Raw genomic sequence first — 56,238 nt, forward strand, 5'->3', positions numbered from 1 at the left:
TCGACTGTAGACGGTAAGGCGGGCACCTTGGTGCGGGTTGTTCATCCTGCGGGGTCCTCGGCTGGAGTTTGGCGATTGCAGCCTAACCCCGCCTCGGGTGAACAACCTCCTGAGAATTCACAGCTAGCCGATCAGCGGGCCGGAGCGGCCGTAGGTCTCGTCATAATGCCGGCGCAGCCGCATCAGCGCGATGCGCAGCACTATCTTGCCCGAGCGCGCGGCCCAGCCCATACGCCGTTCCGCCACCTCGAGGCCTTCCAGAAAGCAGCAGCAGCGCAGGACCACGTCGCCGAGGCCGGGGCCGAGGTCGCGCAGCGCCGCCGCCACCCGCCCCCGCGCGACCGAGGGCCCCTCGCCCAGGCCCGAATCGGGCTGGAAGCCGCCGCGGTCGCCGCCGGTGAGGAAACGGTCCCAGTTCTGCGCCACGCGCGGGCCCATCTGCGCCAGTTCGAAATCCTCGCGCAGGCGTTCGGCGGCCTGGACCAGCTCGGGTTCGAGGAAGGGCTTGCCATCGCGGTCGCGGCGGCGGCCGAGCAGGCTGACCGGGCTTTCGGCCAGGTTGTAGCGCACCCGGCGCGGACCGGCGTCGTCGATCATCTCGCGCTCGCCCCAGACGCGGTGCTGGTCGGCGAAGAATCCGGCGGCCTCGTTCATGCCCTGGCGGCGGCGGTCCTCCTCGTCCACCATCCGCTTCAGGGCGGCGCGGCCCGCCGAGGTGATCTCGTAGCTGGAGACGCGCCCCGCCTTCCGGCAGGCGATCCAGTCGCGCAGGATGAAGGCCTGGGCCACCGGGCGGTCCAGCACCGCCGTCCGCAAGGAGCGGCCGTCGGGAAACTCGCGCAGGACGGCGGCCTTCTCCATCTCGGGCGCGATGGCCATGACGGCCCCCGGCTCGGCCAGCCGGCGCAGGACGCGGCGGCCTTCGCACGCCAGAAGCTGCGGGTCGCAGAGGTCGGGCGTGGCGGCGACGGGGCGGAGGGGGGCGGTCATGGGCGGGTCATCCTTTCGATCCGGGTGATCGGCCGATCGGAGGACAAGACGGGAGACCGCCGCCAGGGCTTCGTCCATCAGCGGGTCGTCGCGCCGGTTCTCGTAGCGGCGGACCTGGCGCAGGATGGTCGAGGCATGCAGCCCTTCGCGCCGCGCCAGCGCCCTGAACGATGTCCCTTCCTCGACGTGGTCCAGGTAGTGGCGCACTGCGGCGGGAAGCCAGTCTGGCAGGCTGGCGGCGGTGAGTTCCGGCAATTCAGTCGTCCCGTCTTGGTCCACTTGCGGCGGTGGTGAGTCCAGCCCTGGACGCCGCAACCTTGGGTGGAATTTGTTACCTGATCGTTAACCTCTCGGCCAACGTGGAGAATTGACGGGAATTCCTAAACTTCCTGGTAACCTCCGCGCGCTGCAATGGCTCGCTGCGCAACGCCAGGTTGACCCATGGCATCGTGCCCTCTCGTCGAAATGGAGTGCACGATGTCCGATTTCCGCATGATGCTTGCCGACCTGCGCCGCCCGCGCCTTCTGATGCGCGCCGCCCGCTTCGGGCTGGGCGATTACCGGCGTGAGCGCGACCTGCGGCGACTGGTGCCGACCGAGGCCTCGCCCGAGGTCACGGTGCCGCGGCTGATCGCAGTCGAGGAGGAGCTGGAAGCGACGCGGGTGGCGGGCGACGCGAGCTATTCGGTCGCGCGCCACATCGACGTGCTGATCGCGCTGCTGGCCGAGGCCCGCCTCCTGCGCGGGGCGGACCTGGCCTGAGGCAAAGCCGGCGTCTTCAGATGAAGGCGTCGGGCATCTCGGCCTTGCGCTGCGCGACGAAGGCTTCCAGCGCCTCGCGCTTGCCCTCGTCCAGCGCCGGGGGCTGGTAGTCGCCGAGCTGCTTCTTGACCCTCTCGGCCGCAAGCGCCTGCGTGTCGCGGCTGCCTTCCTCGGCCCAGGTCTCAAAGGGCTTGTAGTCCAGAAGCTCCGTCCGCCAGAAGGCCGATTTGAAGTTCGCCTGCGTGTGGCTGCAGCCAAGGTAGTGGCCGCCCGGGCCCACTTCGCGGATCGCGTCCATCGCCTGGCCGTTGGCATCCATCGTGACGCCCTGGGCGAGGTGGTGCAGCGTGCCGAGCTGGTCGGCGTCCATCACGAATTTCTCGTAGGACGAGACCAGCCCGCCCTCCAGCCAGCCGCAGGCGTGCAGCATGAAGTTCACGCCCGCCAGGAGCGCCATGTTCAGGCTGTTCGAGGTCTCGTAGGCCGCCTGCGCATCCGGCAGCTTGGAGCCGCAGAACGATCCGCCCGAACGGTAGGGCAGCCCCAGTCGCCGCGCCAGCTGCCCCGCGCCATAGGTGATATGCGCGGCTTCCGGCGTGCCGAAGGTGGGCGCGCCCGAGTTCATGTCGATCGAGGTCACGAAGGCGCCGAAGATCACCGGCGCGCCGGGACGCACGAGCTGGCTGTAGGCCACGCCCGCCAGCACCTCGGCCAGGACCTGGGTCAGCGTGCCCGCGACCGTTACCGGCGCCATCGCGCCGCCGACGATGAAGGGCGAGATGATCGCGGCCTGGTTCGCGCGGGCATAGACCTCGAGCGCGCCCATCATGATGCCGTCGAAGGTGAGCGGCGAGTTGATGTTGATCAGGCTGGTCATCACCGTGTTCCGGTCGACGAAATCGTCGCCGAACAGGATCTTCGACATGGCGACCGAATCCGCTGCCCGGCTCGGCTCGGTGACCGAACCCATGTAGGGCTTGTCGCTCAGCGTCATGTGCGCCATCAGCATGTCGAGGTGGCGCTTGTTCACCGGCACGTCGGTCGGCTCGCAGACGGTGCCGCCGGAATGGTGCAGCCATTTCGACATGTAGCCGAGCTTCACGAAGTTCCGGAAATCCTCCAGCGTCGCATAGCGGCGGCCGCCTTCGGCATCGCGCACGAAGGGCGGGCCATAGACCGGGGCGAGGACGAGGTTGCGCCCGCCGATCTCGACATTGCGCTCGGGGTTGCGGGCGTGCTGGGTGAAGCTGCGCGGCGCGGTGGCGCAAAGCTTGCGGGCCAGGCCGCGCGGGATATGCACCCGCTCGCCCTTCACATCGGCCCCGGCCTGGCGCCAGCGTTCCAGCGCCTCGGGGTTCTCGACGAAGTTGACGCCGATCTCTTCCAGCACGGTCTCGGCGTTGTGCTCGATGATCTGCAGCGCCTCCTCGTTCAGGATCTCGAAATCCGGGATGTTGCGCTGGATGAAACGCGCGGTCTCGAAGCTGACCGCCGTCCGCTCCGCCCGGCGGCTGGCGCCCCCACCACTGCGCGCCCTGCGTCCTGCAACTTCGTTCATGTCGGCCTCCGATGTGCTTTGTCGCCCTTATGCCGCCAAACGCGCCGGGCCCGCTTATCGAAACCGGCCATTGTTCTCCAAAACCGACATTGCTTGCGGCCGATTGCGACAGCTTCCAAGTTGCCGGACGGCGACACCCCGGGGCCGATGCCGGTCCGGTACCGTCAAGGCACTGGCCGAAACCGGAATCCTTTGACAGACTGCCCCGCGATTTAAGCAGAGGGAGTTTACAGGTGAAATACGCAATGACTGCGATGGCGATGCTGCTCGCCTCTCCCCTGTCCGCCCAGGACTGGTCGGGCCAATGGGGTGGCTTCGCCCTGGGCTATGGCGCCGGAAGCTACGAGCAGGGCGACTTCGAGGCCGACGAGACCGGCGAGGACGTGGATGTCGACGGCTTTCTCGTGGGGCTGCATTACGAACGGAACTTCCAGCGCGGCAATCATGTTCTGGGGTTCGATGTCGGTCTGTCGAAGGGGGTCCGGGGGACTTCGCCGCAGGAACCTGGCCCGGTCTGGTGGGCTTGCGAACTGGGCGAGTGCTTCGTCAACGTCGAGGCTCTGCTCACTCTGCGGGGTAGGTATGGCTGGCTGATGACACCCGAGACGATGATTTACGGTGCAGGAGGACTTGCGGCAGGAAAGGTCGAAGGCGGGATCTACAACTTCACCCAGAATTCGTCCACCGCCGTCGGCTATACGATCGGTGCCGGGCTTGCGCATATGATCCAGCCGAACCTGATGCTTTATGCCGAGGTCAACCATGTCGATCTGGGCACTCTTGAACTCGGCCCGCTTGGCACGCCCGACGACACCCTGGACGGCAGGGGCGACTTCTCCACCGTCCTGATCGGGGTGAACTTCCGCTTCTGACCCCTGCGCCCGCCTCGGGCGCCGTATCCGCACTTTGCAGGCCTTGCGATTCCGGCTGCCATCGCTTACGCGGGCGCATGACCCAGGCACATGACCGTCTTCTGATCATCGACTTCGGTTCCCAGGTGACGCAGCTGATCGCGCGCCGCCTGCGCGAGCTGAACGTCTATTGCGAAATCCACCCCTTCAACCGCGTGGACGAGGCCTTCCTCAAAGCCTTCGCCCCGAAGGCCGTGATCTTCTCGGGCGGACCGGCCTCGGTCTATCAGGAGAACGCGCCGATGCCGCCGAAGGGCGTGTTCGATCTGGGCGTGCCGATCCTGGGGATCTGCTACGGCCAGCAGGTGATGATGCATTGCCTGGGCGGCCATGTCGAAGGCGGCCACGGCACCGCCGAATTCGGCCGGGCCTTCGTGACCCCCACCGAGCTGACCCATCCGGTCCTCGCCGGCTGGTTCCCGCCCGAGGACGGCCCCCAGGCGCGCGAGCAGGTCTGGATGAGCCATGGCGACCACGTCTCGAAACTGGCCCCCGGCTTCCAGGTCCTCGGCACCTCGCCAAACGCGCCCTTCGCGATCACCGCCGATCCGGCGCGCCACTTCTACGCCGTGCAATTCCACCCCGAGGTGCACCACACCCCGAAGGGCGGCCGGCTCTACGAGAATTTCGTCAAGCTCGCCGGGTTCAAGGGCGACTGGACCATGGGCGCCTACCGCGAGGAGGCGATCCGCAAGATCCGCGAGCAGGTGGGCGACCAGAAGGTGATCTGCGGCCTGTCCGGCGGGGTGGACAGCTCGGTCGCGGCGGTGCTGATCCACGAGGCGATCGGCGACCAGCTCACTTGCGTCTTCGTCGACCACGGCCTCTTGCGCCTGGGCGAGGCGGAACAGGTGGTGACCATGTTCCGCGACCACTACCACATGCCCTTGATCCATGCCGACGAGTCGGATCTGTTCCTGACTGCGCTGGAGGGCGTCAGTGACCCCGAGGTCAAGCGCAAGACCATCGGCAAGCTTTTCATCGACGTGTTCCAGAAGCACGCAGCCGAGGTCGGCGGCGCCACCTTCCTGGCACAGGGCACGCTCTACCCCGACGTGATCGAAAGCGTCAGCTTCTCCGGCGGCCCCTCGGTCACGATCAAGAGCCATCACAACGTCGGCGGCCTGCCGGAAAAGATGGGCCTCAAGCTCGTCGAACCCCTGCGCGAGCTCTTCAAGGACGAGGTCCGCGCCCTGGGACGCGAACTGGGCCTGCCCCCCGGCTTCATCGGCCGCCACCCCTTCCCCGGCCCCGGCCTCGCGATCCGCTGCCCCGGCGAGATCACCCGGGAAAAGCTGGACATCCTGCGCCAGGCCGATGCGGTCTACATCGACCAGATCCGCAAGCACGGGCTCTATGACGAGATCTGGCAGGCCTTCGCCGCGATCCTGCCGATGCGCACCGTGGGCGTGATGGGCGACGGGCGGACCTACGACTATGCGCTTGCGCTGCGCGCGGTGACCAGCGTGGACGGCATGACCGCCGACTATTATCCTTTCACCCACGATTTCCTGGGCGAGACCGCGACGCGGATCATCAACGAGGTCAAGGGCGTGAACCGCGTCTTCTACGACTGCACCTCGAAGCCGCCGGGCACCATCGAACTGGAATGACGCCTCCTCGATGACTTCGTCACTCGTCGTCAGGCCACCGGCGACGAGGAGACGAAGTCGAACGAGGAGCGTTACCAGAGCCCGCCATGCGCGCCCTGCACGGCCCCGGCGACGGCAAGGGCCGAGAGGGCCAGCAGCACCCGATGCATCCGCAGCACCAGCACGAAGGCGCCCTCGGGGTCGCGCGTTGCCCGCTGGTGGAACCAGCGGTGCAGGACCAGCGGCTCCAGCACGAACAGGACCAGCGTGAAGATCGCCCAGACCGCGACCATCAGGTGCAGCCACCAGTAGGAGGCGAGCCGGAACAGCGCCCAGCCATCGGTCAGCCACAGCATCCACAGGCCCGACAATCCCGCCGCCAGCGTCGACAGCTTCGCCTGCGCGCCGAAGCGGCCCTCGATCCGCTCGAAGGTCGCGATCCGGTCAGCGGGCGGCAGCCGCAGCATCTGCGGCAGGATCACCAGCGTGACCATCGCCACCCCGCCGATCCAGTGCACCACCGCCAGGACATGGATCACCCGCGCCAGCACATGCGTGTCCATGGATCACCTCCAATCCTCTCATGCCCTGAAGCTGGGACCCGCGCCTTGTCGCAAGTCAAGCACTGGACTTCCCGCGCCGGCCCGGCAAGTCTCGCTCCATGACCGCCCCCCATCGCCCCCTTGCCGCCGCGCTCTGGATGACCGGCTCGATCGCCGCCTTCACTGCCATGGCGATTGCGACCCGCCAGATCGGCGGCGTGCACGACACGTTCGAGATCCTGGCCTACCGCTCGGTCGTCGGCTGGGTCCTTGTCGTCGTCCTCGCGCTTGTGCTGGGGCGGGCGCGCGACTTCCGCACCGACCGGCCGGGAAGCCATGTCTTCCGCAGTATGCTGCATTTCAGCGGCCAGTCGCTGTGGTTCTGGGCGATCACCGTGATCCCGCTGGCCCAGGTCTTCGCGCTGGAATTCACCTCGCCGATCTGGGTCATCCTGCTCGCGCCCCTGGTCCTGGGCGAGCGGCTGACCCGGCGAAGGCTTCTCTCCGCGGCACTGGGATTTGCCGGCATCCTGGTCGTCGCGCGCCCCGATTTCTCGGCGCCCGAGCCCGGCGTCCTTGCCGCCGCCGCCGCCGCGGTCTTCTTCGCCGCGACCAACATGATGACCAAGCTCCTGACCAGGGGCGAGTCGATCGTGACCATCCTGTTCTGGCTCACCCTGACCCAGACCGGCTTCGGCAGCGCCGCGATGCTGGCCGATGGCGCGGTCACCCTGCCGACGCTGGCAACCCTGCCCTGGCTGGCGCTGATCGGCGTCTCGGGCGTCACCGCGCATCTCTGCCTGACCACCGCGCTCAGCCTCGCCCCGGCCGGCACGGTGGTGCCGATGGATTTCGCCCGGCTGCCGATCATCGCCGTGGTCGGCGCGGTCTTCTATGCCGAGCCGGTCGAGCCGGCGCTTTTCCTTGGCGCGGCGCTGATCTTCCTCGGCATCTGGATCAACCTGCGGAGTGGCATTTCCGTGCCAGAACGCGAGTCACAAAACCGTGACGCGGCGTCACGAATTGACCGCCAGGGGTCCGGGACCTAGCCTGATTTCCAGGGGAATTCTCTTTGCAGGGACGAGGAACATGAAACGAATTCTGACCACGATGGCGGCCCTGACGACGGCCGGCGGCGTGCAGGCCGGGGGCGTCGAAAGATCAAGCCAGTCGGTCGCCATCCTGTTCGAACAGGGCCGCTATGCCGAACTCAGCTTCGGGCATTTCGCACCCGATGTCAGCGGCACCGTCGGGGGTGGCGCCGCGTCCTCGGGCGACATGGCGCCCAGCTACAACACCTGGAGCCTGGGCTACAAGATGGATATCGGCGACCGTATGGACTTCGCGCTGATCCTGGATCAGCCGATCGGGGCCGACGTGGACTATCCGGGCACCTTTGGGGTGGACCTTTATCCGCTTGCCGGTACGACGGCCGACCTGTCCTCCAGCGCGATCACGGCGCTTCTGCGCTACAGCTTTGAAAACAACGTCTCGGTCTATGGCGGCCTGCGCTACGAGACGGTGCATGGCGTGGTCTCGATCCCGCTGGTCGGCGACTACACGATGGAGACGAACCACGACTCGGAACTCGGCTATGTGATCGGCCTGGCCTGGGAGAAGCCCGAGATCGCGGCACGGGTCGCGCTGACCTACAACTCGGCCATCACTCATAGCCTGGAGTCAGTGGAGTTCGGGGCGCTGGCGGGCAGCTTTGATACCGAAGTCCCGCAGTCGGTGAACCTGGAGTTCCAGACCGGCATCGCCAAGGACACGCTCCTCTTCGGCTCGATCCGCTGGGTGGACTGGAGCGAATTCGTCATCGACCCGCCGAACTATCCGCTGCCGATCCCGCTGGTCAGCTATCCCAAGGACCGCGTGACCTACAACCTAGGCATCGGCCGCCGCTTCAACGACACCTGGTCCGGCGCGGTGACGCTGGGCTATGAACCCTCGGACGGCGAGATCACCGGCAACCTCGGCCCGACCGACGGGATGCGCAGCATCGGCCTCGCCGCGACCTATACCCGCGACAACATGAAGATCACCGGCGGCATCCGCTATGTCGATATCGGCGATGCCACGACCAACTCCGTGGGCGGCAACTTCTCCGGCAACTCGGGCGTCGGCGTCGGGATCCGGGTCGGCTACAGCTTCTGATCTTGGCCCCAAGGGGCCCTGGACCCCGCCCTCGGGCGGGGTTTTCCATTGTGCAATCGCAGCCCCCCGGCTAACAGAAGCCCGATTGGGGTGACGCGATGATCTACAGTTCCGGCAACGACTATCTGGCCGCGCCGCGCAAGCGGGTGATGCTCTTCGGCATGTCCGGCCTTGGCAAGACCTGGCTGTCGAACCTCCTGCGCGACCATGGCGACTGGTTCCACTACTCGGTCGATTACCGGATCGGCACCCGCTACATGGGCGAATACATCGCCGACAACTTCAAGCGCGAGGCGATGAAGGTCCCGCTGCTGCGCGAACTCCTCATGACCGACTCTGTCTACATCGCCTCGAATATCACCTTCGACAATCTCGCCCCGCTCTCAACCTACCTCGGCAAGCCCGGCGATCCGCAGAAGGGCGGCGTCCCCTTCGCCGAATACATGAAGCGGCAGGAACAGCACCGCGCCGCCGAGGTGGCCGCGACGCTGGACACCGCCCGCTTCATGGAGCGCGCCGAGGAGCTTTACGGCTATCCGAACTTCGTCTGCGACACCTCGGGCTCGATCTGCGAGGTGGTCGAAGCCGAGGACCCCGCCGATCCGGTGATGCGCCAACTGGCCGACACGCTGCTCCTGGTCTGGATCAAGGGCTCCGACGCCCATACGGCCGAACTGGTCCGCCGCTTCGACCGCGCGCCCAAACCGATGTATTACCAGCCGCACTTCCTTCATGCGGCCTGGGAGGAATATCGCGCAACCCATTCCGTGACCGAGGAAAACTGCGATCCAGACCACTTCGTCCGTTGGACCTACGCCCGCGCGCTGGCCCACCGCCAGCCGCGCTATGCCGCGATGGCGCGCTGGGGGGTGACGGTCACCGCCGAGGAAGTGGCCGCGGTCCGCACCTCCGCCGATTTCGACGCGCTCATGGCCCGCGCCATCGACCGCGCCTGACTTGCATCCCGGGGCGCGACGCCCTAGCTCTTGGCCTTCATTCCGGGGAACCCGACCATGCCGATCACCCTGCCCGAAACCCTGCCCGCCTATGACGTGCTGCGGTCCGAGGGCGTGATGGTCATGTCCCCCGACCGCGCCGCGCATCAGGACATCCGGCCATTGCGGATCGGGCTTCTCAATCTGATGCCGAAGAAGATCCAGACCGAGAACCAGTTCGCCCGCCTGATCGGCGCCACGCCGCTGCAGATCGACCTGCACCTGATCCGCATGTCCAGCCACGAGACGAAGAACACCGCGGCCGAGCATATGGCGACCTTCTACCGCCCCTTCCGCGAGGTGAAGGGCGACAGGTTCGACGGCCTCATCATCACCGGCGCGCCGATCGAGCACCTGCCCTTCGATGAGGTCACCTACTGGGACGAGCTCTGCGAGGTCATGGACTGGACCCAGAGCAACGTCCATTCCACCTTCGGCGTCTGCTGGGGCGGGATGGCGATGATCAACCATTTCCACGGCGTGAAGAAGCACATGCTGGACCACAAGGCCTTCGGCTGCTTCCGCCACAAGAACCTCGCCCCGACCTCGCCCTACCTGCGCGGCTTCTCGGATGACTTCGTGATCCCGGTCTCCCGCTGGACCGAGATGAAACAGGCCGAGATCGACGCCGCGCCGGGCTTGCGCACGCTTCTGGGCAGCGACGAGGTCGGCCCCTGCCTGGTCGAGGACCCCGGCCACCGCGCGCTCTACATCTTCAACCACTTCGAATACGACAGCGACACGCTGAAGCAGGAGTACGACCGCGACGTGGCCAACGGCACCCCGATCAACGTGCCGATGAACTACTATCCGGACGACAACCCTGCCCTGCCGCCGCTGAACCGCTGGCGCAGCCACGCGCATCTGCTCTACGGCAACTGGATCAACGAGATCTACCAGACCACGCCCTATGACCTGGCCGAGATCGGGCGCTGAGGTTCCGCGCATTGCGCTGACCGGGGCAATCACCATACTGCCGCAAACAGGGAGGCGATGATGACCCTACCATTCGACGGCGCGATCAGCCGCTATTTCCGCGAGGGTGCGCCGAAAGCGGTGCGCAAGGCGATCGAGGCGGCGGACAAGGACGACATCCTGACCGCCTCCTACCCCTACCGCGAGGAGATGAAGGGCAAGGACTACGACGCCCGGATGGAGGCGCTGCAGATCGAGCTGGCGAAGATGCAGGCGGGGCTCAAGGCCTCCGGCCAGCGGCTCCTCGTGGTGTTCGAGGGCCGCGACGCCGCCGGCAAGGGCGGCACGATCAAGGCGGTGACCGAGAACCTGAACCCGCGCCAGGCCTATGTCGTGGCCCTGGCGAAGCCCAACGAGCGCGAGAGCCAGCAATGGTATTTCCAGCGCTACGTCGACTGGTTTCCGGCCGGGGGCGAGATCGCGCTTTATGACCGCAGCTGGTACAACCGCGCCGTGATCGAGCATGTCTTCGGCTTCTGCACGCCCGACGAACGGGCGAAGTTCTTCCGGCAGCTTCCCGAATTCGAGCAGATGATCGTCGACGAGGGGATCACCTTCCGCAAGATCTGGCTGGAGGTCGGACGGGCCGAGCAGCTGAACCGCTTTCTCGCGCGGGAGGGGGATCTGCTGAAACAGTGGAAGCTCTCCCGGATCGACATCGACGGGCTGGCGAAATGGGAGGACTACTGCAAGGCCATCGACGAGACGATGGAGAGGACCCACTTCAAGCACGCGCCCTGGACGGTGATCCTGTCCGACGACAAGAAGCGGGCGCGGATCGCGGCGATCCAGACGATCCTCGGCTCGGTCGACTATGCCGGGAAGGACGAAGGCGCCATCGGCAAGGTCGACGGGAAGATCTGCGGCGGGCCGTCCTTGCGCAAAAAGGACTGACCTTGAAGCGGGGCTATCACCACGGAAACCTCCGGCAGGCGCTGGTCGAGGCGGCGCTGGCGCTGATCGCCGAGAAGGGGCCGCAGGGCTTCACCCTGTCCGAGGCGGCGAAGGCGGCGGATGTGACCCCGGCGGCGGTCTACCGGCATTTCGCGGGCCGCGACGACCTGCTGGCCGAGGTGGCGCGGCAGGGGTTCGACATCTTCGCCGCGCTCCTGGAATATGCTTTCGACGAGGGGCGGCCCTCGGCCCTGGCGGCCTTCGAGGCGACGGGGCGGGCCTACCTCGCCTTCGCGCGGAAATATCCCGGCCATTACCAGGCGATGTTCGAGAGCGGCCTTCAGCCGGGGCGGCATCCGGACCTGGCCCAGGTCGCCGGCAAGGCGCGGGCGACGATGGAGCGTGCGGCGGAGCTTCTGGTGCGGGGGATGCCGGAGGGGCGGCGGCCGCCGGCGGGCATGATCTCGGCCCATGCCTGGGCCGTGTCTCACGGGGTGGTGGAGCTTTTCCTGCGGGGGAACGGGGGGGTGCAGCCCTGGCCGGCGGAGGACCTGCTGGAGACCGCGATCGGGATCTATCTGCGCGGGCTGGGCCTGATCGCGCCGGATCGGTGAAGCCGGGCCGTCCACGCGTGGACACGGCACGGGATAAAATGAAATCAGCCATTTGCCTGGCGACATTCAGGAAGTGTCGATCCTGTTCCCGCCTTCTTCCCTTCGCCATCGGGCGGCGTCGATCATCCTTTCCGGCACCGGGCGGGGCGGCTCGTCGATGACTTCGTCACTCCTCGCGGGTGCGGGGCCACCGACGAGAAGACGAAGTCGCACGAGGAGGAGCGATCAGCGGAACAGCACCAGGGCCGAGGGGCTCCAGGCGACGCGGACCTTGGTGCCGACCTCCAGCACCGGGCGGCCGGGAACGTTGCGCATCGACAGGCGCACCTCGACGTCGGTTCCGCCGAGGTAGACGTCGTAATAGGTCATGTCGCCGAAATAGATCACCTCGTCGATCACGCCGTCCGTCTCGCGCTCCAGGGGCTTCTGATCGTCGTAAAGCAGCGTCAGCGTCTCGGGCCGCAGGCCGACCACCGGGCTTTCGCCGTGTGCGGGCGGGGCCATGGAGGCGTCGATGGTGACACGGCCAAGGCCCTTGGCATCGATCTCTACCTTGTCGCCGGCCTCGGACAGCACCTCGGCCGGGATGAAGTTCATCGTGCCGATGAAATCCGCCACCTTCTTCGAGTTCGGGCGACGATAGAGGGTCTCGGGGTCGGCCAGCTGGGCGATCTCGCCCTCGAACATCACGGCGATGCGGTCGGACATGACCAGCGCCTCTTCCTGGTCATGCGTCACCAGGATGAAGGTGATGCCGACCTGGCGCTGGAGCTTGATCAGCTCCACCTGCATGTGCTCGCGCATCTTCTTGTCGAGCGCGGAGAGCGGTTCGTCCAGCAAGAGCACCTTGGGCTTCAGGATCAGCGCCCGCGCCAGCGCCACCCGCTGGCGCTGGCCGCCGGAAAGCGCATGGGCGGCGCGGGCGCCATAGCCCTTGAGGCCGACCATCTCCAGCGCCTCGGCCACGGCCTTTGCCTTCTCCGCCTTCGGGCGGGGATCCCTGCGCAGGCCGAAGCCCACGTTCTCGGCCACCGACATATGCGGGAAGATGGCGTAGGACTGGAACACCATGTTCGTCGGCCGCGCATTCGCGGCCACCCCCGCCACATCCTTGCCGTCGATCATCACAACGCCCGAGGAGATGTCCTCGAACCCGGCGATGGTGCGCAAAAGCGTGGTCTTGCCGCAGCCCGAGGGGCCGAGGAGCGAGAAGAATTCCCCCGCCTTGATCGTGCCGTTGATCCCGCGCAGCGCGTGGTAGTCGCCGTAGTATTTGTGGACGTCCTTGAACTCGATCATCGTCGGACGGTCATCGGAAAAGGTCACAGGAAGCCTCCGGAATCTTTGCCCCCGGCCTTGGCGATGCCGCGGCGGCGCATGTACTCGGCGAAACCGAGCAGGATGATCGAGAACAGGACCAGCAGCGTCCCGAGCGCCAGCATCGACGGCACCTTGGCGGGAAAGCGGAACTGGCCGAAGATATAGACCGACAGCACCGGCTTGCCCGAGCCGAGGAAGTTCGCCAGCACGAATTCGTCGATCGAGATGGTGAAGCAGATCAGGAAGCTGGCGATGATCCCCGGCATGACCAGGGGCAGGATGATCAGCCGGAAGGTGGCCGCCCGGGTCTCGCCCAGGTCGAGCGCGGCTTCCTCCAGCGACTTGTCAAGGCTCTGGAAGGCCGAGGTCAGGATCGCCACCGCGAAGGGCATGCACAGGAGCACATGGCCCATGATGATCGTCAGCATCGACAGCGGCACCGAGAGCGACAGGAGCACGATGAGGAGCGCCATGGCGACCACGATGTCGGGCAGGACCATGGGCAGCATGATCAGGCCCATGGCGGCCGGTTTGCCGGGGAAGGCATAGCGCACCGAGGCCCGGGCGGCAAAAAGGCCGAGCACGGTGGCGATGGTCGAGGTGGACAGCGCGATCACCAGGCTGCGCAGAAGCGCAGAGCGCAGGTTGGCATCGGCCCACATCTCGCCGAACCATCTGGTGGTGAAGCCCTTCAGCGGAAAGGCAACGACCTGCGAATCGTTCAGCGCGAAGACCGGCAGGATCAAGATCGGGGCATAGAGGAACACCAGGTAGAGGATGGCATAGACGCCGAGACCCGTGCCCTGCTTCATTTCCGGCCTCCGAGGTAACGCTTGTTCCACAGCACGAAGGCCACCGAGATCAGCGCCACGATGGTCATGGCCCCCACCGCGATGGCCGAGCCCATCGCCTGGTCGCGCTGCTTGAGCATGGCGACCTCCATCAGGTTGGCGATCATCGGGGTCTTGCCGCCGCCGATCAGTTCCGGCGTCACATAGTCGCCCACCGTCGGGATGAAGACGATCAGCACCGCCGCGATCACGCCCGGCAGCGAGAGCGGCAGCGTCACGCGCAGGAAGGTCATCCAGCGGCTTTCGCCGAGGTCCTGCCCGGCCTCGAGGAGGCTGCGGTCCACCTTCTCCAGGCTGACGAAGATCGGCAGCACGGCGAAGGGGGCATAGGCATGGGCCAGGGTGATGATGATCGAAAGGACGCCGTTCGACAGGATGTTCGGCTGGGTGTCGGTGATCCCCAGCCCCATGACGACGGAATCGAAGATGCCGTCATAGCCCAAGATCGTGCGCCAGAGTGCCACGCGGATGATGTAGCTGGTCCAGAACGGGATCGTGATCAGGAACAGCCACAGCGCCTTGCGCGAGGGCGCGACGTGGAACGAGACGAAATAGGCGATCGGATAGGCCAGAATCACGGTGGCGAGCGTGACGAAGAAGGACACGATCAGCGAGCGCCACATCAGCGCGCGATAGACCGGCTTGGTGAGGAGGTCGTGATAGTTGTCCAGCGTCAGCGGCAGCGAGACGCTGCCCTTCTCGCCGGTCAGGACCGAATAGAGCAGCACCGTGGCGAGCGGCGCTGCAAGCATGAGGATCGCGTAAAGCGCGGGCGGGCTGATGAGCTTGAGCCCGGCCCTGGCCTCGGTACTTGGCGTCTGCGCCATCTTGCCCCCTGTCCCGGCCGCGCTGCGGCAGCCTTGCGATTTGATCAAATTAAACCGAAGGACCGGCTTTAGGCAAGAGGGGCCTTGCGCGGGACGGAAAATCGCCCGAGCGCGGCCTAGCCCGCGATGCGCTCGATGGAAATCGCGCGCTTCTTCAGCTCGTCATACAGCGTCGGCACGACCCGGAGCGCGCCCACGGCCACGCGGAGCGCATCGGCGATCCGGTCCTCGGACGGCTGGGCCGAGGCGACGCGCCAGACCATGCGGCGGGCGACGCCATCGTCATAGATGATTTCGGTGGTCCCGGCCCGCGTCTTGCGCCAGCCAAGGAAATCGGCGCCCCCATGGGGGGCGTGGAAGGTGGATTGCAGGCCCATTTTCGGACTCTCGCCATTTGACTGCTCTGCGGCGATTTTCCGTCAGGTCAGCGGCCCCGGTCAACTGCGCCCCGCCCACATCCTCGTGAGCGAGTCCCTTTTGCAACAGGTCGGGGGTTCAGACCGACAGGTCGGCGGGCGGGCGGGCGAGAAGCTCGGCCAGGCGGCGCATGGCGCTTTCGAAATCGCCGCGCGGCAGGTTGGCGGCGATGGCGATGCGGACGGCGTTCGGCGCGCGGCCGTGCACCAGCGCGTATTCGTCGGCCGAGCGCAGGAGCACCCCCTTCGCCTCGGCCGCGCGGGCGAAGGCCGAGGCGCGCCAGCCGATCGGCAGGCGGAGCCAGACGAAGGGCACGCCGGCCTGCCAGGAGAGGTCATAGGAGCCAAGCTGGTTGACCAGGATCTGCTGGCGGGCGGCAAACTCGGCCTGGACCGCCGCGCGAATCCGCGCCGCCGCACCCGAGCGGAAGAGGTGCAGCATCAGGTCCGCCACCGGGCGCGACAGCGCAAAGAACCCGTGCTGCGCGGTCAGCCGCCCGGCCTCGCCCATGCCCGAGGGGCAGACCACATAGCCGAAGCGCAACGCCGCCGAGAGGGTCTTGGAGACCGAGCCGACCAGCCAGACCCGTTCCGGCGCAAGGGCGCGCAGGCTGGGTATGTCGCTTTCGGCCACCGAATAGCAGTCGTCCTCGAGCACCTGGAGGTCATAGGTCCGCGCGATGGCGGCGATCTCCTGGCGGCGCTTCACCGGCATCCGGCCGGTGGTCGGGTTCTGCGCCTCGGTCGTGAGACAGAGGACCTGGGCGCCGTGACGGCGGCAGGCGGCCTCCAGCGCGGCGGGCACGATGCCCTGTTCGTCGATCTCGACCGGCACCACTTCGGCCCTCGCGGCGCGGGCGGCGTAGCGGAAACCGGGATAGGCCAGTTCCTCGATCAGAACCACCGGGCGCTCGCCGCGCAGGCAGCAGTCGAAGATCAGGGAAATGGCGTTCTGCCCGCCATGGGTCAGCGCCACCTCCTCGGGGCCCGCGGGGCCGAGGATGCGGTCGCCGAGCCAGGTGACGATCTCGGCACGCAGCGCGGCCTCGCCCATCTGGCTGGTGTAGTCGAGCCAGCCCTGCCCGGTCGCGGCCGCCATCTCGAGGAGGGCGGCGCGGAAGGCCTCGGCCTGGCCGACCTCGGGCACCAGCGGCGGGCGCAGGTCGACCAACCCGGTCGAGCCGCCGGTGACCCGTTCGGTATACAATGCCTGGGTCGGGCCGAGACGCGGGGATTGTGCCGCTACAAAGGTGCCCCGCCCCACGGTGGCGGCCAGCAGCCCCTCCTGCGTCGCCAGCTGATAGGCGCGGGATACGGTTCCTGGTGTCAGATGCAACCTCCAGGCGAGGTCGCGCACCGTAGGCAATTGAGAATTCGCCGGTAGTTCCCCGCTGCGGATCGCGTCTCGCAACGCCCGGCTGAGGCCGAGATACTTCGGGCCGGGAAATCGACTCAGGTCGGGCGCCCATCTTGTATCAGTCACAATAATCCTCTGGCGGTTCATTCCGGGGAATTGTACATTGTCTTACAGAATATCGGCGATTGTATCAATACAAAGTCACAGGAGGCTGCGATGCCCCAGACCACGACCCGGACCCTGCCCTTCAGCGCCCCGCGCGGCTTCGTCGCGCGCCTGACCCGCAGCGCCACCGATGCGATCGCCCGCCGCCGCAACCGCCTGGCCCTTGGCCGGCTGGACCCGCACCTCCTGCGCGACATCGGCCTTTCGAGCGACGAGGCCCGGACCGAGGCGGCCAAGCCCTTCTGGCAGCCCTGAGCGCGATCCCTTTCTTACCCCTGACTGGGCCGGGATTTCCCGGCCCTTCTTTTTTCACTCAGCCGTCACGACAGCCCGTGCCGCAGCGATGACGTCGGCGCGTCTGCCAAAATGCAAGCCGCCCAACTCGCTGAGGTGATCCCCATCCCGCCACCACAGACCGTCACAATCCGCGAAATCCCCAGGCCACACAAAGGCGAAAAGCCGGTTCTGTGACAGATAGTGCACAGTAGATTTCGAAAGCATCTGCCCAATGGTCAAGTCGAGCCGGCCAAAGGCCTGAGCGAGGCCGGGCCGCAGCGGCGGTGCATGGCCGCATCCGGTCGTCAGCAGCGTCTCCGGCGGAATATGCGGCTCGGTCCGGGGACCAAACCAGACGACCGGCACTGCCTGCGCCAGGGACTCGAGATAGGTCCTGACCTTTTCCACATGGACCAGGTTCACCTGCAGATCCGGCACCGGATCGGAAAGGCCGATCAAGTCGATCATCTCGCGGCTGCCTTCGGGATGGCCGGACGTGGTGAGCAAATAGAATCCCGCCTGTTCATAGATTGCCAGCTCGAAATAGCCTTCGGCTACGAGGGCAGGCAGGGCCTGATACGGGCAGTCGGGATCGGGGCTGTGTGGGCGGCAGCCTCCCTGCACCACGCCAAAGATGAAGGGCGCGCGTTCCAGCTGGGCGACCTGGGTGAAAAGGTCGATTGCGTGGCTGTCGCCAAGGACAAGGATGCCCTTCCCATGCCGCTCGCGGCAGTCGGACAGACGGGCGAGGACCTCATCCGCCTGCGGAGTACCGGAAGCGAAGCGGCAGCTCTCGTCCGGCAGCGCGGGACGGCTGCGCACGGCTTCGATCAGGGTCAGTTCACGCTGAAGATCCGGGTGGAGCATTCCCCAGAGCCCGGGCCAGCCGCCCGCGGCCTTCCCGGCGAGACCAAGACCGAAAAGGCCCACACTGGCGACGACCGCAGCAGCGAGGGCCGAGCGGCGCGACGGCAGAAGCCGTGGCCGGGCGCCGCGGAATGGTTGCTCGACCAGGCGCCAGGTCATCGTGGAAAGCGCAAGGATCAGCAGGATGAGCGTCGCTGTTGCAAGGGGCGATGGCGCCGCGCCCCTGACGACCCGGGCAAGAACGAACACGGGCTGATGCCAGAGATAGGCGGAATAGCTGATGAGGCCGACAGCCCGGAATGGCCCCCAGGAGAGAAGCCGCGCCGCACTTGTTCCAGCCCCGGCAAACTGCAGGACAAGCGCTGTCCCGATGACCGGCAACATGACCCCACCGCCCGGCACCATGCCGGGCGGCGGTGCAAAGAGCGGAAGCACGACAAGCGCCAGTCCCAACCAGCCCAACGCGGGCGCGCGCGCACCCCGGTTCGGTAGCAGCGCCACCAGCGCTCCGGCGAGAAGCTCCCAGAAGCGTGAGAGCGTGAAGAAGAAGTTCTTTTCGGCATCGACCCGCGCCAGGACTTCGGCCAGGAAGAAGCTGACCAGAATCGCAGCCACCAGCGCCATCACTTTCGCCCGCCGGGATCGCCGCCGCATCGCATGGAGCGCCAGCGGAAAAAGCAGATAGAACTGCTCTTCGACGGCAAGGCTCCAAGTATGCAGCAGCGGGAGCTGGTGCGCGCCTGGGCCGAAATAGCCGGACTGATCGGCGAAATGGAAATTGGAGAGGAAGACCGAAACCCAGATCACGCTGTCGGAAAGTGCGGCAATCCGGCTGGGAGTGAGGAGGAGGATGGCCGCCAGAACCGTGGCGAGGACCACCGTGACCAGCGCCGGCAGGATGCGCCGCGCGCGCCGCTCGTAGAACTGCAGGAGCGAGAAGCGGTCCTGCGCCATGTCGTTAAGCAGCAGGGTTGTGATCAGGTAGCCGCTGATGACGAAGAAGATGTCGACCCCGGCAAAGCCGCCCGGAATCCACCAGATCTGCGCGTGATACAGGATGACGGAGAGCACCGCCACCGCACGCAACCCGTCGATCTCGCTTCGATAAAGCAATTATCTTCCTCAAGAGCCTTGCGCAAAAGGCCCGCCGGTGAGGGCGGGCCTTGCCGAAGGTGCGCTGTAGCGCACCCTACGATGGCGATTAGCGCTTCGAGAACTGGAAGCTGCGGCGAGCCTTCGGCTTGCCGTATTTCTTCCGTTCGACGACGCGGCTGTCGCGGGTCAGGAAGCCTGCCGCCTTCAGCGCACCGCGCAGGGCGGGTTCATAGAGTTGCAGCGCCTTGGAGATACCGTGCTTCACCGCACCGGCCTGGCCCGAGAGCCCGCCCCCGGCGACGGTCGCGTAGACGTCGAACTGGCCTTCCACGTTCGCCACGGTGAAGGGCTGCTTCAGGATCATCTGCAGCACCGGACGGGCGAAGTAGACCGCCATTTCCTTGCCGTTGACCACGACCTTGCCCGAGCCGGGCTTGACCCAGACGCGGGCGACCGCGTCCTTGCGCTTGCCGGTCGCGTAGGAGCGGCCGAGCTTGTCGCGGACCGGCGCGCGCGGCGCGGCCTCGACAGCGGCGGGGGCGGAACCGACGGCGGATTTCAGGTCATCGAGGGATTTGATGTCGGCCATGATCACGCGCTCCGGGTGTTCTTCGGGTTCAGGACCTTGAGGTCCAGAACGGTCGGCTGCTGCGCCTCATGCGGATGCTCGGCCCCGGCATAGACGCGCAGGTTGGTCATCTGCTGCCGGCCCAGGCGGTTGCGGGTGATCATGCGCTCGACCGCCTTTTCCACCACACGCTCGGGGTGGGCGCCTTCCAGCACCTGCCGCGCGGTGCGCGACTTGATCCCGCCGGGATGGCCGGTGTGCCAGTAATAGACCTTGTCGTCGCGCTTGTTGCCGGTCATCTGCACCTTGTCGGCATTGATGACGATGACATTGTCGCCCATGTCCATGTGCGGAGTGAAGGTCGGCTTGTTCTTGCCGCGCAGGATGTTGGCGACGATCGTGGCGAGGCGGCCCAGAACGACGCCCTCGGCGTCGATCAGGATCCACTTCTTCTCGATGTCCGCCGGAGTAGCGGTGAAGGTTTTCATCGTGGTTCCTAACGAAGAAGGAGGCCTGACGGCCCCCGGCAATTCGGATGCGGGCTTGTCGCAGATGCCGGACACAGCGTCAAGCGCGTCCAGCCATAATTTATCGATACAAAACAGTCCCTTGCGAGAACGGTATCAAAATACCCCATGTCCGCCCGCTCTTTCCCCAGATACTCCCTCGGGGTCCAGGGGGCGAAGCGCCCCCGGGGCCGGCCAGGCGCGACCACCTAGCGCAGCTTCGGCGGGCGCGAGGGGTCCATGCCCGGAGCAGCCGGGGCCAGGTCCTGCACCTGCGGCTGGGGCAGGTCGAAGCGCAGCCCGACCCGCGCCATCGCCCCGGCCGCAACCTCGCCCGAGGCGAGGAAGGCCACGTCCAGCTCGCCGGCCTCCACGCCCGAGAAGACCAGCGCCTCCTGCATCGCGCGCGCCAGCGCCGCCTCGGCGCCAGGGGCCGCATCGAGGAAGGCCAGGAGATGGCCACGCCGCCCGTCCCGGTAGACCACGCCCGCCAGCACCGCCGCCGCGGCAAGCCTGCCGGCCCGCGCCAGCTTCGCGTCCAGCGCCGCGACCACGGCCTCGGGCACAAGCGGCGGCACGAAGTCGCGCGGCTGCGCCTCCAGCTCCTCGGGGCCGTCCTCCAGCGTCGCGGCCAGCCAGTCCAGCGCCTCGGGCGGCAGCAGCATCGAGGAGGGCGCCACGCCGAGGTTCACCCCGAGCCCGATCCCCTGCCCCTTCAGAAGCTGCGCGATCACCCGCCCCGGCAGGGCGGCATAGGGCGCGATCCCGCCGGAAAAGCTCGCCAACCGCTCCTCGCGGTCGAAGACCAGCACCACCGGCCCCTCCTCCAGATCGAAGACCTTGGGCTCCAGGTTCCCGCCCGTCGCCTCGCACGCCAGCAGCAGCACCAGCTCGCCATCCGCCAGCCGCTCGAAGAAGCGCAGCCGCAGGGTTTCGTTCTCCGGGTCGGCGGACACCGCCGCATGGGCGGCATCCAGCAGGGTCAGAAGGTCAGTCATCCATCAGGCTCCGGATCCGGGTGCGCAGGGCGGGCAGGAGGTCGGCCTCGAACCAAGGGTTGCGCTTCAGCCATGCGGTATTCCGCCACGAGGGATGCGGCAAGGGAAAGACGCCGTGTGCGGCGGGTCCGCGCCAATCGGCCACGGCGGCGGTCAGGTCGCGCAGGCCCAGGTGCCAGCGGATCGCCGCACCGCCGACCAGGAGCGTCAGCGGCACCGCGCCCAGTTCCGCCATGACCCGCGCCCGCCAGGTCGCGGCGCAGAGCGGCGGCGGCGGCAGGTCGGCGCCCTTCGCGTCATAGCCGGGGAAACAGAAGGCCATCGGCACCACCGCGACGCGGGCAAGGTCGTAGAACTCGGCCGCGCTGACCCCCATCCAGTCGCGCAGCCGGTCGCCCGAACGGTCGGTGAAGGGCCGCCCGCTCTCATGCACCCGCAGGCCCGGCGCCTGCCCCGCCACCAGCACCCGCGCGCCGGGCCGGAACCAGGCGACCGGGCGCGGCGCATGGCCCGTGGCGGTGGCGGCGAAACGGCCGGCGCAAAGCCGGCAGGCCCGGATATCCTCGATCAACCCCATCGCCCGAAGCTGGCCCCCGCCGCTCCTCGGCACAAGGGCCAGCAGCTTCCTCTTGGCGAAAATACTCCCGCCGGAGGCATCCGCCGCCTCCACCTGCCCCGCCATCGGCCCATCTGGCACCGGCAGCGCCGTCCTTCGGGGCTCGATGCCCCGGAGGACGGCACCCGCTCCGGGGGCGGCCCATTGCGGCAGGCGGGAAAACCGCGTCAAATGGCCGGACCCTCGCCGCCACAGGACCAGATGTACCGCGTCTCCGCCTTCGTTCCCCGCTTCGCCCGGGCTCTCCTCGCCGGGGCCCTCGTCGCCACGCTCTGGGTCAATCTCGCCCCCGCAAGCTATTATGACGCGGTCGAATGGCGCATCGCCGACCTGGCGCTGCCGGGCTGGCTGGCGCCCTTCCCGGTCAGCCTGACGCCGATGAACCTCTTGTCCGAGGGGCTGATGGCACTGTTCCTGGTCTTCGTCGGCAAGGAGCTGCGCGAGGCGCTGGTCGTGGAACAGGGCGCGCTGGTGGGCGGGCGGGCACTGCTGCCGCTGGGGCTGGTGCTGGGCGGCATGACCGGCACGGCGGGAACCTGGCTGATCGTCTCGGGCCTGATCGAGACCGCCGGCGAGGCGGGCTTCGGCACCGGCTGGCAGGTGCCGCTCGGCACCGATGTGGCGCTGTGCTTCCTGGTCGGGCGGCGGGTCTTCGGGCCGGGCCACCCGGCGCTGCACCTGCTGCTTCTGCTGGCCATCGCCACCGACATCCTGGCGCTTCTGGTCCTGGGCCTGACCCAGCACGTCGCCGGGCTGCGGCCGCTCTGGCTGGTGCTGCCGGTCCTCGCGACGCTCCTCGCCTGGCGCTTCCACGGACGCGCCCTGCCCGCAGGCGCGGCCGAGCGCGCGCGCCGGGCGCAGCGCCGCCTCTGGCCCTATCTGCTGGCCGGCGCGGTCTCCTGGATCGGGGTGGTCGCGGCCGGGCTGCCGGGCGCGCTGGGGCTGTTGCCGGTGATCCTCGCCATCACCCCGGCCGACCGCAGCTTCGGCCTCTTCGCCGAGGCCGAGGAGCTGTTGCACGATCCGATGAACCGGCTGGCGCATGCGCTGTCCTGGCCGCTGGTCGGTATCCTGTTCCTGTTCGGCCTGACGCGGGGCGGCGTCGACCTCGGGGCGCTTGCGCCCACCACGCTGACCACGCTGGCCGCGCTGGCGATCGGCCGGCCGCTGGGGATGCTGGCGCTCGGCCTCGGCCTGGCCGCCGCCCTCGACCTGCGCCTGCCGCAGGGGCTTTCCCTGCGCGACCTTCTAACCATCGCGCTGATCATGGGGCTGGGATTCACCGTCCCGGTCCTCTCGCTCGAAACCGCGCTGCCCGGCGGCGCGATGCAGGAGGCGGCGCGGCTGGGGATCGCGCTCAGCCTCCTCGCCGGGCCGCTTGCGATCCTGGTCGCACGCCGCCGAGCCGGGGGCTGACCTTCGGCCGCCCTTTAAACGACACAAACGGGGTGTTAACCCTGCAGCAGTAGTAAGGGGTGAGGCGCGGCACGGGGAGGTGCCCGCCCAGAGGCGGTGATGATCGAGTTTCAGGGGGTTTCCAAGTCGTTCTGGACCGGCACGCAGCGCAAGGTCATCCTTGACCGCGCCTCGTTCCGGGTCGACCTCGGCCGCTCGCTTGGGATCCTGGCTCCCAACGGCGCGGGCAAGACCACGATCATCAACATGATGGCCGGGCTGGAGAAACCCGACGAAGGCGTGATCCGCAAGACCTCGCGCGTGTCCTTTCCGCTGGGCTTCATGGGCGGCGTGAACGGCAAGCAATCCGCCAAGGAGAACTGCCGCTACATCGCACGGCTTTACGGGCTGGACCCCGATTACGTCGAGAGCTTCTGCCGCTGGGTCTGCGGCCTGGGCGAATATTTCGACATGCCGATCTCGACCTATTCCTCGGGGATGCGCTCGCGCTTCTCCTTCTCGCTGCTTTTGTCGATCGAATTCGACATCTACCTGATCGACGAAGGCATGCCCGCCGCCAGCGACGTGGAATTCAACCGCAAGGCCGGCAACCTCTTGAAGGAGCGGTTGCAGAACGCCACCGTGGTGATCGTGTCGCATTCGCCGCAGACCCTGCAGAAGTTCTGCGATTCCGCCGCCGTGCTGCGCAACGGCCGGCTTTACCAGTTCGACACGCTCGAGGAAGCGAAGCGCCTTTATGACTACACCGCCTAAAGCCACGCGTTTCCATATCCGCCCGCAAGAGCGCCCCCCCGTCCCGCCCGCGCCGGACGAGGCCGGGATCTTCGACAACCACGACGACGGTTTCGGCGCGATGGACTTCCGCAAGCCCGAGAACGCGCCCGCCGCGGATCGGGCCGGGGTCACCGTCACCAAGGTCCCCCGCATGGCCGAGGACGAGGCGGTCGCAGCTGCGCTCGCCGCCATCGCGGCCGAGGGGCTGACCCAGCGCCAGCTGCGCCGCGCTCGGCTGGTGGCCGGGAAAGCCGGGCTTGCCGTCACCTCCGAGCTCGATGCCGTGCGCCAGCTGCGGCAGGCCGGTATCGACCCGTTCTCGCGCGGCTCGCTTCTGAACATGGTCACCTCCCGGCTTGGCGGCGCAGGCGGCGCCGCCGCCGCGCCCGAGCCAGAGCCCCGGAAGGACGCGCCCCCGTCCCCGGGCCGCGAGCTGTCGCGTCTGCCCGGAGATGTGGTGCAGCTGCCGCAGACCGCGCGCGCCCTGGCGCTGCCCTCGACCGAAGAGCGCGCAGAGGTCAACCAGGCCGGCGAGATCCTGCGCATGCAGCAGGACATCGCCCGCCGCCGCCGCCGCCGCCTGGTCCTGCTGGCCGCGCGGCTGACAGCCTTCGTCCTGCTGCCCACGCTCGTGGCGGGCTGGTACTTCTTCCGGCTCGCCACGCCGATGTTCGCCACCCGGGCCGAATTCGTGATCCAGCAGGCCGCGCCGACCGCCGCCGCCGGGCAGCTGGGCGGCCTTCTGTCCGGCACCGCGCTGGCGACCTCGCAGGATTCCATTGCCGTGCAGGGCTATCTGCAATCGCGCGAGGCGATGGCCCGGCTGGAAGACGACCTCGGCTTCCGCGCCCATTTCCAGAGCCCGGCGATCGACCCGGTGCAGCGGCTCGACCCCGGGGCCAGTCTGGAGGCCGCCTACAAGGTCTACCGCCGCTTCGTGAAGATCTCCTACGACCCGACCGAGGGCATCGTGCGGATGGAAGTGATCGCCGCCGATCCCGCCGTGGCCTCGGCCTGGGCCGGCCAGCTGATCCGCTATGCCGAGGAACAGGTCGACCACCTGACCCAGCGGCTGCGCGCCGACCAGATGACCGAGGCGCAGACCGGCTATGACGAGGCGCAGGCCGCGCTGGCCGCCTCGCAGCGCAAGCTGATCGAGCTGCAGGAACGCTTCAAGGTGATCTCGTCCGAAAGCGAGGTCGGGCTGATGACGGCGCAGATCTCGTCGCTGGAGACGCAGCTGACCACCGAGCGGCTCTCGCTGGCGCAGATGCAGGCGAACGAGGCTCCGAACGAGGCGAGGATGGAGCCGGTGAAGCGCCGGATCGCCACGCTGGAGGCCGAGATCGCCGCGGTCCGCGCCCGGATGACGGAAAGCACCGCCGAAAGCTCGAGCATGGCCCAGGTCCAGGGCGAGCTGCTGGTCGCCCAGGCCGACCTGCAGACCCGGCAGATGATCCTGGCCACCGCGCTGCAGTCGATGGAGACCGCGCGGGTCGAGGCCAACCGCCAGGTGCGCTATCTGTCGCTTTCGGTGCGCCCGATTCCGCCCGACGCGCCGACCTATCCGCGCGCCTTCGAGAACACCGCCGTCACGCTGTTGATCATGCTGGGGATTTACCTCATGGTCTCGATGACCGCCGCGATCTTGCGGGAACAGGTCTCGGCCTGACGGCGACTTCGGGGGATGCGATGAAGGATGTGAAGATCGGCGGGCTGACCGTCGGCAACGACCGCCCGCTGCTGGTGATCGCGGGCCCCTGCCAGCTGGAAGGCCTGGACCACGCCCAGATGATCGCCGGAGAGATGGCGCAGGCCTGCCGGGCGGCGGGGGCGCAGTTCGTGTTCAAGGCGAGCTACGACAAGGCCAACCGCACCTCGCTGTCGGGCAGGCGGGGCATGGGGATCGAGGCGGGGCTCAAGGTGCTGGAGGCGGTGCGCGCCATGGGCATGCCGGTCCTGACCGATGTGCATGACTCCGGCCAGGCGCGCGAGGCGGCCGCGGTGGTGGATGTGATCCAGATCCCCGCCTTCCTCTGCCGCCAGACCGATCTGCTGCTGGCCGCCGGGGAAACCGGGGCGGTGGTCAATGTGAAGAAGGGCCAGTTCCTGGCGCCCTGGGACATGGCCAATGTGGCGGCCAAGGTCGCCTCGACCGGCAACGCGCGCATCCTACTGACCGAGCGCGGGGTCAGCTTCGGCTACAACACGCTGGTGGCCGACATGCGCAGCCTGCCGATCATGGCGCGCACCGGCTGGCCGGTGATCATGGACGCGACCCATTCGGTGCAGCAGCCGGGCGGACAGGGCGGCTCCTCGGGCGGCCAGCGCGAGTTCGCGCCGGTAATGGCGCGGGCGGCGGTCAGCCTTGGCATCGCAGGCGTGTTCATCGAGACGCATGAGGATCCCGACCGCGCGCCCTCGGACGGGCCGAACATGATCCCCCTGGCCCAGATGCCGGCGCTGGTGGCCAGCCTGATGTCCTTCGACCGGCTCGCCAAGGCGGATCCGCTCCGGCCCTGAAGCGGGACGCCTGCCGGGGGCACCACCGGAAATCGAAACGATTTCCGGACCGATTTCCGTACGGAAATCGGCGCCCGGTCTCAGATCGCCTGCCCGGCGGCCCAGCCGCTCGACCAGGCCCACTGGAAGTTGTAGCCGCCCAGCCAGCCGGTCACGTCCACCACCTCGCCGATGAAATGCAGGCCGGGCACCGTCTTCGCCGCCATCGAGCGCCCGTCCAGCGCCCGCGTGTCCACGCCGCCCAGCGTCACCTCGGCCGTGCGGTAGCCCTCGGAACCCACCGGCACCAGCCGCCAGTCGCGGATCCCCGCCGCGACCCGGTCAAGCACCGCCGACGGCAGCTCGGCCATGGTCTGCGTCACCCCTGCCGCCTCCTCCAGATGCCGGGCCAGCCGCTCGGGCAGCCAGCGGCCCAGCACGCTGCGCAGCGCCAGCTTGCCGCGCGCCGCGCGCAGTTCCGCCGCCACGTCCCGGCCGGGCAGAAGGTCAAGGTGAATGGCCTTCCCCTCGCGCCAGTAGCTGGAGATCTGCAGCACCGCCGGACCGGACAGCCCGCGATGGGTGAAGAGAAGCGCCTCGTCGAAACCCGCCTTGCCGCAGGAGACCCGCCCCGGCAGCGACACCCCGGCGAGCGGCCGCATCCAGGCCAGTTCCTGCTCGGCGAAGGTCAGCGGCACCAGCGCGGGCCGGGTCTCGATCATGGGCAGGCCGAAGCTTCCGGCGATGCGGTAGCCATATCCGGTGGCCCCCATCTTCGGGATCGACTTGCCTCCGGTCGCCACCACCACGGCCCCCGCGCTCTGGATCCCGCGCGCGGTCTCGACCGTGAAGCCCGCGCCCGACCGCCGCACCTCGCCCAAGGCGCAGCCGAGCCAGAGCGTCGCCCCCGCGCGTTCCATGTCGCGGACCAGCATCGCGACCACCTGGGTGGCCGGCCCGTCGCAGAAGAGCTGGCCCAGGGTCTTTTCGTGCCAGGCGATCCCGGCGGCATCCATCCGGGCGATGAAGTCCCACTGGGTGAACCGCTTCAGCGCCGAAAGCGCAAAGCGCGGGTTCTGCGACAGGAATCGCTCGGGCGCGATCTGCAGGTTGGTGAAGTTGCAGCGCCCGCCGCCCGAGATCCTGATCTTCTCGCCCGGCGCCTGCGCGTGGTCGATTACCAGTACCCTGCGGCCGCGGCGCCCCGCCTCGATGGCGGCCATCATGCCGGCCGCGCCGGCGCCAAGGATGATCGCGTCCCAGTCCATCCCCCCTGTTACCCGCCGCCCCCCGGCCCTGCAAGCCAGCGCCGAGCCGCGAAATTTTCGCCATTGGCCCCTTGCACCCCCTGCGGGCCTTCGCTAAACACCGCCGCACGGTTGGGGCGTCGCCAAGTGGTAAGGCAGCGGTTTTTGGTACCGCCATACCTAGGTTCGAATCCTAGCGCCCCAGCCAACTTTCCCGTAGTCGAATGCCCGCTCAGGTCAGGTCCAGGAGGCGCTGCACGCCCACCGGGGGTTCGGCGCGGAAGGGCATCAGGTAGAGCCTGCGCGCCAGACCGCCGCGGATCCGCGCGATCTGGCTGGCCTCGCCCGCGATCCGGCGCTGGAGGAGCGGGTCGGTCGTTCCCGTCGCGGCGAGCGCGCGGTTCACCACCCAGGCCCAGGGCTCTATCTTCGCGCGGCGGAGGTCGTCGGCAAGGCTGGCCGCCTCGGAGACCGGGGTGGTCTCGGGCAGGGCCACCAGGATGACACGGGTATAGTCGGGATCCTGCAGGCGCATCAGCGGGGTGACGATGCGGCCGGGGGTCGCGCCCATGTCCTGCGTCATCTGGCGGTGATAGGCCCCGGTCGCATCCAGCAGCAGAAGCGTATGGCCGGTGGGCGCGGTGTCCATCACGACGAAACCGCCCCGCGCCTCGGCCACGAGGCGGGAGAAGGCGTGGAACACGGCCACCTCCTCGGTGCAGGGCGAGGCGAGGTCCTCGCGCAGCAGGGCGCGGTCGGCCTCGTCAAGGTCGCAGCCCCTGGTCGCCATGACCTTCTCCACATAGCGTGCGGTCTCGGCCACGGGGTCGATGCGGTCCAGCGTCAGGCCTTCGAGACTGCCCTCGACCACAAGCGCAAGATGGGCGGCGGGGTCGGTCGTGGTCAGGTGGACCTTGTGGCCGCGCTTCACCAGCCCCAGCGCGATCGCGGCGGCCAGGGTGGTCTTGCCGACGCCGCCCTTGCCCATGACCATGATCAGGCCGCGCCCGGCCCGGGCAAGCTCGTCGACCATGGCGGCAAGGCCGGGTTCCGCACGCGCCGGGGCGAGAGGAGCCATGGGGGCAGCGGAGGATTCGTCCTGGAAAAGCGCGCGGAGGGCGGCAAGGCCCACCATGTCGAAGGAGCGCAGCGGCACCTCGGTCCGGGGCAGCGCGGCAAGGGCCGGCGGCAGTGCGGCGAGCACGGCGGCATGGTCGCGCGCGAGGCCGCTGGCCACCGGATCGTCGGCCGCGGCGGCGTGGAAGACGCCATTCACCGCCAGCCGCTGGTTGGCAAGGCCGAGCGAGCGCAGCTCGTCCGAGGTGCGCGCCGCCTCGCGCACCGCGCCGCGGTCGGGACGGGTGACCAGCACGATCGAGGTCTGCTCGGGATCGGACAGCGTGCGAAGCGCGGCGCGGAAGCGGTCCTCCTGCATCTTCAGCCCGGAATGGGGACCAAGGCAGGAGGCCCCCCGGTCATTGCCCTGCAGGAATCCCGTCCAGGCGCGCGGCAGGCTGAGCAGGCGCAGCGTGTGGCCGGTGGGGGCGGTGTCGAAGATCACATGGTCGAAGCCCCTGGCCCCCTCGCCCAGAAGGCCGACGAATTCGTCGAAAGCGGCGATCTCGATGGTGCAGGCGCCCGAAAGCTGTTCGCGCACATTATCCTGGTCCTCCCCCGGGGCAAGCTGGTCGAGGACGCGGGCGCGGTAGCCCTCGGCCGCCTTGTCGGGGTCGATGTTCAGGGCCGACAGGTTCGGCGCACCGGGAATCGGGGTCGGCCGGTCCGAGAGGGCCGCGCCCAGCATCTCGTCCAGGTTCGAGGCCGGGTCGGTGCTGACCAGAAGCACCCGCCTGCCCCGGTCGGCCAGCGCCAGCGCCACGGCGCAGCCGAGCGAGGTCTTTCCGACGCCGCCCTTGCCGGTGAAGAACAGGAATCGGGTCGGGTTCTGGGCAAGTGCGCCGGGGGAGAGGATGTCGGGGAGCATCAAGACCTGCCTTGTGACGAATTGTTCAAGCATGCCACGGCTGGCGGGCGGGGGCGATGACCTGCGTCAACCCGCCCCAAGCCGCTCCGGGCCGCCGCCCTTGACCCCGGTCAAGGCAGGACGCAGCTTGGCCGTGCAGGCTGCTGCCTGGCCAGGGAAGGACCCGAGGATGAGCGAACCGGATGCAGGCGGCCTGCCGCTGGAACTGGGCGAGAGGTCCGACCGGCCCGATCCGCGCGCGGGCTGGTCCTTCCGCCGCCGCTATCTTCTGGTGCTGCTGGTGCCGGCGCTGATGTTCTCGGGCGCGGTGATCGGGATGTATTTCCAGCCGCCCGCGCTGCGCGCCTTCTATAACGCGACCGGGCTGCAGCCAGGCGGGGGCACGGATTCGCCGATCGCGCTTCCGGCCGGGATCGACCTGCCGCCCGCCATGGCCGAGACGCTCCTGCCCTCGGATGTGATCGGGCTGGCGCGGATCATGCCGCGCGGCGATGTCTCGGTGGTGGCGGCCCCCTATGGCGCGGGGGATGCGCGGGTGGCCGAGATCCTGGTCGCCGAGGGCGACCGGGTCGAGCGGGGCGCGGTGCTGGCGCGGCTGGACAATGCGGCTGCGCTGGAAAGCGCGGTGATGATGGCCGAGGCCAACCTTGCGGTGCGCGAGGCCGGGCTGGTGCAGACCCGCGCCGCCGTCCTGGCCAGCCGGGACGAGGCGCAGGCGACGCGCGACCAGGCCGTCGCCACGGCCGAGGAGGCGGCGACCACGCTGACCCGCACCGAAGAGCTGTTCCAGCGCGGCGTCGCGACCCAGGCGACGCTGGACGCGGTGCGCACCGCCGACGCCCAGGCGCGGCAGGCCGTCACCCGGGCCGAGGCCACGCTGGCGCGCTTCTCGGCGGTGGCGCTGGAGGACCAGCCCGACGTGCTGGTGGCCGAGCGCAACGTCGAAGCGGGCCGCGCCGATCTGGACCGCGCGCGGCTGGACCTGGCGCGCGCCAGCGTCGCGGCGCCGATCGCGGGCACGATCCTGGATATCAGGGTCACCCCCGGCCAGCGCCCGCCGGCCGACGGGATCATGCTGATGGGCGATACCGGGCACATGACGGCCGAGGTCGAGATCTGGCAGGACCGCATCGCCGCGGTTGCGGTGGGCCAGCCGGTCGAACTGGTCTCGCCGGCCCTGGAGGGGGCGCTGCAGGGGCGGGTCGAGCGGATCGGGCTGACGGTGGGGCGGCAGGGGCTGATCTCGGACGACGCGGCCGAGAACAAGGACGCGCGGGTGGTGCTGGTCCATGTCGCGCTGGACGTCGCCTCCTCGGAGCGGGCGGCGCGGTTCACCAACCTGGAAGCCGTCGCCCGGATCGACGCCGCCCCGGTGAAGGCCGCCGCGCCATGATGCGGCTCTTGCAGCGCCTGTTCGGCCGGCTGCCGATCGGCTGGCTGCAGCTGACGCACAACAGGATGCGCTTCGCCGCCGCGCTGACCGGGGTGGCCTTCGCCAATGTGCTGGTCTTCGTCCAGCTCGGGATCATGAACTCGATGGCCACGGCGACGCTGCGCCCCTACGAATTCTTCCGCGCCGACATCATGATCTCGGCGGATGATGCCAATGCCCTGAACGAGGGCGAGAATGTCGCGCGGCAGTGGCTGTTGCAGGCGATGGCCGACCCGGAGGTGACCGACGGCATCGGCCTTTTCGTCACCAACCTGCCCTGGAACCGGGGCGAGCAGGACATCAGCCTGACGACCTTCGGCATCGACCCGGCCAGGCCCGGTTTCCTGAACCCCGAGATCGCGGCGCAGGCCGGGCTGCTGGAGGTGGGGGATTCGGCGCTGATCGACCGGCTGGCGCGCGGCATCCCGCGCGAGGAGGCGGCCTCGATCCGGCCGCAGACGCCGCTCAGCTTCGAGACCAAGAGCCGCACGCTGACGCTCTACGGCACCTTTGCCGGCGGCGGCGGCTTTGGCGGCGACGGCTACATGATCGTGTCGGACCAGACCTTCCTGGCGCTGTTCCCCGACCGCCGCTCGACCGCGCCGGACCATATCCTGCTGGCGCTGCGGCCGGGGGCGGATGTGCAGGCGGCGGTCACGCGGCTGAAGCGGCTGGTCTCGGACCCGTCTCTGCGCATCCGCAGCTATGCCGATGCGGCGCAGGAGGAACTGGCCTATCAGCAGACCAGACGGCCAACCGGGGTGATCTTCGGCTTCGGCGTGCTGATCGGCGTGCTGGTCGGGCTGGTGATCGTCTACCAGGTGCTCTCGACCGACGTGGCGGACCACCTGCGCGAATATGCGACCTTCAAGGCCATGGGCTATGGCCCGCGCTTCTTCATGGGGATCGTGCTGGAGGAGGCGATGACCCTGGGCGTCCTGGGCTTCATTCCCGGCATGATCGTGGGCAGCACCATCCTGAAGGTGATGGCGACGGTCACCACCCTGCCCCTGCAGGTCACCGCATCGATGGCGGTGGTGGTCTTCCTCGGCACGGTGGTCTTTTCCACCCTTTCCGGCATGATCGCCACCCGCCGTCTTGCCGCCGCCGATCCGGCCGATCTGTTCTGAGGGCGCGATGCAACAGGAGCCCATCGTCGATGTCCGGGGCCTGAACCACTGGTTCGGCGTCGATACCGCACGCAGGCAGGCGCTTTACGACATCTCGCTGACGCTGGAGCGCGGCAGCTTCACCATCCTGATGGGCCCCTCCGGCTCGGGCAAGACCACGCTCCTGACGCTGATCGGCTGCCTGCGGGCGGTGCAGGACGGCTCGGTCCGGCTTCTGTCGCAAGAGCTGAACGGCGCCGGCGAGGCGCAGCTCGTGGCGATGCGGCGGCGGCTGGGCTTCATCTTCCAGGCGCATAACCTGCATGAAAGCCTGACGGCGGCGCAGAACGTGATGATGGGGGCGCAGGTCCATACGGGCGTGCCGGATGCGCTGGCCGAGAAGGCCTCGGTGCATCTCCTGCGGCTGGTCGGGCTGGCCGAGCGGGCGGATTACCTGCCCGCGAACCTCTCCGGCGGGCAGAAGCAGCGCGTCGCGGTGGCGCGCGCGCTGGTGGGCCAGCCGGCGCTTCTGCTGGCCGACGAGCCGACAGCGGCGCTCGACAAGGAAAGCGCAGCCGAGGTGGTGGACCTGCTGATCCGCATCGGCAAGGCGCGGGGGATGACCGTGCTGCTGGTCACGCATGACAACCGCATCCTCGACCGCGCCGACCGGATCCTGACACTGGAGGACGGCCGGATCGTCCGCGACGACCGGCGCGCGCCCGCCTGACCGCAGCGGGGGTCGCGCACAAGTCACTTGACCAGGCCGGCGGCCCTCCACTACTGGCATCCCGGCCGCCGCTAGAGAAAGTCCCCGACGTGATCCGCAAGACCCTTGTCCCGTTCGTCCTGCTGCCTCTTGCCGCCTGCGCCAGCGGCGGCACGACCAGCGTGCAGTTCTATCCGCTGCAAGGCGAAATCGCCGCCGAGGACCCGACACTGGTGATCGAGGGCGTGATGCGCAACGTGGCCGGCACCTCGGGCCCGCTGACCTTCCGCCTGCCCGAACGCGGGAAATGCGAAGGTACCTGGACCTCGCTGACCCCCAAGACCGTCTCGCGCTCGCGCGGGCTGGCGCTGACCTGGAAGAAGACCGGCGGCGAGCTCGGCACCAAGACCGACACCGTGGCCGGGGTGAACGACGGCGAGATCTATGCCGTCTGCAACGACGGCACCCGGGTGCAGGGCACCTTTGCCATCGGCTCGGGCACCGCCAGCGGCACCGGCCAGGCGACCGATACCAACGGCAACGTCTACAAGCTGCTGTTCTAGCGCCGGCGGGCCATCGCCTCGTCCAGCACCGCGCGCACCGCTTCGCCCGGCACGTCCTCGGCCACGAAGGCCCGGCCGATGCCATGGGCGAGGATGAAGCGCAGGCGGCCGTCCACCACCTTCTTGTCCTGCCCCATCAGCGCGATCAGCGCCTCGGTTCCCGGCAGTTCGCCCGGAATGTCGGCAAGGTCCAGCTTCATCCCCATCGTCGCCAGATGGGCGCGGACGCGGCTGGGTTCCTCCTGGCTGCACAGGCCAAGCCGGGCGGAAAGCTCGAAGGCCAGGGCGCAGCCGATCGCCACGCCCTCGCCATGCAGGAGGCGGCCGGAATATCCCGTCGCCTTTTCCAGCGCATGGCAGAAGGTATGGCCCAGGTTCAGCAGCGCGCGCTCGCCCTCCTCGGTCTCGTCGCGGGAAACGATCCCGGCCTTCATCTCGACCGAGCGGGTGACGGCATGCAGCCGCGCCGCCCGGTCGCCATCGCGCAGGGCGGGGCCATGGCTCTCCAGCCAGCCGAAGAAGGCGGCATCGCCGAGCAGGCCGTATTTCACCACCTCGCCATAGCCCGAGAGGAAGTCGCGGGCGGGCAGCGTGTCCAGCACTCCGATGTCGGCCAGGACCAGGCTCGGCTGGTGGAAGGCGCCGACCAGGTTCTTGCCCTGCGCGGTGTTGATCCCGGTCTTGCCGCCGACCGAGCTGTCGACCTGCGCCAGAAGCGTGGTCGGCAGCTGCACGAAGCGCACGCCCCGGCGCAGGATCGCGGCGGAGAAGCCGACGAGGTCGCCGATCACGCCCCCCCCCAGCGCCACCACCACATCCTTGCGCTCGACCTTCTGTTCCAGCAGCCATTCGGTGCAGCGGGCCAGGTTTTCCCAGCCCTTCGTCGCCTCGCCCGGCGGCAGGGCAAGGGCGGCGACCGCGATCCCCTCGGCCTCCAGGGCCGCGGTCAGCGCCGGCAGATGCGCGGCGGCCACGGTCGCGTCGGTCACCACCGCCACGCGCTTGCGGCGCAGCAAGGGCGCGATCTCGGCCCCGGCCCGGGCGATCAGCCCCTCGCCGATGCGCACCTCATAGGACCGGGAGCCCAGGTCCACCGCCACGGTATTCGTCATCATTCCTCCAGCACATCGGGCCGCGTCAGCAGGGCCTGGCGCACGGAATGCGCCATGTCCTCGACCGAAAGGTCGGGGGCGCCGTCCACCACCAGGTCGGCCTCGGCGTAAAGCGGCATCCGCGCCTCGTAAAGCTCGCGCAGCGTCTCGCGCGGGTTGGCCGTGCGCAGCAGGGGCCGCGTCGTCTTGTGCCGGACGCGCTGCCACAGAAGGTCGAGGTCGGCCCGCAGCCAGACCGACACGCCGACATCATGGATCATCCGCCGATTCGCGGCCGAGAGGAACGCCCCCCCGCCGGTGGACAGGATGCAGGGCGTGCCGCGCAGAAGGCGCGAGATCACCTCGGTCTCGCGGGCGCGGAAGAAGGGCTCGCCATCGCGCTCGAAGATCTCGGCGATGCTGCGGTTGGCGGCGCGGACGATCTCCTCGTCGGAATCGAGGAAGGGCACGCCCAGTTGCCGGGCCAGGGCCGTGCCGACGGCGGTCTTGCCCGCCCCCATCATTCCCACCATTACCACTGTCTTGGCCAGTCGCACGATCAAATCCCGTCAGGTCCCGGCCCGCCGGACATGAGCCGGGGACCGAAGGCAAATATTCCGCACTCAATGGCGTGAAACCCGCGCGGATGCTATATAGATTGTCAAATCATCGCGCCCGCGTCATCGGGGGGCGTGGAAAAACAGTCGGCCGATCAACGGCTGACCGCGTCGAGGAAGGGCTGTGCCATGGGTCGGATCATCAAGCTTGTCGTGATTCTGGTGATTTTCGGCTTCATCGGGTTGACGGGATTCGCCTATCTCGGCGACCTCACCCCGACGCAGACCGAGGTGAGGAAACCCGTGGTGCTGAATGCGGACTAGCGTGGTTCCGGCGGCTGTCGTCCTTGCGCTGGCCGCGCCCCTCGCGGCGCAGGATTCGCCGGGCGGCCCCCTGTCGGCGATCGACTGGCTGTCGCAATCGGTGGCCACCCCCGTGGCGGCGACGCCGGGCGTGGTGACCGGGATCGACGAGCCGCCGGTCGCAGCCCAGGGCAGCGCCCTGCCCCAGCCGGTGACGACCACGGCGCTGGACGGGCCGAACCCGGATGCGGTCGGGCTGATCCCGACCGGCGTCTCGGGCCTGCCGCGCGACCTCTGGGGCGCGGGCCACACGCGCGAGATTGCCGAGCGTCTGGTCGCCCATGCCGATGACGCCCTGCCCGCGCTGCGCCAGCTGTTCCTGACCGTGCTTCTGGCCGAGGTGACGGCCCCGGCCGATTCCGGCGGCACGGGCGAGTTGTTGCAGGTGCGTATCGACAAGCTGCTGGCGCTCGGCGCGCTGGAGCAGGCGGCGGCGCTGATCGACGCGGCCGGGACCGGCACGCCCGAGCTTTTCCGCCGCGGCTTCGACGTGGCGCTGCTGACCGGGGCCGAGGACCGCGCCTGCGACCGGATGCAGGGCGCGCCGCATCTGGCGCCGACGGTTCCGGCGCGGATCTTCTGCCTTGCGCGCTCGGGCGATTGGGACACGGCGGCGCTGACGCTGCATTCCTCGCAGGCCCTGGGCCAGATCAGCGCCGACCAGGCTGCCCTTCTGGGCCGCTTCCTGGACCCCGATCTTTTCGAGGGCGAGCCGGTGCCGCCCGCGCCAAGCCCGGTCACGCCCCTGGACTGGAAGATCTTCGAGGCCGTGGGCGAGCCGCTGCCGACCGAGGGCCTGCCGATCGCCTTCTCCTATGCCGAGATCGGCCCCCGTTCGGGCTGGAAGGCCCGGATCGAAGCGGCCGAGCGGCTGACCAGGGCGGGGACGATCCCGCCGAACGTGATCCTCGGCCTTTACACCGAGGCCGATCCCGCCGCCTCCGGCGGGGTCTGGGACCGGGCCGAGGCTTTCCAGCGGTTCGAAGCCGCCCTCGCCTCGGGCGATGTCGAGCGCGTGGCCGCGGCCCTGCCCCCCGCCTGGCAGCGCATGGCCGAGGCCGAGCTCGAGGTGCCCTTCGCGGTCCTCTTCGGCCGCCAGCTCTCCGACCTGCCGCTGACCGGCGAGGCCGGGGCCATCGCCTTCCGCGTGGCGCTCCTGTCGCCCCAGGCCGAGGCCGTCGCCCGCCGCCACCAGCCTGCCGACGCGACCGAGGGCTTCCTGATGGGCCTCGCCACCGGCGAGCTGGACGGCCGCGTGCCGCCCGACAGCCTGGGCCGGGCGATCCTCTCCGCCTTCCGCGACCCCGCTCCCTCCGCCGAGGCGCAGGCGCTTCTCGACGGCAACCGCAGGGGCGAGGCGATCATCCTGGCCATCGACGCCATCGCCCGCGGCGTGCAGGGCGACCTGCGCGGTGTCTCCGAAGGGCTGTCCACCCTGCGGCTTGCCGGGCTGGACAGCGTGGCGCGGCGCACGGCGCTGGAGCTGATGATCCTGGAACGGCGGGGCTGAGCCATGCCCGCGCCCGAGGCGGAACGCTGGATCTCGACCTTCCTCGCCGCGCGGGCGGCGGAACTGGGGGCGGCGCGCAACACGCAACTGGCCTATGGCCGCGACCTCATCGACTTTGCCGGCTGGCTGGAGCGCCGGGACCTGGACTTCACCACGGCGGCGCGCGGATCGGTCGAGGATTACCTCGTCCATTGCGACGCGCAGGGCCTGTCGAAAGCCACCCGCGCGCGGCGGCTGTCCTCGATCCGGCAGCTTTACCGTTTCGCGGTCGAGGAAGGCTGGCGCGCCGACAACCCGGCGCTGCGGCTGACCGGGCCGGGCCGGGTGCAAGGCCTGCCGAAGACCCTGGGCGAGGCCGAGGTCACCCGCCTGATGGAGGCCGCCCGCACCCGCGCCCGCAATCCGGCGGACCGGCTGCGCGACACCGCTTTGTTCGAGCTTCTCTATGCCACCGGCCTGCGGGTCTCGGAACTGGTCGGCCTGCCGGTCGCGGCCGTGCGCGGCGATCCGCGGATGATCCTGGTCAAAGGCAAGGGCGGCAAGGAGCGGATGGTGCCGCTCTCCGCCCCCGCCCGGGCGGCGCTGGCCGGCTGGCTGGCCGAGCGCGACGCGGTGGAGGAGGCGGGCCGGAAGGCGGGCCGCCCGCCCTCGCGCCACCTCTTTCCCGGCGAGGGGCGCGACGGCCATCTGACGCGGCAGTATTTCCACAGCCTGGTCAAGGACGTGGCGGTGCTGGCCGGGATCTCTCCGTCCCTGGTGACGCCGCATGTGCTGCGCCATGCCTTCGCCACCCATCTTCTGGCCCATGGCGCCGACCTGCGGGTGATCCAGACCCTGCTCGGCCATGCCGATGTCGGCACGACCGAGATCTACACCCATGTCCTCGACGACCGCCTGAAGGACCTCGTGCTGACGAAGCACCCCCTGGCCCGGAAGGGCTGAGAGAGCCGATGCCCAGCGATCCCGCCACCCCTGCCCCCGCAAGCCTCCTCCGCCGCGCCCTGAACCGGATCCTGCGGCTTTTCCACCTGCTGCCCGACCACGAGACCGCGATGGAGGCGCTGCGCGACGACATCGCCGGGGCCATCGCGCTCGGCCATTCCGAGGGCGCGGTGGAGAAGGCCGACCGCGACCGGCTCCTCGGCGCGCTGGACCTCGGCCACCGCACGGTGGACGAGATCATGCGCCACCGCCGCCAGATCGAGATGATCGACGCCGACCTCCCCCCGCGCGAGCTGATCACCCGCGTCCTCGCGTCGCCCTATACCCGCCTGCCGGTCTATCGCGGCAGCGACGAGAACATCCTGGGCGTGATCCATGCCAAGGACCTGCTGCGCGAGGTGGACCGGCTGGTGCGGGGCGAGGATACCCAGGGCATCGACGGCCTGGACATCGTGAAGGTCGCGATGAAGCCCTATTTCATCCCCGAGACCACGGCGCTGGACGAACAGATGCGCGAATTCCTTGCCCGGCGCACCCATTTCGCGCTGGTGGTCGACGAATACGGCGCGCTGCAGGGGCTGATCACGCTCGAGGACATCCTCGAGGAGATCGTCGGCGAGATCACCGACGAATTCGACGTGGTGAAGAAGGACGAGGGCCTGACCCAGGCGGAGGACGGCGACTGGCTGGTCGATGGCGCGATGACGATCCGCGACCTGAACCGGGCGACCGACTGGGGCCTGCCGGACGACGAGGCGAACACGGTGGCGGGCCTCGTCATCCACGAGGCGCAGATGATCCCGGCCGAGGGCCAGGTCTTCGGCTTCCACGGCTTCCGCTTCGAGGTCGTGGCCCGGCGCGAGAACCGGATCACCCGGCTGAAGCTGCGCCGCCTCTGATCCCGGCCGTCCAGCCATCCAGCACCAGGGCCAGCGCGGCCCAGTCGGTGTATTCCCTGTCCCTGCCGGGCTCGACCGCCTGGCCCTTCCGCCCGGCGATCCACCGCATCGCCCAGGCGCGGAAGAAGTCGTATTCCGAAAAGCGGAAGGCCCCCGCGACATGCTCGGTCCGGCCGGGAGTCCAGCCGGTCTGGTCCTCGAACGCCTTCAGGCAGTCGCGCAGGCCGGTCCAGTCCTCGGGATCCCCGCCCGCGGCCGACAGCGAGACGGCAAGGAACAGCGTCGGCATCGCCGCCAGCGCGGGCCGGGCCCCGGTCACGAAGCGGACCAGCGCCTTCTGGTAGCCGCCCGCGTGCAGCGAACCCGCCAGGATCGCGCCGTCGAAGCGGGAAAGGTCCAGCCCCTCGGCATCCTCCACGCACAGAAGTTCGACCGCATGGCCCTGCCCGGCCAGCCGGTCGGCGGCAAAGCGGGCGATCTTGCGGGTCTGGCCGTCGGTGGTGGCATAGGCGATCAAAAGCATCATCGGCGTCCTGCCGGATCAGGCGTGCTGGCGCTGGCGCGCCGCCGCCCAGTCGGCTGCGGCCTTGCCGAAGGCCTGGAACAGCGGCCGCGACACCGGATCGCTTTCCGCATTCCACTCCGGATGCCACTGGACCGACAGCGTGAAGCCCAGCGCATCCTTGACGTAGATCGCCTCGGGCGTGCCGTCCGGGGCCTGGCCGTCGATCACCACGCGCGGCGCGGGCCGGGCGATCCCCTGGCCGTGCAGCGTGTTCGTCATCACCTCGCGCGCGCCCATCAGCCGGTGGAAGATCCCGCCCTCGGTGAAGCTGACCGGATGGCGCAGCGCGAACTGCTCCTCGATGGTGCCGTCGGGCGGCATCCGATGGTTCATCCGGCCCGGCAGGTCGCGGATCTCGGGGTAAAGCGTGCCGCCCAGGGCGACGTTGACCTCCTGGAACCCGCGGCAGATGCCGAGGAAGGGCTGGCCCCGCTCGACGCAGGCGCGGATCAGGGGCAGCGTGATCGCGTCGCGGCTGCGGTCGAAGGCGCCATGCGCGGGCGTCTCCGCCTCGCCATATTCGCTGGGGTGGACGTTGGGGCGGCCCCCGGTCAGCAGGAAGGCGTCGCACAGCTCCAGCAACTCGCCCACGCAGACATAGCGTGGGTCCGAAGGCACGATCAGCGGCAGGCAGCCCGCGACCTCGGCCACGGCCGAGGAGTTCATCGTGCCGCCCGAATGCACCGGATAGCTGTCGTTGATCAGGTAGCTGTTGCCGATGATGCCCACCACCGGGCGACGGCCATGGTTGCAGAGGCTGGTCACGTCTTCACCCTTTCCCTGCCGCACAACATAGCCCCGGCAATGGCCGCGGCAAAGCCCGTCCAGCCGGTCCTGCCGCACAGAAGCCCGGCCGCCGCCGCACAATCCGCCCCCGACGAGGCAAGCACAAGCGTAGGGTGGGCAGTATTGCCCACCTTACCCCTGCGCCCCGGTCTCATCCCCCGGCCACCACGACGCCGGTCCCCCATTCCGCACATTTCCGCGCCAGCTCCTGCGGCAGGGCCCGGTCGGTGAACAGCACCGTGACCTCGGCCAGGGAGGCCAGCCGCGCCGGGGCCGAACGGTCCAGCTTGGAATGGTCGCAGACCAGGAACACCTTGCGCGCCTGCCGGATGATGGCCTTCGAGACCCTGACCTCGGCCAGGTCGAAATCCAGAAGGTCGCCGTCCCGGTCCAGCGCCGAGGCCCCGATCACCGCGATATCGACCTTGAACTGCTCGAAGAACTGCGTGGTCAGTTCCCCGACCAGCCCGCCGTCCGACCGGCGCAGCGCGCCGCCCGCCACCATGATCTCGCAGCCCGGATTGGCGGCCAGGATATTGGCCACGTTCATGTTGTTGGTCACCACCGTGATGTTGCGGTGCGTCAGAAGCTCCTGCGCCACCGCCTCGGTGGTGGTGCCGAGGTTCATGATCAGCGAGGAATTCTCGGGGATCGCCGCCGCGCAGGCCCGCGCGATGGCGGCCTTGGCGTCCGCGTTCATCCGGCGGCGCTGTTCATAACCCAAGTTCGCCACCCCGATCCGCGGCATCGCGCCGCCATGCACCCGGTCGAGATGGCCGAGGTCGGCCAGTTCCGACAGGTCGCGGCGGATGGTCTGCAGCGTGACGTCGAACCTCTGCGCCAGGTCCTCGACCATCACCCGCCCCTCGGAACGGGCGATCTCCATGATCGCGACCTGACGGAAGCTCAGCGCCACGGGCGATTTTCCTTTTCCTTCCTGCCTGCGCGCCGAGTTTCCCCAACGCGGCCGGCCGGATCAAGAGCGAAACGTCTCTGCAAGTGCAAGGCGTATCGCGCCGCGGTGCAGCGCGATTTTGCGCGCATTCTGGCAAATATCCCGAAAACCTCCGGAAAATACGGTCACGAAACGCCCGTAATGTTCGCTTTATCTCAATTCGCGCATAAACGAAAAAATCCGGATTGACCTTTCGGCGCGAACGCCCCACCCTCTCGCCACCAGGGGGGAATCCGGCGTGACAGCGAAGACCAGGCCCGAGGTGGCCGACCTCTTCATCATCGGCGGCGGGATCAACGGCTGCGGCATTGCCCGCGACGCCGCCGGGCGGGGCCTGTCGGTGGTGCTGGCCGAACAGGGCGACCTCGCGCAGGCGACCTCCTCGGCCTCGACCAAGCTCTTTCACGGCGGGCTGCGCTATCTGGAGTATTTCGAGTTCCGCCTCGTGCGCGAGGCGCTGGCCGAACGCGAGACGCTCCTGGTCGCCATGCCGCATATCTCCTGGCCGATGCGCTTCGTGCTGCCCTGGCATCCCGGCATGCGCTTCGAGGGCGACACGCCCACCGGCCGGCTTTTGTCCCGCGTGATGCCCTGGATGCGCGGCCGCCGTCCGGCCTGGCTGATCCGGCTGGGCCTTTTCCTCTACGACACGCTCGGCGGCCGCAGGATCCTGCCCGCGACCCGCACGCTGGACCTGACCCGCGACCCGGCCGGGCGTCCCTTGCAGGACCGTTTCCACAAGGCCTGGGAATATTCCGACTGCTGGGTCGACGATTCCAGGCTCGTCTCGCTGAACGCCCGCGACGCCGCCCGGCGCGGCGCCAGGGTGCTGACGCGGACCCGCGTCACCTCGGCCACCCGCACGGACGGGCTGTGGGAGGTCGAGACCGAGGGCCCCGACGGCCCGCGCCGCCACCGCGCCCGGGCGCTGGTCAACGCCGGCGGCCCCTGGGTCGAGGATGTGATCCGCAACGTGGCCCGGCTCGACCTGAACGAGGGCGTGCGGCTGGTCCGCGGCTCGCATGTCGTCACCCGGAAACTCTACGACCACGACCGCTGCTACTTCTTCCAGGGCACCGATGGCCGCATCATCTTCACCATCCCCTACGAGCAGGATTTCACCCTGATCGGCACCACCGACAAGGACCACGAGGGCGCGCCGGGAGACGCCCGCTGCAGCGACGAGGAGCGCGATTACCTGCTGGCCTTCGCCTCGCAATATTTCGCCAGGCCGGTGACGCAGGCGGATGTGGTCTGGACCTATTCCGGGGTGCGTCCGCTCTACAACGACGGGGCCAAGTCCGCCACGGCGGCGACGCGGGACTATGTGCTGAAGCTGGACCGGGAGGGCGCGCCGCTTCTGAACGTGTTCGGCGGCAAGATCACCACCTACCGCCGCCTCGCCGAAGGCGCGATGGAGAGGCTTGCGCCCTTCTTTCCGCAGGCGACCGGCCCCTGGACCGCCCGCGTCCCCCTGCCCGGCGGCGACTTTCCGCATGACGGGGTGGCCGCCCTTACCGGCCGGTTGCAGGGCCGTTTTCCCTTCCTCACCGACTACTGGGCCGCCCGCCTGATCCGCGCCTATGGCACCGAGGCCGAGGCGCTCCTGGGCGGCGCCCGCCGGCCCGCCGACCTTGGCCGCGACTTCGGCGCGACCCTGACCGAGGCCGAGGTGCGCTGGCTGATGGACCATGAATTCGCCCGCGCCGCCGCCGATGTGGTCTGGCGGCGCACCAAGCTGGGGCTGCGGATGAGCCCGGAACAGATCGACGCGCTGGACGCCTTCATGTCCGGCGCCACGGGCCTTGGGGCAGCCTGCCCCGAGGCCGGATAGGGGGACGGATTGGCGCTGGAGTTGCAGGCGGTAAGCCGGGTCGTGAAGGGGCAGGTCCATGTCCACCCCACGACCCTGACGCTGGAGAAGGGCACGATGAACGTGCTCCTCGGCCCGACGCTTTCGGGCAAGACCTCGCTCATGCGGCTGATGGCGGGGCTGGATGCGCCCAGCGCCGGGCGGCTGATCTGGCATGGAACGGACGTGACCGGCGTGCGGGTGCAGGACCGCAAGGTCGCCATGGTCTACCAGCAGTTCATCAACTATCCGGCGATGTCGGTCTATGACAACATCGCCTCACCCCTGCGGCTGATGGGCAAGGCGGGGGCCGAGATCGACCGCGCCGTGCGCGCCACGGCCGAGATGCTGAAACTGACCCCGATGCTGGGGCGCAAGCCGCTGGAGCTTTCGGGCGGCCAGCAGCAGCGTTGCGCGCTTGCCCGCGCGCTGGTCAAGGGCGCGGGGCTCGTGCTTCTGGATGAACCCCTGGCCAACCTCGACTACAAGCTGCGCGAGGAATTGCGCGCCGAGATTCCGCGGATCTTCGAGGAATCGGGCGCGATCTTCGTCTATGCCACCACCGAACCCGAGGAGGCCCTTCTCCTCGGCGGCAATACCGCGACCCTCTGGGAGGGCCGCGTGACCCAGTTCGGCCCGACCCCCGCCGTCTACCGCCAGCCGGCCGATGCCACCACCGCGCGGGTGTTCAGCGATCCGCCGATGAACTTCGTCTCCTGCTTCAGGGAAGGCCAGCGCATGAATTTCGGCGGCGCGGCCAATGCCCCGGCCGAGGGCGCCTTCGCCCCCCTGCCCGAGGGCCGCTATACCGCCGGATTCCGGGCGAACCACCTGCACCTGAACACCCATTCCGGCCGCGCGGTCGAATTCCGCTGCACCCTGGGCGTGACCGAGATCACCGGCTCCGAGACCTTCCTGCACCTGACGCACGGGCAGGACCGCTGGGTGGCCCTGGTCCACGGGGTGCACGACCTGAAGCCGGGAAGCGAGGTCAGCCTCTGGCTCGATCCCGCGCATGTCTACATCTTCGACGCCGAGGGCCGGCTTGCCGCGCCCGCGGCCTATGCGGCGGCGGCCTGAGCCATGGCACAGATCACGCTGAAGAACCTCGCGCACAGCTACCTCGCCCATCCCAGGGGCGAGCAGGACTTTGCCCTGAAGGCGATGGACCATGTCTGGCAGGACGGCGGGGCCTATGCCCTCCTGGGCTCCTCCGGCTGCGGCAAGACCACGCTGCTGAACATCATCTCGGGCCTTTTGCGCCCCAGCCAGGGCCGCGTCCTCTTCGGCGACCGCGACGTCACCGACGCCGAGACGGCCGAGCGCAACATCGCCCAGGTGTTCCAGTTCCCCGTCGTCTACGACACGATGACCCTGCGCGACAACCTGGCCTTCCCCCTGCGCAACCGGGGCAAGGACACGGCCTATATCGCGCGGCGCGTCGAGCAAATCGCCCGGATGATCGGGATGGAGGCGATCCTCGACCGCAAGGCGCGCGGGCTGACCGCCGATGCCAAGCAGAAGATCTCCCTCGGCCGCGGCATGGTGCGCGAGGACGTGAACGCGATCCTCTTCGACGAGCCGCTGACCGTGATCGACCCGCATATGAAATGGGAGCTGCGCACCCAGCTGAAGCGGCTGCACCGCGAGTTCGGCCATACGATGATCTACGTCACCCACGACCAGACCGAGGCGCTGACCTTCGCCGACAAGGTGGTGGTGATGTATGACGGCCGCGTGGTGCAGATGGGCACGCCCGAGGAGTTGTTCGAGACCCCGGCGCATACCTTCGTCGGCTATTTCATCGGCTCGCCCGGCATGAACCTGCTGCCGGCCGAGATCCGGGGCAACACGGCGCATCTGGGCGGGGCCAGCGTCCCGCTCGACGCCGCCTACGGGCCGGTTCCGGGCCGCGCGCAGATCGGCATCCGCCCGGAATACGCCGTCCTGACCGAAGGCGACGGCCTGCCCATCTCCATCCGCCGGGTCGAGGACGTGGGCCGCCACCGCATCGTCCGGGGCGAGGTCGCGGGCCACGGCGTCAACGTGATCGCCCCCGAGGGGATGCCCATCGGTCCCGCCCTGACCCATGTCCGCTTCACGCCCGACCGGATCAACGTCTACGCCGACGACTGGCGCGTCGCCCCCGCGAAAGGGATCCGCTGATGGAAAAGACCCTGAACAACAAGGCCTGGTTCCTGGTCCTGCCGGTGCTGGTGATCGTCGCCTTCTCGGCCATCGTCCCGCTGATGACGGTCGTCAACTATGCGGTGAACGACACTTTCGGGAACAACGAATTCTTCTGGGTGGGCCTGGAATGGTTCGAGGAGATGGTCACCTCCGACCGCCTGCACGAGGCGCTCGGGCGGCAGATCCTGTTCTCGGCCATCATCCTGGCGATCGAGGTGCCGCTCGGCATCTATATCGCGCTGAACATGCCGAAACGCGGCTTCTGGGCCAGCCTCTGCCTGGTGCTGATGGCGCTGCCGCTGCTGATCCCGTTCAACGTGGTGGGCACGATCTGGCAGATCTTCGGCCGCGTCGACATCGGGCTTCTGGGCCGCTACCTGGCCGAGTTCGGCTTCGACTACAACTACACCAACGATCCGCTGGACGCCTGGATCACCGTCATCGTGATGGACGTCTGGCACTGGACCAGCCTGGTGGCCCTCCTGTGCTATGCGGGCCTGCAATCCATCCCCAACGCCTATTACCAGGCCGCGAAGGTGGACCAGGCCAGCCGCTGGGCCGTCTTCCGCTATATCGAACTGCCGAAGATGGCGGGCGTCCTGCTGATCGCGGTCCTGCTGCGCTTCATGGACAGTTTCATGATCTATACCGAGCCCTTCGTCGTCACCGGCGGCGGTCCCGGCAACTCGACCACCTTCCTGTCGATCGACCTGGTCAAGATGGCGATCGGCCAGTTCGACCTCGGCCCCGCCGCCGCCTTCTCGATCATGTACTTCCTGGTGATCCTGCTGGTGTCATGGATCTTTTACACCGTGATGACCAATCTCGACAAAGAGGAGGGCAAGTGACATGCGGCTGCGCGGCTCTCCCCTGGTGATGACCCTCTACCTCCTGTTCCTGCTGGTGCCGATCTACTGGCTGGTGAACATGAGCCTGAAGACCAATGCCGAGATCACCTCGACCTTCACGCTTCTCCCCTCGAACCTGACCTTCCGCAACTACGCGGTGATCCTGACCGATCCCAGCTGGTACATGGGCTATGTCAACTCGATCATCTACGTGGTGATGAACACGGTCATCTCGATCACCGTGGCCCTGCCCGCGGCCTATGCCTTCAGCCGCTACAGCTTCATGGGCGACAAGCACCTGTTCTTCTGGCTCCTGACCAACCGGATGTCTCCCCCGGCGGTCTTCGCCCTGCCCTTCTTCCAGCTCTATTCCTCGGTCGGTCTCTTCGACACCCATATCGCGGTGGCGCTGGCGCATTGCCTGTTCAACGTGCCGCTGGCGGTCTGGATCCTGGAAGGCTTCATGCGCGGCGTCCCGAAGGAGATCGACGAGACCGCCTATATCGACGGCTACAGCTTCCCGCGCTTCTTCGTGAAGATCTTCATGCCGCTCATCGCCAGCGGCATCGGGGTCGCGGCCTTCTTCTGCTTCATGTTCTCCTGGGTGGAACTCCTGCTCTCCCGCACGCTGACCAGCGTCAACGCCAAGCCGATCGCCGCCACCATGACCCGGACCGTCTCGGCCTCCGGCATGGACTGGGGCGTGCTGGCCGCCGCGGGGGTGCTGACCATCATCCCCGGTGCCCTCGTGATCTATTTCGTCCGCAACTACATCGCCAAGGGCTTCGCCCTGGGAAGGGTATGAACATGACCCGCACCCGCTGGACCACGATCTACCTTGTCACCGGCGCGATCATGGCCGCGATCCTGGCCGGGCTTGTCGCAGCCACGCCCCGGACCGAGGACGGGATCGACTGGTTCGCCCCGATGATCCGCGGCGGCTGGATGGCCTGGACCTTCCCCGTCGCCCTGTTCTTCTACCTGATCGCAAGCCTCCTGATCCTGTTCACCCTGCTGGCCATCCGTTTCCCCGAGGCCCCGCGCCGCGGCCTCCTGCGGATCGAGACCACGCGCGGCGACCGGCTGTTCATCACGCTTCTCGGCTCGGCCTTCATCCATCTGGCCTGGCTGTTCCTTGCCGGCCCCGATCTCCTCTGGGGCGCCACCCTCCTTTGCCTCGTCTATGCCGCAGCGGTGTTCCGCTGGGTCTGACGGGCAAGGCACGACCCCGGGCGCCAGCGTTCCGCCCGGACTGAAAACCCGAAACGACGCATCTGGGAGGAAGACATGAGACTACGTTCGACGGCAACCGCCATGGCGCTTGCGCTGATGGCGATGCAGGCCCCGGCCTGGGCTGATATCGAGGCCGCCAAGGCCTTTCTCGATGCCGAGATCGGCGACCTCTCCTCGCTGCCCCGGGCCGAGCAGGAAGCCGAGATGCAATGGTTCATCGACGCGGCCAAGCCCTATGCGGGCATGGAGATCAAGGTCGTCTCGGAAACCATCACCACGCATGAATACGAATCCAAGGTGCTGGCCCCGGCCTTCACCGCCATCACCGGGATCAAGGTCACCCATGATCTGATCGGCGAGGGTGACGTGGTGGAGAAGCTGCAGACGCAGATGCAGTCGGGCGAGAACATCTATGACGCCTATATCAACGACAGCGACCTGATCGGCACCCACTGGCGCTACAAGCAGGCCCGCAGCCTGACCGACTGGATGGCCGGCGACGGCGCGGCGGTGACCAACCCCAACCTCGACCTCGCCGACTTCATCGGCGTCAAGTTCACCACCGCCCCGGACGGAGAGCTGTACCAGCTTCCCGACCAGCAGTTCGCCAACCTCTACTGGTTCCGCTACGACTGGTTCACCGATCCCAAGACGATGGAGGATTTCAAGGCCAAGTACGGCTATGACCTCGGCGTGCCGCTGAACTGGTCGGCCTACGAGGACATCGCCGAATTCTTCACCGGCCGCGACATGTCCTATGCCGGCGGCCCGGCCTCCGGCGTCTATGGCAACATGGACTACGGCAAGAAGGACCCGTCCCTCGGCTGGCGCTACACCGACGCCTGGATGTCGATGGCCGGGATGGGCGACAAGGGCGAGCCGAACGGCCTGCCGGTCGACGAATGGGGCATCCGCGTCAACGAGAACTCGCAGCCGGTCGGCTCCTGCGTGGCGCGCGGCGGGGCGACCAACGACGCGGCGGCGGTCTATGCCGTGACCAAGGCGATCGAATGGCTGCAGAAATACACGCCGCCCGAGGCCCAGGGCATGACCTTCGGCGAGGCGGGGCCGGTGCCCGCCCAGGGCCAGATCGCCCAGCAGATGTTCTGGTACACCGCCTTCACCGCCGACATGGTCAAGCCCGGCCTGCCGGTGATGAACGAGGACGGCACGCCCAAGTGGCGGATGGCGCCCTCGCCGCACGGGGCCTACTGGTCCGAAGGCACCAAGGTCGGCTATCAGGACGTGGGCTCCTGGACGCTGATGGAAAGCACCCCGGTCGACCGGGCGCAGGCCGCCTGGCTTTACGCCCAGTTCGTTACCTCCAAGACGGTGGACGTGAAGAAAGCCCATGTCGGCCTGACCTTCGTGCGGGAATCCACCATCCAGCACGACAGCTTCACCAAGCGCGCGCCCGAGCTTGGCGGCCTGGTCGAGTTCTACCGCTCGCCCGCCCGCGTGGCCTGGTCGCCCACCGGCACCAACATCCCCGACTATCCGAAGCTGGCCCAGCTCTGGTGGCAGAACATCGGCGACGCCATGTCGGGGGCCAAGACCCCGCAGGAGGCGCTGGATTCGCTCTGCGCCGAGCAGGAGAAGGTGCTGGAGCGCCTGGAACGGGCGGGCGTCCAGGGCGACATCGGCCCGAAACTGAACGAGGAGCAGGATCCCCAGGTCTGGCTTGACGAACCAGGCTCTCCTGTCGCCAAGCTGGAGAACGAGGATCCGGCGCCGGAAACCATCAGCTACGACGAGCTGATCAAGTCCTGGCAGTAGGTCGACAAGGCCCCGGGCGGAGCGCCCCCGTTCCGCCCGGGGCCAAATTTCTTCGAAGAAATTTGTCAAGAATTTTCGAAAATTCTTGTCCCGGCCCCCCGTGTTCCGCACGATTCCAGATGTTAAGAATCCCCGAACGCCCGCATCCAATCCCTTGAAATCACTGGACCCTCTTTTCTGTCCACGCGTGGACACCCCAGCCGCAGGCCCGCCCCCATGACCCATATCCTCTCCATCGACCAGGGCACCACCTCCTCCCGCGCGATCCTGTTCGACGAAGGCCTCCGCCCCGTCGCGCAGGCCCAGGAAGAATTCCCGCAACACTACCCCCGCCCCGGCTGGGTCGAGCACGATCCCTCGGATCTCTGGGCGACCGTCGCCGGCACCGCCCGCGCCGCGATCGAGAAGGCCGGCGTCGCCGCCACCGACATCGTCGCCATCGGCATCACCAACCAGCGCGAGACCACCCTGATCTGGGACCGCGCCACCGGCGAGCCGATCCACCGCGCAATCGTCTGGCAGGACCGCCGCACCGCCGACGGCTGCGCCGCCCTGAAGGCCGCCGGCCACGAGCCGATGATCACCGCCCGCACCGGCCTCCTGCTCGACCCCTATTTCTCGGGCAGCAAGATCAAGTGGCTGCTCGACACCATCCCCGGCGCGCGCGACCGGGCCCGGCGCGGCGAGCTCGCCTTCGGCACCGTCGACAGCTTCCTGATCTGGAAGCTCACCGGCGGCCGGGTCCATGCCACCGACGCCACCAACGCCGCCCGCACGCTGATCTTCAACATCGCCACCGGCGAGTGGGACGCCGAGATCTGCGCACTCCTCGACATCCCGATGGCGATCCTGCCCGAGGTCCGCGACTGCGCCGCCTTCTTCGGCACCACCCGGGCCGACCTTTTCGGCCGCGAGATCCCGATCCTCGGCGTCGCGGGCGACCAGCAGGCCGCGACCGTCGGCCAGGCCTGCTTCTCGCCCGGCATGATGAAATCGACCTACGGCACCGGCTGCTTCGCGCTCCTCAACACCGGGGCGGACCGGGTGCCCTCGCAGAACCGGCTTCTGACCACCATCGCCTACCGGCTGGAAGGGCGGACCACCTATGCGCTCGAGGGTTCGATCTTCATCGCGGGGGCCGTTGTCCAGTGGCTGCGCGACGGGCTGAAGATCATCCGCGAGGCGGGGGAGACGCAGGCGCTGGCCAGCGCCGCCGACCCCGCGCAGGAGGTGGTGCTGGTCCCCGCCTTCACCGGCCTTGGCGCGCCCTACTGGCGGCCGGACTGCCGGGGCGCGGTCTACGGGCTGACCCGCAACTCGGGCCAGGCCGAACTGGCGCGCGCCGCGCTGGAGAGCGTCGGCTACCAGACCCGCGACCTTCTGGAGGCGATGCGCGCGGACTGGGGCGGGGCCGCGGGCGGCGTCCTGCGGGTCGACGGCGGGATGACGGCCTCGGACTGGACGATGCAGTTTCTCGCCGACATCCTGGGCGCGCCGGTGGACCGCCCGGTGGTGACCGAGACGACGGCGCTCGGCGCGGCCTATCTGGCGGGGCTGAAGGCGGGGATCTGCCCCGACCCGACCGCATTCCAGCAGTCCTGGGCGCTGGAGCGCCGCTTCTCGCCAAAGATGGACGCGGAGACCCGCGACCGCAGATACGCCCGCTGGGGACGCGCGGTCACCGCGACGATGAGCGTTTGACCCCCTTCGCCATCGCCGCCCCCGGCCGCATCCTCTTTGGCCGGGGCGAGGCCGCGCGGGCGCCGGGGCTGATCCGCGCCTTCGGCGCGCGCGGGCTGGTCGTCCATGGCGCAAGCCCCGCCCGCGCCCTCTGGCTGGTCGAGGCGCTGCAGGCGGCAGGCGCCGCGACCCTGGCCCTGCCCTGCGCGCGCGAGCCCGATCTGCCGCTCCTGCTCCCGACCCTGCGGGCCGCCAGGGACTTCCGTCCCGACTGGGTCGCCGCAATCGGCGGCGGCGCGGCGCTCGACCTCGGCAAGGCGCTGGCCGCGCTGGTTCCGGCCCCCGGCGGGCCGCTGGACCATCTGGAGGTGGTGGGCCGCGCCCTGCCGCTGCGCGCCGCGCCCCTGCCCTTCATCGCGCTGCCGACCACGGCGGGCACCGGGGCCGAGGCGACGAAGAACGCGGTCATCGGCCTGCCCGACCACGGCCGCAAGGTCTCGCTGCGCGACGACCGGATGCTGGCGCGGCTGGCGATCGTGGACCCGGCCCTGACCGACCACACGCCCCGCGCCACGACGCTGGCCTCGGGCCTGGATGCGATAACCCAGGTGATCGAGCCTTTCGTCAGCCACAGGGCCACGCCCTTCACCGATGCGCTTGCCGCCCCCGCCATTGCGCAGGGGCTGGCGGCCCTGGCCCGGCTGACGCAGGCCGAGGATGCCGGCGCGCGCGAGGCAATGGCCTGGGTCAGCCTCTCGGGCGGTCTTGCCCTGGCCAATGCGGGCTTGGGTGCGGTGCACGGGCTGGCGGGGGTGATCGGCGGGCTGGCCCCTGCCCCGCATGGCGCGATCTGCGGCGCGCTTCTCGCCCCCGTCCTGCGGCTGAACCGGATCCATGCCGGGGGCGAGCCGGCGCTTCGGCTGGATCGGGTCTTCGGCCAGATCGCCGCGACGCTGGGCGGCACGCCGGCCGATGCCCCGGCGACGCTGGCGCGCTGGGCGGCCGGGGCGGGCCTGCCGGGACTGGTCGCGCAAGGGGTGGATCCCGCCCTGTTCCCCCGCATCGCCGCGTCGGCGCTGGCCTCCTCCTCGATGCAGGGCAATCCGGTGCCGCTGACCGAGGCCGAACTGATCCGGGCGCTGGAAGCCGCCGCCTGAAACCGTCACCTCGCCCCGTCGCATAGCCCCGCCAGGACCTCGGCCGCGATTTCCAGCGAGCGCAGCCTCGCGCCCCGGTCGTGGATCATCCCGGTGACCATGATCTCGTCCGGCCGGTATCTGGCGATCAGCGCGGCCAGCGCGTCCCGCACCGTTGCGGCCGCGCCGGTGGCCGAGCAGGACAGGGCCTGCCGCACCTGGGCCATGACGGGCGCGGGGATCTCCCGATCCAGATCGCGGCTCGGGCGGGGCAGCTTGCCCGCCTGCCCGGTCCGCAGCCGCGCGAAGGCCAGGAGCTGCGAGGAGCGCAGGAACTCCGCCTCGGCGTCGCTTCCGGCCGCGCAGACGCCCGCCGCGATCATCACATGGGGTTTCTCCAGCCGCTCCGAGGGCCGGAAGCCCCGGCGGTAGATCTCCAGCGCCTCGCCCAGCAGGGCCGGCGCGAAATGCGAGGCGAAGGCATAGGGCAGGCCCAGCCAGGCGGCCAGCTGCGCGCCATAGAGGCTGGAGCCGAGGATCCAGACCGGGACATTCGTGCCGGTTCCGGGGATGGCCTGCACCGGGGCGGTCCCGGCGGCGTCGCCGAGATAGCCGATCAGCTCCTGCACGTCCTGGGGGAAACTGTCCTCGGGTGCCATGTGGCGGCGCAGCGCGCGGGCCGTCGCCATGTCGGTGCCGGGCGCGCGGCCGAGGCCGAGGTCGATCCGGCCCGGATAGAGCGTGGCCAGGGTGCCGAACTGCTCGGCAACCATCAGGGGGGAGTGGTTCGGCAGCATGATGCCGCCCGCGCCGATCCGCATCGCGCGGGTCTGGCCCGCCACATGGCCGATCAGTACCGCCGTCGCGGCGCTGGCGATGCCCGGCATGTTGTGATGCTCGGCCAGCCAGAAGCGGTGATAGCCCGAGCGTTCCGCCGCGCGGGCCAGATCCACGGTCGCCGCGAGGGCATCGGCCGCCGTATGCCCCTCGGCAATCGGGGACAGGTCGAGATAGGAATACTGCTGCATCGCGCCCTCCGTCCGGGAGGAGCTAATCATCCCGGACGGTCGGGCCAAGGGGGGCCTGCAGATCAGCCTTGCGCCGACCGGCCGGCCCCCGCCGACAGCTCCAGCACCGATTGCGCCAGGGCCCGGCGGTCCAGCCCGAAGTGCCGGTAGAGATCGCCGATGGTGCCGGTCTGGCCGAAATGCTCCACCCCGTGCGAGACGCAGCGGTGGCCGCCGACCGACCCCAGCCAGGCGAGCGTCGCCGGGTGGCCGTCGATGGCGGTGACGATCAGGCAGTCGCGCGGCAGGTCGGCGAAAAGCGTCTCGACATGGCTGCAGGCCCGGCGGTTGCCGCGGGCCCGGACGCGCTGCGCGGCGGTCCAGCCCGCGTTCAGGCGGTCGGCGGAAGTGACGGCGAGCACCCCCACGTCGCGCCGGTGCTCGCCGATGAGACCCGCCGCGGCGATGGCCTCGGGGGCGATGGCGCCCTGGTAGGCGATCACCACCTCGCAGTTCGGGCCCGGCGGGCGCAGCCAGTAGGCGCCGTCGACGGCGCCCTGCCGGAAAGCGTCGTCCCGGCGCCTGCCCGGTTGCTCCAGCGGGTTGGTGGTCAGCCGCAGATAGACCGAGCCGCCGGTCTCGTCGCGCAGCCAGGTGCGTTCGTCCGGGTCGCCCTCGCCGTCGCGCTGCAGGTAGTCGAAGGCCCATTCCAGGATCACCGCCAGCTCGTCGGCGAAGGCCGGTTCGAAGGCGGCAAGCCCATCCTGCGCCATGCCGGTCAGGGGCGTGCCGATGGATTGATGCGCCCCGCCCTCGGGCGCCAGCGTCACGCCCGAAGGGGTGCCCACGATGATGAAGCGCGCGTCCTGGTAGCAGGCGTAGTTCAGCGCATCGAGGCCGCGATGCACGAAGGGGTCATAGACCGTGCCGATGGGGATCAGCCGCTTGCCGAACAGGCTGTGGCTCAGCCCCGCAGCACCCAGCAGCAGGAACAGGTTCATCTCGGCGATGCCCAGTTCGATGTGCTGGCCTTCGGGTGCGAAGTCCCATTTCGCGGTCGAGGGGATGCGATGCTCGATGAAGGCGTCCGCCAGCGGTTTGCGCGCAAAGAGTTTGCGCCGGTTCACCCAGGGGCCGAGGTTCGTGGTGCCGGTCACATCGGGCGAGGTGGTGACGATCCGCGCCGCCAAGGCACTGTCGCCCCTGGCCAGATCGTCCAGGATCCTGCCGAAGGCGGCCTGGGTCGAGATCTCGCGCTCGGTGTCGATTCCGATCCGCGGCACGGCGAGCCTGTCGTCGCGATACCGCCGCCGCCCCTTGAGGAAGAAGGGAACCCTTGCCAGAAAGCCCTTCAGCGCCTGCGCGTCGCCCACACCCGCGAAGGGCTCCCATTCCTGCCCCTCGGCCACCCCCATATGCGCCTGCCAGGCGGCGAACTGGGTCGGGTTCATCAGCCCGCCGTGGTTGTCCTTGTGCCCGGCGATCGGCGTGCCCCAGCCCTTGATCGTATAGGCCAGAAAGCAGGTCGGCCGGTCGTGATCCACGGCGGCGAAGGCATCCGCCATGGTCTCGACGCAGTTGCCGCCCAGGTTCTCCATCAGCGCGGCCAGTTCGGCGTCGCTGCGCCGGTCGATCAAGGCCGAAACCTCGCCCTGGTCGCCGAGATCCTCCATCAGCCGCTTGCGCCAGACCGCCCCGCCCATGAAGGTCAGCGCGGCATAGTGCTGGTTCGGGCAGGCGTCGATCCAGTCGCGCAAGGCGCCGCCGCCCGGCTCGGCGAAGGCCGCCCGTTGCAGGGCGCCGTATTTCACCCGCACCACATCCCAGCCGAAGGCCTCGAAGATCTTCTCGACGCGGGCGAACAGCCCCTCGCGCACGATCCCGTCCAGCGACTGGCGGTTGTAGTCGATGATCCACCAGCAATTGCGCAGGTCGTTCTTCCAGCCCTCCTGCAGGGCCTCGTAGACATTGCCCTCGTCCAGCTCGGCGTCGCCCACCAGCGCGACCATGCGCCCCGGCGGCAGATCGCGGCCCCAGGCCTTGGCCGCGATGTAGTCCTGCACCAGAGAGGCGAAGGTGGTGATCGCCACGCCCAGCCCCACCGAGCCGGTGGAGAAATCCACGTCATCCACGTCCTTGGTCCGGCTGGGATAGCTTTGCACCCCGCCGAAGCCGCGAAAATCCTCCATCTTCCCGCGGCTCAGGTTGCCCATCAGATACTGGATGGCATGGAACACCGGCGCGGCATGCGGCTTCACCGCCACCCGGTCCTCGGGCCGCAACGCCTGGAAATAGAGCGCGGTCAGGATCGACACCATCGAGGCGGAGGACGCCTGATGCCCGCCGATCTTGATCGCGTCCACCTTGGGGCGGACGTGGTTGGCATGGTGGATCATCCAGTGCGACAGCCACAGAAGCCGCTGCTCGATGGTCTTCAGATGCTGCACGTCTCGGGTCATCGGCGGCTCCTCTGGTCAGGCGGCAGAGACGATCCCGCCCGCATGGGCGACCGGGTTCAGGTGGTTCAGCCTATCGCGGATCGCGGGGAAACCAACCGGCGCATCGCGACCGGCCCCGGACGCCTGCGCGGAAGCCGGCGTCACGCTCATTCCGCATTGTGGGCGGCCAGGGCCTGCATCAGGTCGTCCAGGATGTCCTCCACCCCCTCCAGCCCGACCGAGAGGCGCACCAGCCCCTCGGCGATGCCATGGGCGGCGCGTTCCTCGGGGGTATAGGTGGAATGGGTCATGGACGCCGGATGCTGGATCAGGCTTTCCGCATCGCCCAGGCTGACCGCCCGCTGGACCAGCGCCAGGCGGTTCATCATCGCGATTCCCCCCGCCTTGCCGCCCACCACCTCGAACGGGATCATGCCCCCGAAAGCCGCCATCTGCCGCCGCGCCAGATCGGCTTGCGGGAAGGAATCCAGCCCCGGATAATGCACGCATTTCACCGCCGGATGCGCCTCGAGCGCGCGGGCTATGGTCAGGGCGGCGGCGGAATGGGCCCGGACCCGCAGGTCCAGCGTCTTGATCCCGCGCAAGAGCAGCATGGCCGAGAGGGGGGACATCACCGCCCCGGTCATGTCCTTGATGCCGACCAGCCGGATGGCCTGGATATCCTCGGCCCGGCCCGCGACCAGCCCCGCGATCACATCGCCATGGCCGCTGAGGTATTTGGTCGCCGAATGGACCACGATATCCGCGCCATGCTCGACGGGCCGGGTCAGGACGGGCGTGGCATAGGTGTTGTCCACCACC

54 protein-coding genes, 1 tRNA gene and 1 pseudogene (1 of these 56 only partly in view) are annotated in these 56,238 nt (G+C 68.8%); 32 read left to right on the top strand and 24 right to left on the bottom strand.

Annotated features, from left to right (window positions below):
• Positions 1–123: 123 nt before the first annotated feature.
• Positions 124–1,245 carry a DUF6456 domain-containing protein gene (locus tag I7S92_RS11325; RefSeq protein WP_197644115.1) on the bottom strand — a complete coding sequence of 374 codons (1,122 nt, stop codon included), beginning with the start codon at positions 1,243–1,245 and terminating at the stop codon, positions 124–126.
• Positions 1,246–1,467: 222 nt separating this feature from the next.
• Between I7S92_RS11325 and I7S92_RS11330 the strand changes: the two genes are divergently transcribed.
• On the top strand, positions 1,468–1,752 hold the full coding sequence (locus tag I7S92_RS11330; RefSeq protein WP_197644118.1) for a DUF6477 family protein: 285 nt from the start codon (positions 1,468–1,470) through the stop codon (positions 1,750–1,752).
• 16 nt (positions 1,753–1,768) lie between these two features.
• Here I7S92_RS11330 and I7S92_RS11335 read toward each other — a convergent pair whose 3' ends face one another.
• Entirely contained in the window at positions 1,769–3,310 is a 1,542-nt protein-coding gene (locus I7S92_RS11335) for a trimethylamine methyltransferase family protein (RefSeq protein WP_197644121.1), read from the bottom strand.
• Between the two features lie 233 nt (positions 3,311–3,543).
• Between I7S92_RS11335 and I7S92_RS11340 the strand changes: the two genes are divergently transcribed.
• Together I7S92_RS11340 and guaA are read left to right on the top strand one after the other, a co-directional pair.
• Positions 3,544–4,182: an outer membrane protein gene (locus I7S92_RS11340; protein ID WP_197644124.1), complete on the top strand. Its 639-nt coding sequence runs from the start codon at positions 3,544–3,546 to the stop codon at positions 4,180–4,182.
• Between the two features lie 77 nt (positions 4,183–4,259).
• A complete protein-coding gene (guaA, locus tag I7S92_RS11345) occupies positions 4,260–5,834 on the top strand; it encodes a glutamine-hydrolyzing GMP synthase (protein WP_197644127.1) in 1,575 nt (524 codons plus the stop codon).
• A 71-nt stretch (positions 5,835–5,905) separates the two neighbouring features.
• On the opposite strand, the gene I7S92_RS11350 is transcribed toward guaA, so the two are convergent.
• Complete coding sequence (locus I7S92_RS11350) at positions 5,906–6,376, bottom strand: hypothetical protein (RefSeq protein ID WP_197644131.1); 471 nt, start codon at positions 6,374–6,376, stop codon at positions 5,906–5,908.
• A gap of 98 nt (positions 6,377–6,474) precedes the next feature.
• Between I7S92_RS11350 and I7S92_RS11355 the strand changes: the two genes are divergently transcribed.
• The 6 genes from I7S92_RS11355 (at position 6,475) to I7S92_RS11380 (ending at position 11,990) form a co-directional block, all read left to right on the top strand.
• Positions 6,475–7,404: a DMT family transporter gene (locus I7S92_RS11355; protein ID WP_197644134.1), complete on the top strand. Its 930-nt coding sequence runs from the start codon at positions 6,475–6,477 to the stop codon at positions 7,402–7,404.
• Positions 7,405–7,444: 40 nt separating this feature from the next.
• Positions 7,445–8,512, top strand: a complete 1,068-nt coding sequence (locus tag I7S92_RS11360) for a hypothetical protein (RefSeq protein WP_197644137.1) — start codon at positions 7,445–7,447, stop codon at positions 8,510–8,512.
• Between the two features lie 98 nt (positions 8,513–8,610).
• A complete protein-coding gene (locus I7S92_RS11365; protein WP_197644141.1) occupies positions 8,611–9,468 on the top strand; it encodes an ATPase in 858 nt (285 codons plus the stop codon).
• A gap of 57 nt (positions 9,469–9,525) precedes the next feature.
• Positions 9,526–10,443 carry a homoserine O-acetyltransferase MetA gene (metA, locus tag I7S92_RS11370; RefSeq protein ID WP_197644144.1) on the top strand — a complete coding sequence of 306 codons (918 nt, stop codon included), beginning with the start codon at positions 9,526–9,528 and terminating at the stop codon, positions 10,441–10,443.
• Positions 10,444–10,503: 60 nt separating this feature from the next.
• Positions 10,504–11,376 (top strand): polyphosphate kinase 2, encoded by an 873-nt coding sequence (gene ppk2, locus I7S92_RS11375; protein ID WP_197644147.1) that lies wholly within the window; start codon positions 10,504–10,506, stop codon positions 11,374–11,376.
• The gene (locus I7S92_RS11380; RefSeq protein ID WP_197644536.1) at positions 11,373–11,990 is read left to right on the top strand and encodes a TetR/AcrR family transcriptional regulator; all 618 of its coding nucleotides are present in this window, start codon (positions 11,373–11,375) and stop codon (positions 11,988–11,990) included. The genes ppk2 and I7S92_RS11380 overlap by 4 nt, the downstream gene beginning before the upstream one ends.
• A 225-nt stretch (positions 11,991–12,215) precedes the next feature.
• Here the strand turns inward: I7S92_RS11380 and I7S92_RS11385 are convergent, their stop codons facing one another.
• From I7S92_RS11385 to I7S92_RS11405, 5 genes are all read right to left on the bottom strand, one after another.
• Entirely contained in the window at positions 12,216–13,289 is a 1,074-nt protein-coding gene (locus I7S92_RS11385) for an ABC transporter ATP-binding protein (protein WP_197644537.1), read from the bottom strand.
• Between the two features lie 23 nt (positions 13,290–13,312).
• Positions 13,313–14,122, bottom strand: coding sequence for an ABC transporter permease (locus tag I7S92_RS11390; protein ID WP_197644149.1), 810 nt, complete (start codon positions 14,120–14,122; stop codon positions 13,313–13,315).
• Positions 14,119–14,988: an ABC transporter permease gene (locus I7S92_RS11395; RefSeq protein WP_197644152.1), complete on the bottom strand. Its 870-nt coding sequence runs from the start codon at positions 14,986–14,988 to the stop codon at positions 14,119–14,121. The genes I7S92_RS11390 and I7S92_RS11395 overlap by 4 nt, the downstream gene beginning before the upstream one ends.
• Before the next feature lie 116 nt (positions 14,989–15,104).
• A complete protein-coding gene (locus I7S92_RS11400) occupies positions 15,105–15,365 on the bottom strand; it encodes a hypothetical protein (protein WP_197644154.1) in 261 nt (86 codons plus the stop codon).
• A 118-nt stretch (positions 15,366–15,483) separates the two neighbouring features.
• Positions 15,484–16,908, bottom strand: a complete 1,425-nt coding sequence (locus tag I7S92_RS11405) for an aminotransferase-like domain-containing protein (RefSeq protein WP_206761067.1) — start codon at positions 16,906–16,908, stop codon at positions 15,484–15,486.
• 69 nt (positions 16,909–16,977) lie between these two features.
• Here I7S92_RS11405 and I7S92_RS11410 point away from each other — a divergent pair, with 69 nt between their 5' ends.
• Positions 16,978–17,181, top strand: a complete 204-nt coding sequence (locus I7S92_RS11410) for a DUF1127 domain-containing protein (protein ID WP_197644163.1) — start codon at positions 16,978–16,980, stop codon at positions 17,179–17,181.
• 54 nt (positions 17,182–17,235) lie between these two features.
• Here I7S92_RS11410 and I7S92_RS11415 read toward each other — a convergent pair whose 3' ends face one another.
• From I7S92_RS11415 to I7S92_RS11435, 5 genes are all read right to left on the bottom strand, one after another.
• Complete coding sequence (locus I7S92_RS11415) at positions 17,236–19,182, bottom strand: acyltransferase family protein (protein ID WP_354001328.1); 1,947 nt, start codon at positions 19,180–19,182, stop codon at positions 17,236–17,238.
• Positions 19,183–19,270: 88 nt separating this feature from the next.
• Positions 19,271–19,753: a 30S ribosomal protein S9 gene (rpsI, locus tag I7S92_RS11420; protein WP_197644169.1), complete on the bottom strand. Its 483-nt coding sequence runs from the start codon at positions 19,751–19,753 to the stop codon at positions 19,271–19,273.
• A 2-nt stretch (positions 19,754–19,755) separates the two neighbouring features.
• On the bottom strand, positions 19,756–20,220 hold the full coding sequence (gene rplM / locus I7S92_RS11425; protein ID WP_197644172.1) for a 50S ribosomal protein L13: 465 nt from the start codon (positions 20,218–20,220) through the stop codon (positions 19,756–19,758).
• Positions 20,221–20,447: 227 nt separating this feature from the next.
• Entirely contained in the window at positions 20,448–21,224 is a 777-nt protein-coding gene (locus I7S92_RS11430) for an SseB family protein (RefSeq protein WP_197644539.1), read from the bottom strand.
• Between the two features lie 4 nt (positions 21,225–21,228).
• Complete coding sequence (locus tag I7S92_RS11435) at positions 21,229–21,813, bottom strand: uracil-DNA glycosylase family protein (protein WP_197644542.1); 585 nt, start codon at positions 21,811–21,813, stop codon at positions 21,229–21,231.
• A 210-nt stretch (positions 21,814–22,023) separates the two neighbouring features.
• Here I7S92_RS11435 and I7S92_RS11440 point away from each other — a divergent pair, with 210 nt between their 5' ends.
• The 4 genes from I7S92_RS11440 to kdsA all read left to right on the top strand — a co-directional run bounded on the left by I7S92_RS11440 (position 22,024) and on the right by kdsA (position 26,565).
• A complete protein-coding gene (locus tag I7S92_RS11440; protein ID WP_197644175.1) occupies positions 22,024–23,268 on the top strand; it encodes a Na+/H+ antiporter NhaA in 1,245 nt (414 codons plus the stop codon).
• Between the two features lie 99 nt (positions 23,269–23,367).
• Positions 23,368–24,021 carry an ABC transporter ATP-binding protein gene (locus I7S92_RS11445; RefSeq protein WP_197644178.1) on the top strand — a complete coding sequence of 218 codons (654 nt, stop codon included), beginning with the start codon at positions 23,368–23,370 and terminating at the stop codon, positions 24,019–24,021.
• Positions 24,005–25,714 (top strand): KpsE/RkpR family capsule polysaccharide export protein, encoded by a 1,710-nt coding sequence (locus I7S92_RS11450; protein WP_242070179.1) that lies wholly within the window; start codon positions 24,005–24,007, stop codon positions 25,712–25,714. The genes I7S92_RS11445 and I7S92_RS11450 overlap by 17 nt, the downstream gene beginning before the upstream one ends.
• 20 nt (positions 25,715–25,734) lie before the next feature.
• Positions 25,735–26,565: a 3-deoxy-8-phosphooctulonate synthase gene (gene kdsA, locus I7S92_RS11455; RefSeq protein ID WP_197644181.1), complete on the top strand. Its 831-nt coding sequence runs from the start codon at positions 25,735–25,737 to the stop codon at positions 26,563–26,565.
• A gap of 80 nt (positions 26,566–26,645) precedes the next feature.
• Here kdsA and I7S92_RS11460 read toward each other — a convergent pair whose 3' ends face one another.
• The gene (locus I7S92_RS11460) at positions 26,646–27,812 is read right to left on the bottom strand and encodes a BaiN/RdsA family NAD(P)/FAD-dependent oxidoreductase (RefSeq protein WP_197644184.1); all 1,167 of its coding nucleotides are present in this window, start codon (positions 27,810–27,812) and stop codon (positions 26,646–26,648) included.
• 112 nt (positions 27,813–27,924) lie between these two features.
• Between I7S92_RS11460 and I7S92_RS11465 the strand changes: the two genes are divergently transcribed.
• Positions 27,925–27,999 (top strand) — tRNA-Gln (locus I7S92_RS11465).
• 24 nt (positions 28,000–28,023) lie between these two features.
• Here the strand turns inward: I7S92_RS11465 and arsA are convergent.
• Entirely contained in the window at positions 28,024–29,775 is a 1,752-nt protein-coding gene (gene arsA / locus I7S92_RS11470; RefSeq protein WP_197644186.1) for an arsenical pump-driving ATPase, read from the bottom strand.
• Between the two features lie 169 nt (positions 29,776–29,944).
• Between arsA and I7S92_RS11475 the strand changes: the two genes are divergently transcribed.
• From I7S92_RS11475 to I7S92_RS11490, 4 genes are all read left to right on the top strand, one after another.
• On the top strand, positions 29,945–31,168 hold the full coding sequence (locus tag I7S92_RS11475) for an HlyD family efflux transporter periplasmic adaptor subunit (protein ID WP_197644188.1): 1,224 nt from the start codon (positions 29,945–29,947) through the stop codon (positions 31,166–31,168).
• Positions 31,165–32,337 carry an FtsX-like permease family protein gene (locus tag I7S92_RS11480; RefSeq protein ID WP_197644190.1) on the top strand — a complete coding sequence of 391 codons (1,173 nt, stop codon included), beginning with the start codon at positions 31,165–31,167 and terminating at the stop codon, positions 32,335–32,337. The genes I7S92_RS11475 and I7S92_RS11480 overlap by 4 nt, the downstream gene beginning before the upstream one ends.
• Positions 32,338–32,344: 7 nt before the next feature.
• Positions 32,345–33,046, top strand: coding sequence for an ATP-binding cassette domain-containing protein (locus I7S92_RS11485; RefSeq protein WP_197644192.1), 702 nt, complete (start codon positions 32,345–32,347; stop codon positions 33,044–33,046).
• Between the two features lie 89 nt (positions 33,047–33,135).
• Positions 33,136–33,588 (top strand): hypothetical protein, encoded by a 453-nt coding sequence (locus I7S92_RS11490; RefSeq protein WP_287866499.1) that lies wholly within the window; start codon positions 33,136–33,138, stop codon positions 33,586–33,588.
• Here I7S92_RS11490 and aroB read toward each other — a convergent pair.
• Entirely contained in the window at positions 33,585–34,700 is a 1,116-nt protein-coding gene (aroB, locus tag I7S92_RS11495) for a 3-dehydroquinate synthase (protein ID WP_386002504.1), read from the bottom strand. The two genes, I7S92_RS11490 and aroB, sit on opposite strands and share 4 nt — an antisense overlap.
• A complete protein-coding gene (locus I7S92_RS11500; protein ID WP_197644196.1) occupies positions 34,700–35,242 on the bottom strand; it encodes a shikimate kinase in 543 nt (180 codons plus the stop codon). The genes aroB and I7S92_RS11500 overlap by 1 nt, the downstream gene beginning before the upstream one ends.
• A gap of 183 nt (positions 35,243–35,425) precedes the next feature.
• On the opposite strand from I7S92_RS11500, the gene I7S92_RS23350 reads away from it, so the two are divergent.
• From I7S92_RS23350 to I7S92_RS11515, 4 genes and pseudogenes are all read left to right on the top strand, one after another.
• Positions 35,426–35,560: a hypothetical protein gene (locus I7S92_RS23350; RefSeq protein ID WP_277922963.1), complete on the top strand. Its 135-nt coding sequence runs from the start codon at positions 35,426–35,428 to the stop codon at positions 35,558–35,560.
• A complete protein-coding gene (locus tag I7S92_RS11505; RefSeq protein WP_197644198.1) occupies positions 35,550–37,109 on the top strand; it encodes a hypothetical protein in 1,560 nt (519 codons plus the stop codon). Before I7S92_RS23350 ends, I7S92_RS11505 begins: the two co-directional genes overlap by 11 nt.
• Positions 37,110–37,112: 3 nt before the next feature.
• Positions 37,113–38,051, top strand: a complete 939-nt coding sequence (locus tag I7S92_RS11510) for a tyrosine recombinase (RefSeq protein ID WP_197644201.1) — start codon at positions 37,113–37,115, stop codon at positions 38,049–38,051.
• Between the two features lie 110 nt (positions 38,052–38,161).
• A pseudogene (locus I7S92_RS11515) lies at positions 38,162–38,950 on the top strand (transporter associated domain-containing protein); the annotation flags it as partial.
• On the opposite strand, the gene I7S92_RS11520 reads toward I7S92_RS11515, so the two are convergent.
• From I7S92_RS11520 to I7S92_RS11530, 3 genes are all read right to left on the bottom strand, one after another.
• A complete protein-coding gene (locus I7S92_RS11520; RefSeq protein WP_197644207.1) occupies positions 38,922–39,476 on the bottom strand; it encodes a flavodoxin domain-containing protein in 555 nt (184 codons plus the stop codon). The pseudogene I7S92_RS11515 and the gene I7S92_RS11520 overlap by 29 nt on opposite strands.
• A gap of 15 nt (positions 39,477–39,491) precedes the next feature.
• Entirely contained in the window at positions 39,492–40,280 is a 789-nt protein-coding gene (locus tag I7S92_RS11525; RefSeq protein WP_354001330.1) for a gamma-glutamyl-gamma-aminobutyrate hydrolase family protein, read from the bottom strand.
• A gap of 172 nt (positions 40,281–40,452) precedes the next feature.
• Entirely contained in the window at positions 40,453–41,217 is a 765-nt protein-coding gene (locus I7S92_RS11530) for a DeoR/GlpR family DNA-binding transcription regulator (protein ID WP_197644210.1), read from the bottom strand.
• 277 nt (positions 41,218–41,494) lie between these two features.
• On the opposite strand from I7S92_RS11530, the gene glpD reads away from it, so the two are divergent.
• The 9 genes from glpD (at position 41,495) to I7S92_RS11575 (ending at position 51,992) form a co-directional block, all read left to right on the top strand.
• Positions 41,495–43,090 (top strand): glycerol-3-phosphate dehydrogenase, encoded by a 1,596-nt coding sequence (glpD, locus tag I7S92_RS11535; protein ID WP_197644213.1) that lies wholly within the window; start codon positions 41,495–41,497, stop codon positions 43,088–43,090.
• A gap of 9 nt (positions 43,091–43,099) precedes the next feature.
• Positions 43,100–44,188: an ABC transporter ATP-binding protein gene (locus tag I7S92_RS11540; RefSeq protein WP_197644216.1), complete on the top strand. Its 1,089-nt coding sequence runs from the start codon at positions 43,100–43,102 to the stop codon at positions 44,186–44,188.
• 3 nt (positions 44,189–44,191) lie between these two features.
• A complete protein-coding gene (locus I7S92_RS11545; protein ID WP_197644218.1) occupies positions 44,192–45,274 on the top strand; it encodes an ABC transporter ATP-binding protein in 1,083 nt (360 codons plus the stop codon).
• Positions 45,274–46,146, top strand: coding sequence for a carbohydrate ABC transporter permease (locus tag I7S92_RS11550; RefSeq protein WP_197644221.1), 873 nt, complete (start codon positions 45,274–45,276; stop codon positions 46,144–46,146). The genes I7S92_RS11545 and I7S92_RS11550 overlap by 1 nt, the downstream gene beginning before the upstream one ends.
• A gap of 1 nt (position 46,147) precedes the next feature.
• Positions 46,148–46,951: a carbohydrate ABC transporter permease gene (locus tag I7S92_RS11555; RefSeq protein ID WP_197644224.1), complete on the top strand. Its 804-nt coding sequence runs from the start codon at positions 46,148–46,150 to the stop codon at positions 46,949–46,951.
• Positions 46,952–46,953: 2 nt separating this feature from the next.
• Entirely contained in the window at positions 46,954–47,358 is a 405-nt protein-coding gene (locus I7S92_RS11560) for a DUF2160 domain-containing protein (RefSeq protein ID WP_197644227.1), read from the top strand.
• A 75-nt stretch (positions 47,359–47,433) separates the two neighbouring features.
• On the top strand, positions 47,434–49,155 hold the full coding sequence (locus I7S92_RS11565) for an ABC transporter substrate-binding protein (protein ID WP_197644230.1): 1,722 nt from the start codon (positions 47,434–47,436) through the stop codon (positions 49,153–49,155).
• Positions 49,156–49,371: 216 nt separating this feature from the next.
• On the top strand, positions 49,372–50,856 hold the full coding sequence (gene glpK, locus I7S92_RS11570; protein ID WP_197644231.1) for a glycerol kinase GlpK: 1,485 nt from the start codon (positions 49,372–49,374) through the stop codon (positions 50,854–50,856).
• On the top strand, positions 50,853–51,992 hold the full coding sequence (locus I7S92_RS11575) for an iron-containing alcohol dehydrogenase (RefSeq protein ID WP_197644233.1): 1,140 nt from the start codon (positions 50,853–50,855) through the stop codon (positions 51,990–51,992). Before glpK ends, I7S92_RS11575 begins: the two co-directional genes overlap by 4 nt.
• Positions 51,993–51,997: 5 nt before the next feature.
• Here the strand turns inward: I7S92_RS11575 and I7S92_RS11580 are convergent, their stop codons facing one another.
• The 4 genes from I7S92_RS11580 to I7S92_RS11590 form a co-directional block, all read right to left on the bottom strand.
• Complete coding sequence (locus tag I7S92_RS11580) at positions 51,998–52,999, bottom strand: LLM class flavin-dependent oxidoreductase (RefSeq protein ID WP_197644236.1); 1,002 nt, start codon at positions 52,997–52,999, stop codon at positions 51,998–52,000.
• 62 nt (positions 53,000–53,061) lie between these two features.
• The gene (locus I7S92_RS11585) at positions 53,062–55,437 is read right to left on the bottom strand and encodes a thiamine pyrophosphate-binding protein (RefSeq protein ID WP_197644239.1); all 2,376 of its coding nucleotides are present in this window, start codon (positions 55,435–55,437) and stop codon (positions 53,062–53,064) included.
• Positions 55,438–55,452: 15 nt separating this feature from the next.
• Positions 55,453–55,587: a hypothetical protein gene (locus I7S92_RS23355; RefSeq protein WP_277922964.1), complete on the bottom strand. Its 135-nt coding sequence runs from the start codon at positions 55,585–55,587 to the stop codon at positions 55,453–55,455.
• Positions 55,584–56,238 carry the 3' portion of a methionine gamma-lyase gene (locus tag I7S92_RS11590; protein WP_197644242.1) on the bottom strand. Its footprint extends 542 nt past the window's final position, so only the last 655 of its 1,197 coding nucleotides appear in the window; its start codon lies off the right edge, out of view; its stop codon occupies positions 55,584–55,586. Before I7S92_RS11590 ends, I7S92_RS23355 begins: the two co-directional genes overlap by 4 nt.

The sequence above is a fragment of the Tabrizicola soli genome (assembly GCF_015999335.1).
GTDB classification, from domain to species: domain Bacteria; phylum Pseudomonadota; class Alphaproteobacteria; order Rhodobacterales; family Rhodobacteraceae; genus Tabrizicola; species Tabrizicola soli.

Excerpts from the sequence above, each read along its gene's own strand:
- I7S92_RS11360 (WP_197644137.1), top strand. The coding sequence starts at position 7,445 with ATGAAACGAATTCTGACCACGATGGCGGCCCTGACGACGGCCGGCGGC.
- I7S92_RS11445 (WP_197644178.1), top strand. The coding sequence starts at position 23,368 with ATGATCGAGTTTCAGGGGGTTTCCAAGTCGTTCTGGACCGGCACGCAG.
- I7S92_RS11510 (WP_197644201.1), top strand. The coding sequence starts at position 37,113 with ATGCCCGCGCCCGAGGCGGAACGCTGGATCTCGACCTTCCTCGCCGCG.
- I7S92_RS11520 (WP_197644207.1), bottom strand. The coding sequence starts at position 39,476 with ATGATGCTTTTGATCGCCTATGCCACCACCGACGGCCAGACCCGCAAG.
- I7S92_RS11395 (WP_197644152.1), bottom strand. The coding sequence starts at position 14,988 with ATGGCGCAGACGCCAAGTACCGAGGCCAGGGCCGGGCTCAAGCTCATC.
- I7S92_RS11400 (WP_197644154.1), bottom strand. The coding sequence starts at position 15,365 with ATGGGCCTGCAATCCACCTTCCACGCCCCCCATGGGGGCGCCGATTTC.
- I7S92_RS23350 (WP_277922963.1), top strand. The coding sequence starts at position 35,426 with ATGGGTCGGATCATCAAGCTTGTCGTGATTCTGGTGATTTTCGGCTTC.
- I7S92_RS11485 (WP_197644192.1), top strand. The coding sequence starts at position 32,345 with ATGCAACAGGAGCCCATCGTCGATGTCCGGGGCCTGAACCACTGGTTC.
- kdsA (WP_197644181.1), top strand. The coding sequence starts at position 25,735 with ATGAAGGATGTGAAGATCGGCGGGCTGACCGTCGGCAACGACCGCCCG.
- glpK (WP_197644231.1), top strand. The coding sequence starts at position 49,372 with ATGACCCATATCCTCTCCATCGACCAGGGCACCACCTCCTCCCGCGCG.
- I7S92_RS11385 (WP_197644537.1), bottom strand. The coding sequence starts at position 13,289 with ATGATCGAGTTCAAGGACGTCCACAAATACTACGGCGACTACCACGCG.
- aroB (WP_386002504.1), bottom strand. The coding sequence starts at position 34,700 with ATGACGAATACCGTGGCGGTGGACCTGGGCTCCCGGTCCTATGAGGTG.
- metA (WP_197644144.1), top strand. The coding sequence starts at position 9,526 with ATGCCGATCACCCTGCCCGAAACCCTGCCCGCCTATGACGTGCTGCGG.
- I7S92_RS11555 (WP_197644224.1), top strand. The coding sequence starts at position 46,148 with ATGCGGCTGCGCGGCTCTCCCCTGGTGATGACCCTCTACCTCCTGTTC.
- arsA (WP_197644186.1), bottom strand. The coding sequence starts at position 29,775 with ATGCTCCCCGACATCCTCTCCCCCGGCGCACTTGCCCAGAACCCGACC.
- ppk2 (WP_197644147.1), top strand. The coding sequence starts at position 10,504 with ATGACCCTACCATTCGACGGCGCGATCAGCCGCTATTTCCGCGAGGGT.
- I7S92_RS11475 (WP_197644188.1), top strand. The coding sequence starts at position 29,945 with ATGAGCGAACCGGATGCAGGCGGCCTGCCGCTGGAACTGGGCGAGAGG.
- I7S92_RS11585 (WP_197644239.1), bottom strand. The coding sequence starts at position 55,437 with ATGACCCGAGACGTGCAGCATCTGAAGACCATCGAGCAGCGGCTTCTG.
- I7S92_RS11435 (WP_197644542.1), bottom strand. The coding sequence starts at position 21,813 with ATGGGGTTGATCGAGGATATCCGGGCCTGCCGGCTTTGCGCCGGCCGT.
- I7S92_RS11450 (WP_242070179.1), top strand. The coding sequence starts at position 24,005 with ATGACTACACCGCCTAAAGCCACGCGTTTCCATATCCGCCCGCAAGAG.
- rplM (WP_197644172.1), bottom strand. The coding sequence starts at position 20,220 with ATGAAAACCTTCACCGCTACTCCGGCGGACATCGAGAAGAAGTGGATC.
- I7S92_RS11565 (WP_197644230.1), top strand. The coding sequence starts at position 47,434 with ATGAGACTACGTTCGACGGCAACCGCCATGGCGCTTGCGCTGATGGCG.
- I7S92_RS11545 (WP_197644218.1), top strand. The coding sequence starts at position 44,192 with ATGGCACAGATCACGCTGAAGAACCTCGCGCACAGCTACCTCGCCCAT.
- I7S92_RS11330 (WP_197644118.1), top strand. The coding sequence starts at position 1,468 with ATGTCCGATTTCCGCATGATGCTTGCCGACCTGCGCCGCCCGCGCCTT.
- I7S92_RS11410 (WP_197644163.1), top strand. The coding sequence starts at position 16,978 with ATGCCCCAGACCACGACCCGGACCCTGCCCTTCAGCGCCCCGCGCGGC.
- rpsI (WP_197644169.1), bottom strand. The coding sequence starts at position 19,753 with ATGGCCGACATCAAATCCCTCGATGACCTGAAATCCGCCGTCGGTTCC.
- I7S92_RS11440 (WP_197644175.1), top strand. The coding sequence starts at position 22,024 with ATGGCCGGACCCTCGCCGCCACAGGACCAGATGTACCGCGTCTCCGCC.
- I7S92_RS11350 (WP_197644131.1), bottom strand. The coding sequence starts at position 6,376 with ATGGACACGCATGTGCTGGCGCGGGTGATCCATGTCCTGGCGGTGGTG.
- I7S92_RS11405 (WP_206761067.1), bottom strand. The coding sequence starts at position 16,908 with ATGAACCGCCAGAGGATTATTGTGACTGATACAAGATGGGCGCCCGAC.
- I7S92_RS23355 (WP_277922964.1), bottom strand. The coding sequence starts at position 55,587 with ATGAGCGTGACGCCGGCTTCCGCGCAGGCGTCCGGGGCCGGTCGCGAT.
- I7S92_RS11480 (WP_197644190.1), top strand. The coding sequence starts at position 31,165 with ATGATGCGGCTCTTGCAGCGCCTGTTCGGCCGGCTGCCGATCGGCTGG.
- I7S92_RS11560 (WP_197644227.1), top strand. The coding sequence starts at position 46,954 with ATGACCCGCACCCGCTGGACCACGATCTACCTTGTCACCGGCGCGATC.
- I7S92_RS11550 (WP_197644221.1), top strand. The coding sequence starts at position 45,274 with ATGGAAAAGACCCTGAACAACAAGGCCTGGTTCCTGGTCCTGCCGGTG.
- I7S92_RS11505 (WP_197644198.1), top strand. The coding sequence starts at position 35,550 with ATGCGGACTAGCGTGGTTCCGGCGGCTGTCGTCCTTGCGCTGGCCGCG.
- I7S92_RS11390 (WP_197644149.1), bottom strand. The coding sequence starts at position 14,122 with ATGAAGCAGGGCACGGGTCTCGGCGTCTATGCCATCCTCTACCTGGTG.
- I7S92_RS11580 (WP_197644236.1), bottom strand. The coding sequence starts at position 52,999 with ATGCAGCAGTATTCCTATCTCGACCTGTCCCCGATTGCCGAGGGGCAT.
- I7S92_RS11460 (WP_197644184.1), bottom strand. The coding sequence starts at position 27,812 with ATGGACTGGGACGCGATCATCCTTGGCGCCGGCGCGGCCGGCATGATG.
- guaA (WP_197644127.1), top strand. The coding sequence starts at position 4,260 with ATGACCCAGGCACATGACCGTCTTCTGATCATCGACTTCGGTTCCCAG.
- I7S92_RS11355 (WP_197644134.1), top strand. The coding sequence starts at position 6,475 with ATGACCGCCCCCCATCGCCCCCTTGCCGCCGCGCTCTGGATGACCGGC.
- I7S92_RS11335 (WP_197644121.1), bottom strand. The coding sequence starts at position 3,310 with ATGAACGAAGTTGCAGGACGCAGGGCGCGCAGTGGTGGGGGCGCCAGC.
- I7S92_RS11365 (WP_197644141.1), top strand. The coding sequence starts at position 8,611 with ATGATCTACAGTTCCGGCAACGACTATCTGGCCGCGCCGCGCAAGCGG.